Source organism: Kitasatospora sp. NA04385 (assembly GCF_013364235.1).
Classification (GTDB): domain Bacteria; phylum Actinomycetota; class Actinomycetes; order Streptomycetales; family Streptomycetaceae; genus Kitasatospora.
Genome location: NZ_CP054919.1, coordinates 1,722,881 through 1,780,551, shown reverse-complemented (window position 1 = coordinate 1,780,551; position 57,671 = coordinate 1,722,881). Strand labels below are relative to the sequence as shown.

General features: G+C 73.7%; 53 protein-coding genes and 1 tRNA gene (2 of these 54 running past the window's edge). 45 read left to right on the top strand and 9 right to left on the bottom strand.

Features of this window, described 5'->3' with window-relative positions; genetic code table 11:
- The 16 genes from HUT16_RS39160 to ddaH all read left to right on the top strand — a co-directional run.
- Positions 1-808, top strand: partial view of a DUF4132 domain-containing protein gene (locus HUT16_RS39160; protein ID WP_303392066.1) — the 3' portion only. The gene continues 2,696 nt to the left of window position 1, outside the view; 808 of the gene's 3,504 nt are visible here — the last part of the coding sequence; its start codon lies off the left edge, out of view; the stop codon is at positions 806-808.
- Positions 809-1,141: 333 nt separating this feature from the next.
- Positions 1,142-2,548: a hypothetical protein gene (locus tag HUT16_RS07680; RefSeq protein WP_176186717.1), complete on the top strand. Its 1,407-nt coding sequence runs from the start codon at positions 1,142-1,144 to the stop codon at positions 2,546-2,548.
- Positions 2,549-2,803: 255 nt separating this feature from the next.
- On the top strand, positions 2,804-4,090 hold the full coding sequence (locus HUT16_RS07675) for a lysine N(6)-hydroxylase/L-ornithine N(5)-oxygenase family protein (RefSeq protein WP_176186715.1): 1,287 nt from the start codon (positions 2,804-2,806) through the stop codon (positions 4,088-4,090).
- Complete coding sequence (locus HUT16_RS07670; protein WP_176186713.1) at positions 4,090-5,637, top strand: class I tRNA ligase family protein; 1,548 nt, start codon at positions 4,090-4,092, stop codon at positions 5,635-5,637. The genes HUT16_RS07675 and HUT16_RS07670 overlap by 1 nt, the downstream gene beginning before the upstream one ends.
- Positions 5,634-6,737 (top strand): FAD-binding oxidoreductase, encoded by a 1,104-nt coding sequence (locus HUT16_RS07665; protein WP_254897693.1) that lies wholly within the window; start codon positions 5,634-5,636, stop codon positions 6,735-6,737. The genes HUT16_RS07670 and HUT16_RS07665 overlap by 4 nt, the downstream gene beginning before the upstream one ends.
- Entirely contained in the window at positions 6,734-8,011 is a 1,278-nt protein-coding gene (locus tag HUT16_RS07660) for an MFS transporter (protein ID WP_176186711.1), read from the top strand. The genes HUT16_RS07665 and HUT16_RS07660 overlap by 4 nt, the downstream gene beginning before the upstream one ends.
- On the top strand, positions 8,008-9,291 hold the full coding sequence (locus HUT16_RS07655) for an ATP-grasp domain-containing protein (protein WP_176186709.1): 1,284 nt from the start codon (positions 8,008-8,010) through the stop codon (positions 9,289-9,291). The genes HUT16_RS07660 and HUT16_RS07655 overlap by 4 nt, the downstream gene beginning before the upstream one ends.
- Positions 9,288-10,604 (top strand): acetyl-CoA carboxylase biotin carboxylase subunit family protein, encoded by a 1,317-nt coding sequence (locus HUT16_RS07650; RefSeq protein ID WP_176186707.1) that lies wholly within the window; start codon positions 9,288-9,290, stop codon positions 10,602-10,604. The genes HUT16_RS07655 and HUT16_RS07650 overlap by 4 nt, the downstream gene beginning before the upstream one ends.
- The gene (locus HUT16_RS07645) at positions 10,601-11,806 is read left to right on the top strand and encodes an acyl-CoA dehydrogenase family protein (RefSeq protein ID WP_176186705.1); all 1,206 of its coding nucleotides are present in this window, start codon (positions 10,601-10,603) and stop codon (positions 11,804-11,806) included. The genes HUT16_RS07650 and HUT16_RS07645 overlap by 4 nt, the downstream gene beginning before the upstream one ends.
- Before the next feature lie 38 nt (positions 11,807-11,844).
- Positions 11,845-13,014: an acyl-CoA dehydrogenase family protein gene (locus HUT16_RS07640; protein ID WP_176186703.1), complete on the top strand. Its 1,170-nt coding sequence runs from the start codon at positions 11,845-11,847 to the stop codon at positions 13,012-13,014.
- 35 nt (positions 13,015-13,049) lie between these two features.
- Complete coding sequence (gene tsrT / locus HUT16_RS07635; RefSeq protein ID WP_176186701.1) at positions 13,050-14,777, top strand: tryptophan 2-C-methyltransferase; 1,728 nt, start codon at positions 13,050-13,052, stop codon at positions 14,775-14,777.
- Between the two features lie 63 nt (positions 14,778-14,840).
- Positions 14,841-15,584, top strand: coding sequence for a response regulator transcription factor (locus HUT16_RS07630; RefSeq protein WP_254897692.1), 744 nt, complete (start codon positions 14,841-14,843; stop codon positions 15,582-15,584).
- Positions 15,585-15,614: 30 nt separating this feature from the next.
- A complete protein-coding gene (locus HUT16_RS07625) occupies positions 15,615-15,965 on the top strand; it encodes a cupin domain-containing protein (protein WP_176186699.1) in 351 nt (116 codons plus the stop codon).
- Positions 15,962-16,300 (top strand): hypothetical protein, encoded by a 339-nt coding sequence (locus HUT16_RS07620; protein WP_254897691.1) that lies wholly within the window; start codon positions 15,962-15,964, stop codon positions 16,298-16,300. The genes HUT16_RS07625 and HUT16_RS07620 overlap by 4 nt, the downstream gene beginning before the upstream one ends.
- On the top strand, positions 16,297-17,652 hold the full coding sequence (locus HUT16_RS07615) for an FAD-binding oxidoreductase (protein ID WP_176186695.1): 1,356 nt from the start codon (positions 16,297-16,299) through the stop codon (positions 17,650-17,652). The genes HUT16_RS07620 and HUT16_RS07615 overlap by 4 nt, the downstream gene beginning before the upstream one ends.
- Positions 17,653-17,738: 86 nt before the next feature.
- Positions 17,739-18,548 carry a dimethylargininase gene (ddaH, locus tag HUT16_RS07610; protein ID WP_176186693.1) on the top strand — a complete coding sequence of 270 codons (810 nt, stop codon included), beginning with the start codon at positions 17,739-17,741 and terminating at the stop codon, positions 18,546-18,548.
- Positions 18,549-18,602: 54 nt separating this feature from the next.
- On the opposite strand, the gene katG is transcribed toward ddaH, so the two are convergent.
- Entirely contained in the window at positions 18,603-20,825 is a 2,223-nt protein-coding gene (gene katG, locus HUT16_RS07605) for a catalase/peroxidase HPI (RefSeq protein WP_176186691.1), read from the bottom strand.
- Positions 20,826-21,029: 204 nt separating this feature from the next.
- On the opposite strand from katG, the gene HUT16_RS07600 reads away from it, so the two are divergent.
- On the top strand, positions 21,030-21,440 hold the full coding sequence (locus HUT16_RS07600; RefSeq protein ID WP_176186689.1) for a Fur family transcriptional regulator: 411 nt from the start codon (positions 21,030-21,032) through the stop codon (positions 21,438-21,440).
- A gap of 154 nt (positions 21,441-21,594) precedes the next feature.
- Here the strand turns inward: HUT16_RS07600 and HUT16_RS07595 are convergent, their stop codons facing one another.
- Complete coding sequence (locus HUT16_RS07595) at positions 21,595-22,923, bottom strand: MFS transporter (RefSeq protein WP_254897690.1); 1,329 nt, start codon at positions 22,921-22,923, stop codon at positions 21,595-21,597.
- A gap of 91 nt (positions 22,924-23,014) precedes the next feature.
- Here HUT16_RS07595 and HUT16_RS07590 point away from each other — a divergent pair, with 91 nt between their 5' ends.
- The 4 genes from HUT16_RS07590 to HUT16_RS07575 all read left to right on the top strand — a co-directional run bounded on the left by HUT16_RS07590 (position 23,015) and on the right by HUT16_RS07575 (position 26,226).
- Positions 23,015-23,464 carry a MerR family transcriptional regulator gene (locus HUT16_RS07590; protein ID WP_254897689.1) on the top strand — a complete coding sequence of 150 codons (450 nt, stop codon included), beginning with the start codon at positions 23,015-23,017 and terminating at the stop codon, positions 23,462-23,464.
- Positions 23,465-23,667: 203 nt separating this feature from the next.
- Positions 23,668-24,378 carry a hypothetical protein gene (locus HUT16_RS07585; RefSeq protein ID WP_176186685.1) on the top strand — a complete coding sequence of 237 codons (711 nt, stop codon included), beginning with the start codon at positions 23,668-23,670 and terminating at the stop codon, positions 24,376-24,378.
- Positions 24,378-25,412 carry a hypothetical protein gene (locus HUT16_RS07580; RefSeq protein ID WP_176186683.1) on the top strand — a complete coding sequence of 345 codons (1,035 nt, stop codon included), beginning with the start codon at positions 24,378-24,380 and terminating at the stop codon, positions 25,410-25,412. The genes HUT16_RS07585 and HUT16_RS07580 overlap by 1 nt, the downstream gene beginning before the upstream one ends.
- Positions 25,402-26,226 carry a hypothetical protein gene (locus tag HUT16_RS07575; protein ID WP_176186681.1) on the top strand — a complete coding sequence of 275 codons (825 nt, stop codon included), beginning with the start codon at positions 25,402-25,404 and terminating at the stop codon, positions 26,224-26,226. Before HUT16_RS07580 ends, HUT16_RS07575 begins: the two co-directional genes overlap by 11 nt.
- 103 nt (positions 26,227-26,329) lie before the next feature.
- Here HUT16_RS07575 and HUT16_RS07570 read toward each other — a convergent pair.
- A tRNA-Leu gene (locus tag HUT16_RS07570) sits at positions 26,330-26,417 on the bottom strand.
- 477 nt (positions 26,418-26,894) lie between these two features.
- On the opposite strand from HUT16_RS07570, the gene HUT16_RS07565 reads away from it, so the two are divergent.
- Positions 26,895-27,422 (top strand): ATP-binding protein, encoded by a 528-nt coding sequence (locus HUT16_RS07565; protein WP_254898261.1) that lies wholly within the window; start codon positions 26,895-26,897, stop codon positions 27,420-27,422.
- A 352-nt stretch (positions 27,423-27,774) separates the two neighbouring features.
- Here the strand turns inward: HUT16_RS07565 and idi are convergent, their stop codons facing one another.
- On the bottom strand, positions 27,775-28,380 hold the full coding sequence (gene idi / locus HUT16_RS07560) for an isopentenyl-diphosphate Delta-isomerase (RefSeq protein WP_254897688.1): 606 nt from the start codon (positions 28,378-28,380) through the stop codon (positions 27,775-27,777).
- A gap of 454 nt (positions 28,381-28,834) precedes the next feature.
- Between idi and HUT16_RS07555 the strand changes: the two genes are divergently transcribed.
- The 15 genes from HUT16_RS07555 (at position 28,835) to HUT16_RS07485 (ending at position 46,013) form a co-directional block, all read left to right on the top strand.
- Complete coding sequence (locus HUT16_RS07555) at positions 28,835-29,590, top strand: sugar phosphate nucleotidyltransferase (RefSeq protein WP_176186675.1); 756 nt, start codon at positions 28,835-28,837, stop codon at positions 29,588-29,590.
- Positions 29,578-30,639 (top strand): iron-containing alcohol dehydrogenase family protein, encoded by a 1,062-nt coding sequence (locus HUT16_RS07550; RefSeq protein WP_176186673.1) that lies wholly within the window; start codon positions 29,578-29,580, stop codon positions 30,637-30,639. The genes HUT16_RS07555 and HUT16_RS07550 overlap by 13 nt, the downstream gene beginning before the upstream one ends.
- A complete protein-coding gene (locus HUT16_RS07545) occupies positions 30,617-31,447 on the top strand; it encodes a CDP-alcohol phosphatidyltransferase family protein (protein WP_254897687.1) in 831 nt (276 codons plus the stop codon). Before HUT16_RS07550 ends, HUT16_RS07545 begins: the two co-directional genes overlap by 23 nt.
- Positions 31,444-32,328 (top strand): glycosyltransferase family 2 protein, encoded by an 885-nt coding sequence (locus HUT16_RS07540; RefSeq protein ID WP_176186671.1) that lies wholly within the window; start codon positions 31,444-31,446, stop codon positions 32,326-32,328. The genes HUT16_RS07545 and HUT16_RS07540 overlap by 4 nt, the downstream gene beginning before the upstream one ends.
- Before the next feature lie 119 nt (positions 32,329-32,447).
- The gene (locus HUT16_RS07535; protein WP_176186669.1) at positions 32,448-33,419 is read left to right on the top strand and encodes an ABC transporter permease; all 972 of its coding nucleotides are present in this window, start codon (positions 32,448-32,450) and stop codon (positions 33,417-33,419) included.
- Positions 33,412-34,224, top strand: a complete 813-nt coding sequence (locus HUT16_RS07530) for an ABC transporter ATP-binding protein (RefSeq protein ID WP_176186667.1) — start codon at positions 33,412-33,414, stop codon at positions 34,222-34,224. Before HUT16_RS07535 ends, HUT16_RS07530 begins: the two co-directional genes overlap by 8 nt.
- 186 nt (positions 34,225-34,410) lie before the next feature.
- Positions 34,411-35,337 (top strand): squalene synthase HpnC, encoded by a 927-nt coding sequence (gene hpnC, locus HUT16_RS07525; RefSeq protein WP_254897686.1) that lies wholly within the window; start codon positions 34,411-34,413, stop codon positions 35,335-35,337.
- 41 nt (positions 35,338-35,378) lie between these two features.
- Positions 35,379-36,236, top strand: coding sequence for a presqualene diphosphate synthase HpnD (gene hpnD, locus HUT16_RS07520; protein WP_176192541.1), 858 nt, complete (start codon positions 35,379-35,381; stop codon positions 36,234-36,236).
- A 94-nt stretch (positions 36,237-36,330) separates the two neighbouring features.
- On the top strand, positions 36,331-37,728 hold the full coding sequence (hpnE, locus tag HUT16_RS07515) for a hydroxysqualene dehydroxylase HpnE (protein WP_176186665.1): 1,398 nt from the start codon (positions 36,331-36,333) through the stop codon (positions 37,726-37,728).
- 86 nt (positions 37,729-37,814) lie between these two features.
- Positions 37,815-38,888 (top strand): polyprenyl synthetase family protein, encoded by a 1,074-nt coding sequence (locus HUT16_RS07510; protein ID WP_176186663.1) that lies wholly within the window; start codon positions 37,815-37,817, stop codon positions 38,886-38,888.
- An 82-nt stretch (positions 38,889-38,970) separates the two neighbouring features.
- Complete coding sequence (gene shc, locus HUT16_RS07505) at positions 38,971-40,854, top strand: squalene--hopene cyclase (RefSeq protein ID WP_254897685.1); 1,884 nt, start codon at positions 38,971-38,973, stop codon at positions 40,852-40,854.
- Positions 40,851-41,519: a 1-hydroxy-2-methyl-2-butenyl 4-diphosphate reductase gene (locus HUT16_RS07500; RefSeq protein WP_176186659.1), complete on the top strand. Its 669-nt coding sequence runs from the start codon at positions 40,851-40,853 to the stop codon at positions 41,517-41,519. Before shc ends, HUT16_RS07500 begins: the two co-directional genes overlap by 4 nt.
- A 3-nt stretch (positions 41,520-41,522) precedes the next feature.
- A complete protein-coding gene (hpnH, locus tag HUT16_RS07495; protein WP_176186657.1) occupies positions 41,523-42,548 on the top strand; it encodes an adenosyl-hopene transferase HpnH in 1,026 nt (341 codons plus the stop codon).
- A 125-nt stretch (positions 42,549-42,673) separates the two neighbouring features.
- Entirely contained in the window at positions 42,674-44,599 is a 1,926-nt protein-coding gene (gene dxs / locus HUT16_RS07490; protein WP_176186655.1) for a 1-deoxy-D-xylulose-5-phosphate synthase, read from the top strand.
- A 22-nt stretch (positions 44,600-44,621) separates the two neighbouring features.
- Positions 44,622-46,013 carry an aspartate aminotransferase family protein gene (locus HUT16_RS07485; RefSeq protein ID WP_176186653.1) on the top strand — a complete coding sequence of 464 codons (1,392 nt, stop codon included), beginning with the start codon at positions 44,622-44,624 and terminating at the stop codon, positions 46,011-46,013.
- A gap of 10 nt (positions 46,014-46,023) precedes the next feature.
- Here the strand turns inward: HUT16_RS07485 and HUT16_RS07480 are convergent, their stop codons facing one another.
- Positions 46,024-46,299 carry a DUF6343 family protein gene (locus tag HUT16_RS07480; protein ID WP_176186651.1) on the bottom strand — a complete coding sequence of 92 codons (276 nt, stop codon included), beginning with the start codon at positions 46,297-46,299 and terminating at the stop codon, positions 46,024-46,026.
- Positions 46,300-46,376: 77 nt separating this feature from the next.
- Here HUT16_RS07480 and HUT16_RS07475 point away from each other — a divergent pair, with 77 nt between their 5' ends.
- Positions 46,377-46,562 carry a hypothetical protein gene (locus HUT16_RS07475; protein WP_176186649.1) on the top strand — a complete coding sequence of 62 codons (186 nt, stop codon included), beginning with the start codon at positions 46,377-46,379 and terminating at the stop codon, positions 46,560-46,562.
- On the opposite strand, the gene HUT16_RS07470 is transcribed toward HUT16_RS07475, so the two are convergent.
- From HUT16_RS07470 to fabG, 3 genes are all read right to left on the bottom strand, one after another.
- On the bottom strand, positions 46,513-47,280 hold the full coding sequence (locus tag HUT16_RS07470) for a phosphatase PAP2 family protein (RefSeq protein ID WP_368662674.1): 768 nt from the start codon (positions 47,278-47,280) through the stop codon (positions 46,513-46,515). The genes HUT16_RS07475 and HUT16_RS07470 overlap by 50 nt on opposite strands.
- 438 nt (positions 47,281-47,718) lie before the next feature.
- Positions 47,719-47,910, bottom strand: coding sequence for a hypothetical protein (locus HUT16_RS07465; RefSeq protein ID WP_176186645.1), 192 nt, complete (start codon positions 47,908-47,910; stop codon positions 47,719-47,721).
- 157 nt (positions 47,911-48,067) lie between these two features.
- On the bottom strand, positions 48,068-48,853 hold the full coding sequence (gene fabG / locus HUT16_RS07460) for a 3-oxoacyl-ACP reductase FabG (protein WP_176186643.1): 786 nt from the start codon (positions 48,851-48,853) through the stop codon (positions 48,068-48,070).
- Between the two features lie 507 nt (positions 48,854-49,360).
- Here fabG and HUT16_RS38005 point away from each other — a divergent pair.
- Positions 49,361-50,161 carry a MarR family winged helix-turn-helix transcriptional regulator gene (locus tag HUT16_RS38005; protein WP_254897684.1) on the top strand — a complete coding sequence of 267 codons (801 nt, stop codon included), beginning with the start codon at positions 49,361-49,363 and terminating at the stop codon, positions 50,159-50,161.
- 183 nt (positions 50,162-50,344) lie between these two features.
- Here the strand turns inward: HUT16_RS38005 and HUT16_RS07445 are convergent, their stop codons facing one another.
- Positions 50,345-51,220, bottom strand: coding sequence for an aldo/keto reductase (locus tag HUT16_RS07445; RefSeq protein WP_176186641.1), 876 nt, complete (start codon positions 51,218-51,220; stop codon positions 50,345-50,347).
- 335 nt (positions 51,221-51,555) lie between these two features.
- On the opposite strand from HUT16_RS07445, the gene HUT16_RS07440 reads away from it, so the two are divergent.
- The 6 genes from HUT16_RS07440 to HUT16_RS07415 all read left to right on the top strand — a co-directional run.
- Complete coding sequence (locus tag HUT16_RS07440) at positions 51,556-53,496, top strand: ABC transporter ATP-binding protein (RefSeq protein ID WP_176186639.1); 1,941 nt, start codon at positions 51,556-51,558, stop codon at positions 53,494-53,496.
- 88 nt (positions 53,497-53,584) lie between these two features.
- Positions 53,585-55,354: an ABC transporter ATP-binding protein gene (locus tag HUT16_RS07435; RefSeq protein WP_176186637.1), complete on the top strand. Its 1,770-nt coding sequence runs from the start codon at positions 53,585-53,587 to the stop codon at positions 55,352-55,354.
- A gap of 116 nt (positions 55,355-55,470) precedes the next feature.
- Positions 55,471-55,719 carry a lipopolysaccharide assembly protein LapA domain-containing protein gene (locus tag HUT16_RS07430; protein WP_176186635.1) on the top strand — a complete coding sequence of 83 codons (249 nt, stop codon included), beginning with the start codon at positions 55,471-55,473 and terminating at the stop codon, positions 55,717-55,719.
- Between the two features lie 56 nt (positions 55,720-55,775).
- Positions 55,776-56,504 (top strand): amino acid ABC transporter ATP-binding protein, encoded by a 729-nt coding sequence (locus tag HUT16_RS07425; protein ID WP_176192539.1) that lies wholly within the window; start codon positions 55,776-55,778, stop codon positions 56,502-56,504.
- 10 nt (positions 56,505-56,514) lie between these two features.
- Positions 56,515-57,438 (top strand): glutamate ABC transporter substrate-binding protein, encoded by a 924-nt coding sequence (locus HUT16_RS07420; RefSeq protein WP_254897683.1) that lies wholly within the window; start codon positions 56,515-56,517, stop codon positions 57,436-57,438.
- A 15-nt stretch (positions 57,439-57,453) separates the two neighbouring features.
- Positions 57,454-57,671: the beginning of an amino acid ABC transporter permease gene (locus tag HUT16_RS07415; protein WP_176186633.1), read on the top strand. Its footprint extends 427 nt past the window's final position; 218 of the gene's 645 nt are visible here — the first part of the coding sequence; its start codon is at positions 57,454-57,456; its stop codon lies beyond the right edge, outside the window.

Below are 57,671 nucleotides of genomic sequence, written 5' to 3'. Positions count from 1 at the left end.
CGGCAAGCGGCGCAAGGACCTGCCCGCGCCGGGTGCGAAGGACGACCCGGAACTCGCCCCCGCCGAGCGCAAGCGCTTCGCCGCGCTGAAGAAGGACGCCCGCACCCTGGTCGCCGACCAGACCGCCCGGCTGGAGGCCGCGATGGTCGCCCAACGGACGTGGAGCGCGGGCGAGTTCACCGACCTGCTGGTCGCCCACCCGCTGCTCGGGCACCTGGTGCGCCGCCTGGTCTGGACGGCGGGTGGCGCCGCCTTCCGGGTCGCCGAGGACCGCAGCTTCGCCGACGTCCACGACGAGCCCTTCGCCCTTCCCGCGGACGCCGTCGTCCGACTCGTCCATCCGCTGCACCTGGCGCCCGCCGACCTGGCCGCCTGGGCGGAGCTCTTCGCGGACTACGAGATCCTCCAGCCCTTCCGCCAACTGGGCCGTCCGGTGGCCGTGCTGACCGACGAGGAGGCCGCCGGGCACCGGCTGCACCGGTTCGAGCAGCACACCGTCCCGGTGGGCCGGATACTCGGGCTGACCAAGCGCGGCTGGCGGCGCGGCGAACCGCAGGACGCGGGCCTGGAGTGGTGGTTCCACCGGCCGCTCCCGAACGGCAGCCACCTGGTGGTCGAGATCCGGCCGGGCATCGCGGTCGGCACCCCCAACGAGTACGACGAACAGACCCTCGAGGCGGTCTGGTTGGACGGCGCGCTGGAGCGCTACTGGCCGAACAGCCGTGAGTACCGCGAGCTCCTCGGCGACCTCGAACCGGTCATCGCCTCCGAACTCCTCGCCGACCTGGAGGAGTTGACCGCAGACTGATCGCCGACCGGGTTCCGGCCGGTGGTGGCGCCGGGTCGGCCCGGCCGTCCGAAGGGTGAGAAGGGGGCAGCGGCGGGCGGTGCGCGGCCGCTAGGGTTCCTGGCATGACCCTGCTGGTGAGCCGCCGCCATGTCGACCATGGCCGTGCCACCACGACGGGTTGTCGCCGCGTCGGCTGACGCGGCCCGCACCCCTTCCCTCCCGTAGAGGGCCGCTCACGCACTCCGCCGAGCGGCCCTTCGCGCCTTCCCGTCCCCGGTGCCGTGGTGTCCGTTCGGCGTCCTTTCCTTCCGCTCCCGGCGGAACGCCTCCGACTCCGGAACAGGACTCGCCATGCGCACCCGACTGCTGCTCCCCGCCCTCGCCCTGGCCGCGGCGCTCGCCGCCACCGCCTTCGGGCCGCTACCCCCGCAGAACCCGGCCACCGCCCCGAACGGCAACGCCGGGATGCACGGCGACTCCGCCTCCAGCGACACCACCCCGTACGCCGGGCCCGGCACCGGCGCCGTCAACTGGAGCCGCACCGCGCTCGCCTCGGCCTGCCCCACCGTCACCGTCGGGCGGGACGGCTACCCGGTCGCGCTGTGCACCACGATCTTCGGCCAGACCCCGACCGTGCACCTGCTCGACCCCGCCAACGGCAACGACCTGGCCTCGCTGGAGCTCCCCAAGGGCGCGCTGTTCGGCGGCGTGTACGCCTACCTGGACCAGGACGACCGGCTGGTGGGCGTCGACGGCAACGACAACCTGCTGCGGATCGGCCACCACCGCACCGGCACCGGCGGCTGGCAGCTGACGGTCGACCAGAGCACCCCGCTGGCCGGGGCCGTGCCCTCCGGCGACAACATCGTCGGCCTCAGCCCCGGCTGGGACGGCAAGGTGTGGTTCGCCACCGGCGGCGGCGTGATCGGCACCGCCGACACCGCCACCGGCGCGGTGCGCACCCTGGCCACCGGCGAGGGCGTCGCCAACAGCATCTCCACCGTCCCCGGCCACACCGCCGTCGCCACCGACCACGCCCTCTACCTGCTCGGCCAGAGCGCCGACGGCACGCCCACCGTGCAGTGGCGCGCCCCCTACGACCGCGGCCCCGGCCGCAAGCCCGGCCAGCTCAGCTGGGGCACCGGCGCCACGCCCAGCTTCTTCGGACCCGGCGACGGCACCGAGTACGTCACCATCACCGACAACGCCGCACCGCACGAGAACCTGCTGGTCTACAAGGTCGACGCCGGCCCGTCCCCGGTCTGCACCACGCCGGTGCTCACCAAGTGGGCGGCCAGCGGCACCGAGGACGCGGTGATCGCCTCCGGCCGCAGCGTCTTCGTCACCAACACCTACGGCTACCCGTACCCGGCGCTGCCCGAGGGCGCGCCCGCCAGCGTCCCGTCCTCGGCCTCCTACCAGGGCGGCCTGGCCCGGGTCGACCTGAACGCGAGCGGCACCGGCTGCACCACCGTGTGGGAGAGCGACGTCAAGTCGGCCGCGCTGCCCCGGCTCTCGCTCGGCGACAACCTGATCTACACCGTCACCGTCAGCGGCCCCACCGACTCGATCGGCGCCCAGACCTTCGCCACCTACGCGCACGCCGTGATCGACCCGGCCACCGGCGCCAAGGTCGCCGGCACCGCCTTCGGCATCGGGCTGCTCTACAACCCGCTCCAGATGACCGGCACCACCGCGCCCAACGGCACCCTCTACCAGGGCACCGAGACCGGGGTGCTGCGGATCACCAGGAAGTAGCCGCCGCAGGAAGCACCGGAAGGGCCCCGGGGAACCTCCCCCGGGGCCCTTCGCCGTTCCCGTCCGGAATTTCCCCCGCCGCCGGGAAGCCCGCCCTACCTGCCGGGAACCCCGGCTTCCTAGATTCCTCGACGCGACGTGGACGCGACGAAGATGCGACGAGGACGCGACAACAGCGCGACGACAGCGCGACGACAGCGTGTCGGCGCCGCGACAACCGGCCCTGGAGCAAACCGAGTTCCCGAGGGGGAAAGTGTGGCTGACCTAGAGGTGGGCGTACTGGCGATCGGCGCCGGACCGGCGAACCTGGCCCTCGCCGCCGCGATCGAGGAGAGCGGATCGGCCGAACTGGCCGAGCGCACCCTGCTGCTGGAACAGGCCCCGGACATCAAGTGGCAGCGCGACCTGCTGATGCCCTGGGCCCGCAGCCAGGTCTCCTTCCTGAAGGACCTGGTGACCCTGCGCGACCCGCGCAGCCGCTTCTCGTTCCTCAACTTCCTGCACCAGCACGACCGGCTGGACCAGTTCATCAACCTGGGCACCTTCCACCCGCACCGCTGGGAGTTCTCCGACTACCTCCAGTGGGTGGCCCGCTCGCTGGAGAAGGTGCGCATCCGCTACGACGCCAAGGTCGTCTCCGCCGAACCGAGGCACGACGCCGACGGCAAGCTGGCCGGCTGGCAGGTCACCCTCGCCGACGGCGACACCATCCGCTGCCGCGACCTGGTCGTCGGCGCCGGCCGCGACATGCACATCCCCGCGGTCTTCGCCGACCTGCCCGCCGAGAAGGTCATCCACAGCGCCCGCTTCCGCAGCCGGATCAACGCCGTCGACAAGGACGCCCCGCTGCGCACCGTGGTGATCGGCGGCGCGCAGAGCGCCGCCGAGATGTTCATGGCGCTGTACGAGAACCTGCCGAACTCCACCGTCACCATGCTGGTCCGCTCGATCGGCCTGCAGAACTACCAGACCAGCAAGTTCGTCAACGAGCTGTTCTACCCGTCCTTCGTCGACGAGTTCTTCGACGCCCCCGCCGAGACCCGCGCCCAGCTGCTCGACGAGATGCGGTTCACCAACTACGCGGCGCTCGCCCCGCCGTTCCTCGACGAGCTCTACATGCTGCTCTACCGGGAGAAGATGATCGGCACCGGCCGGGCCGAGGTCCGCCCGATGACCGAGGTGCTCGCCGCCCGCGAGGAGGACGGCGAGGTCGTCCTCGACCTGCGCGACCGGCGCACCGGCAAGGTCACCGAGCAGCGCTGCGACTTGGTCCTGCTCGGCACCGGCTACGACGGCCGGATGCCGGCCCTGGTCCGGGAGCTGACCGAGAAGGCCGGGCTGCCCGAGGTCACCGTCAGCCGCGACTACCGGGTCGACCTGGGCGCCGGCACCGACGCCGCGCTGTACCTGCAGGGCGTCAACGAGGCCACCCACGGCATCGCCGACTCGCTGATCAGCGTGCTCGCCCACCGGGCCCGCGACATCACCGGCGACCTGCTGGAGCGCCACGGCCTGGCCACCGTCGCGGCGGGCGGCCGCTGATGGCCGCGCTGCTGGTGATCGCCCCCGGCCCCACCGCCAACGGCGACCTGCACCTGGGCCACCTGGCCGGCCCGTTCCTGTCCGCCGACGTGTGCGCCCGCTACGCCCGCGCCACCGGCCGCGACACCCTGTTCGGCACCGGCGTGCACTTCACCCAGAACTACATCGTCACCACCGCCCGCCGGCTCGGCGAACAGCCCGAGGAACTGCGGCAGCGCGCCGCCGAACAGGTCGAGGCCACCCTCGCCGCGGCCGGCATCGTCCCCGACGGCTTCGTCCGCTTCGACGAGCGCTACCTCAAGACCGTCCGCACCTTCTTCGAACGGCTGCACGGCGAAGGGCACTTGAGGCTGCGCAAGGTGAAGTTCCCGTACCTGCCGGACACCGGCGAGTACCTCACCGACGCGTACGTCCGCGGCGGCTGCCCGGTCTGCCTGGCCGAGGGCTGCGCCGGGCTGTGCGAGAGCTGCGGCCACTGGATCGCCTCCGGCGAACTGCTCGACCCGCGCTCCACCCGGTACCCCGAACTCCCGGTCGAACTGCGGGAGAAGGAGGTCCTGGTACTGCCGCTGGAGGAGCACCGCCCCGCGCTGGCCAGCTACTTCGCCCGGCTCGCCGGCACCATGCGGCCCCGGCTCGCCCAGCTCGTCGAGGAGCTGATGGCCCGCCGGCTGCCCGACTACCCGATCACCCTGCCCATCGACTGGGGCATCCCCGCCCCGTTCGCCGAGACCCCCGGCCAGGTGCTGTACTCCGACACCGAGACGGTGGCCTGGAGCCTGCACGCCGTCGCGCTGGCCGCCGAGTCGCGCGGCGAGGTCCCCGGCGACGAGGAACGCCACTGGGCGCTGGAGGCCGGCCCCGAAGTCGTCTACTTCTTCGGCTCCGACGCCAGTTTCGCCTTCGCCCTGGCCGGCACCGCCATGCTGCTCGCCCTCGGCGGACTCGCCCTGCCCGCGCACTTCGTCACCAACGAGTTCTACGAGCTCGACAGCGACAAGTTCTCCACCAGCCGCGGCCACGTCGTCACCGGGCGCCAGCTCACCGCCGAAGTCCCGCGCGACCTGGCCCGCTACTACCTGGCCGCCACCGGCCCCGACTACCAGCGCACCAACTTCACCCGCGCCGCCATGGACCGGGTCTGCGGACAGCGCCTGGTCGAACCCTGGAACCGGGTCGCCGCCAAGGCCGAGGCCCACCTCGACCGCGGCCCGCTGCCCGTCAGCGCCCGCTCCCGGCACGCCGCCGCGCTGAGCGCCGAGCGCTTCGCCGCCGCCCTGAACCCGCGCCGCTTCAGCCTCAGCAGCGCGGCCGCCACCCTCACCGAGCAGCTCGGCCGGCTCGACCGCTGGGAGGTCACCGACGACGACGCCGGCGACTTCTGGCACGAACTCGACCTGTTCCTGCGCTGCGCCGCCCCGCTGCTGGTCGACCTGGCCGCCGAGGCGCTGCCCGACGACGCCATCCCCGCCGAGCACACCGCCACCACCGTCCGCCCCCGCGCCCTGCCCCGGCTGACGACCAGAGCGCGCGGCGGCGGACGGTGAGCGGTGCCACCGGGCCCGCGGCGGCGGGCAGTGCCGTCGCGGTGGACGCGGGCAGCGCCGCCGCCCACGTCCTGGTGGTCGGCGCGGGCGTCACCGGACTGCTCACCGCGGTCGCCTGCGCCCGGGCCGGCCACCGGGTCACCGTGCTGGAACGCGGCCCGCTGCCCAACCCGGACGCCACCTCGCACGACCAGCACCGCGCCATCCGCACCCTGCTGCCCGGCGACCCCGACGGCACCGCCCGCCGGCTCGACGCGCACCGCCACTGGCAGGACCTGGAGGCCCTGTTCGGCACCCCGCTGTACCGCCGGGTCGGCACGCTCACCGCCCACCCCGCCGAACGCCTCGACGAACTGCTCGCCGAGGCCGACAAGGCCGGCGTCCCCGTCGACCTGCCGCCGGCCGACCGGCTCCCGCCGCTGGGGCTGCCGCCCGGCACCGTCGGGGTGCGCGAACTCACCGGCGGCGTCCTGCTCGCCGACCGGGTGCTGCACGCCGCCGCCCGCTGGCTCACCGCCCGGCCCGGCGTGGTGCTGCGCCCGCACAGCACCGTCCGCTCGGTGTTCACCGGCTCCGGCCGGATCGTGCTGGACACCGGCGAGGTGCTCCGCGGCGACCTCGCCCTGCTGGCCGGCGGCCCCTGGACGCGCCGGCTCGCCGACAGCCCCGTCACCCTGCACCGGCAGACCATGCTCTACCTGCGCCGCCCCGCCGGGGACGACCGCTGGGACGACGCGCCCGCCGCCGGCGGCCTCGGCCGCTCCGGCCGCGGCTGGGTGCTGCCGCCCGGCGCCGGCACCCTGCTCAAACTCAGCTCCGACACGGTGTGCCGCCCCGTCGCGGACACCGACAGCACCGGCGAGGACCAGCGGCCCCACCTGGACCGGCTGGCCGCCGAGGGCGTCCTGCCCGACCTGGAGCGCTACCCCGTGGCCGGCGTCCGGGTCTGCCACTACACCGCGGACACCGCCACCGGCGGCCCGCTGCTCACCCGGGTCTCCCCGGGCCTGTGGACCCGCGCCGCGTGCGGCGGCGGCGGGTTCTCCACCGCTCCGCTGGTCGCGGAACGCATCGCCAAGGCAGTGAAGGAGGCGGCATGACCGACGACGACGGGCCCCCGATCGGCGTCCTCGACACGCTCAGGGCCACCCCGGCCACCGTCCGGTACCTGCTCGGCGGCGTACTGGTCAACCAGCTCGGCGCGTTCGTCCAGACCTTCCTGGTGCTCTACCTGACGCACGAGGGCCTGTCGGACGGCACCGCGGGCCTCGCGCTCGGCGCGTACAGCCTGGGCACCGTGTTCGGCACCGTCCTCGGCGGGGAGATCACCCACCGGTTCGGGGCGCGCGCCACCATCGTCGCGGCGATGGCCGGCTCGGCGCCGCTGGTCGCGGTGCTGCCGCTGCTGGTCCGGCCGGGGCTGGTCCCGGTGCTGCTGGTGACGATCGCGCTGGCCGGCCTGGCCGCCCAGGCGTACCGGCCCGCCGCCGCGGTGCTGCTCAGCGACCTGATGCCGGAGCGCTACCACGTGATGGCGTTCTCGATGATGCGCATCGCCCTGAACACCGGCGCGGCGCTCGCCCCGCTGATCGCCGCCGGGGTGATCCTGCTCGACTGGGACCTGCTGTTCTGGATCGACGGCGCCACCACCCTGCTGTACGCGCTGCTCGCCCACCGGCTGCTGCCCCGGCACGCGGTGCCCGAGCCGGCGCCGCGGACGAGGGCCGAACGCCGCTCCGACGGCCGGGCCGCGTACGCCCGGATGCTCCGCGACCGGGCCTACCTCGCCTACCTGGCCGCGGTGGTGCTCGGGACGGTCGCCTACGTGCAGTCCTCGATCTCGCTGCCGCTGGAGATCGTGCACGACGACTACCCGACCTGGCTGTACAGCGCGGTGCTCACCGCCTCCTCGCTGGTGCTGATCACCTGCGAGCTGAAGATCACCGCGTACATCACCCGGATCCCCACCTACCTGGCGGTCGGCGTCGGCCACCTGGTCAACTCGGTCGGCCTCGCCGCCTACGGGCTGGCCGTGCACTCCGGGGCGTTCGTGCTGTTCGGCGCGGTGCTCGCGGTCAGCGGGCTGATGATCGCCGGGCCCAGCATGTTCGCCCACCCGGCCACCTTCCCGGACGGCTCGAAGGCCCGCTACCTGGCCACCATGCAGGCCGCGGCCGGCCTGGCCTCGGCCGTCGGACCGCTGTTCGGCGTGTGGGCCTGGACGCACCTGCACGCCGGGTTCTGGGTGCTGATGGCCGTGGTCAACGGCCTGGCCGGGGTGCTCGCGGTGTACGGCATCAAGCACCGGGCGCAGCAGCGCACCGCCGCCGCCGGAGCGGCCACCGACCAGGACCCCGTGGGAGAGACCGTATGAACGGCCCGTCGACCGGCCCGCGGCCGGTGCTGATCATCGGCTACGTGGCCTTCGCGGTCGCCACCGTCGCCGCCTTCCAGGACGCCGACTCGGTGGTCTACGTGGAGGAGCCGGACGTCGCCCGCAAGCGGCACCTCGCCGAGGCCGTCGAGGGCATCGGCTTCGCCCGCGCCCTGATCGAGTGGGAGTACCACCTGCCCGGCCGCGCGGACGCCTTCTTCGCCGCCCACCCCGGGCTCGACCCGGTCGCGGTGATCCCCGCCGTCGAGTACGCGGTGCCGTTCGCGGCCCGGCTCGCCGAACGCTACGGGCTGCCCGGCGCCGGCCTGGGCGCCGCCCAACTGCTGCGCGACAAGCACCAGTTGCGGGTGGTCGCGGCGGCCGCCGGAATCGCCAACCCGGCCTCCGAGCCGGTCGCCGACGCCGCCGCGCTGGCCGGCTTCATGGCCCGGCACCCCGGCCCGGTGGTGCTCAAGCCCGCCAACCGGCAGGCCTCGGTCGGCACCCGGGTGGTCCGCGCCCCCGAGGAGGTGGCCGCGGCCTGGGCGTTCGGGCAGGCGCAGGACGAGGGCGTGTTCGTCCCGGACCGGCCGATCGCGCCCGCCATGCTGGCCGAACAGTACGTCGCCGGGTCGGAGTTCAGCGTCGAGATGCTGGTCGCCGACGGCCGCCCGGTGTTCGCCAACACCACCGGCAAGCTGCTCTACCCCGGCCCGTACCCGATCGAGGCCGGGCACACCGTCCCGGCCGAACTCCCGACCGAGACGCACGAGTTGCTGGCCGCCGAGACCGAACGGCTGGCCGCCGCGGTCGGCTTCGGCACCGGCGTGCTGCACTGCGAGTGGATCCTCGCCGACGGCGTCCCCGTCCTGGTGGAGTGCGCCGGACGGCTGCCCGGTGACTCCATCACCGACCTGATCGAGGCGGCCTACCCGGTCGAACTCACCCGCGCCTACTACGCCCTGATGCGCGGCGAGCCGACCGGCGAGCTGCCCGCCAAGGCCGAACGCGCCACCGCCGCCGCCTTCCTGGCCCCCGGCCGGCCCGGCACCGTCACCGCCGTGCACGGCCTGGACGCGGCCGCCGCCGCCGAGGGCGTGCAGCTCGCCGTGGTCGGCATCGCCGCCGGCCACCGCAGCGCCGGACTGCGCAGCTCCTGGGACCGGGTCGGCATCGTCACCACCCGCGCCGACACCCCCGCCGAGGCCCGCCGGCTGGCCGACGCGGCCGCCGCCCTGGTCCGGTTCGACCTCGACTCCCAAGCAGCGGAGGAATCATGACGCAACGTCAGGAAACAACGCCGGGCACCCTGCTGGTGATCGGCAGCGGGCTGAAGGAGTACCGCGAGTACCTGGTCGGCCCGATGAGCCGCCGGGCCCGCGCCGCCGGGCTGGAACTGCTGCTGGTCAACAACCTGCGGCCGACCTGGCAGCGCGAGTACTTCGACGAGATCGTGGTCGCCGACGTCTTCGACACCGCCACCATGAACGCCACCGTCCGGGAGATCGCCGCCCGCCGGACCATCGTCGGCCTGCTCTGCTGGGACGAGCCGCTGGTGCTGGACGCCGGCCTGCTGGCCGCCGAGCTCGGCGTCCCCGGCCTGTCCGAGCGCGGCGTGCGCGGCGTGCGCGACAAGGAGCGCACCCGCACCGTGCTCACCGCCGCCGGCCTGCGCCAGCCCGGCTTCGCGCTCACCACCGACCTCGCCGAGGCCCGCGCCGCCGCCGCCCGGATCGGCTACCCGGTGGTGCTCAAGCCGCGCGCCATGGGCGCCAGCATCGGCGTGGTCTTCGCCGCCGACGAGCACGGGCTCGACGAGGCGTTCCGCACCGCGCTGTCCGCCAGCCGGGTCGACCCCGGGCCGTACCGGGCCAGCGTGATCGTCGAGGAGTACGCGGGCGGCCCGGAGATCAGCGTCGACGGCGCCGTCCACAAGGGCGAGTACCGGCCGCTGTTCCTGGCCCGCAAGTACAGCAGCGACGAGCCGTACTTCGAGGAGGTCGGCCACGTCGTCGACGCCGCCGACCCGCTGCTCGCCGACCCCGCCCTGCTGGCCCACCTCGCCGACGCGCACCGGGCGCTCGGCGTCGAGGACGGCATCACCCACACCGAGCTGCGGCTCACCCCGCGCGGCCCGCTGATCGTCGAGGTCAACGGCCGGCTCGGCGGCGACCTGATCCCGCTGCTCGGCCGGATCGCCACCGGCATCGAACCCGGCGAGGTGCTGTTCGACGTCGCCACCGGCCGCCGCCCGGAGATCGCCCCGAGCCGCTCCGCGGTGGCCGGGATCAGCTTCGGCTGCCCCGAACAGGACTGCCGCCTGGACGAGTTGGTCCTCCCGGAGCCCGGCGACGCGCCCGGCCTGCTGCACGCCGCCCCGATGGCCCCGCCCGGTACCGTGCTGCGGCTGCCCCCCGGCGGCTACCTGGCCCGGCACTCCTTCGTGGTCTGCGAGGCCGACAGCGTCGCCGCCTGCGAACAGCGCCTGGCCGCCGCCGCCGCGCTGGTGCGCACCGTCACCTCCGAGGTCGGGCCCGCCGACCCCGAGGCCCCGTTCGCGATGCCCGCCGGGCTGCTGGACGTGGACCGGTGAGCGCCGCGCGCTGGGCCGGACCGCCCCAGGACGCCGCCGAGGTGCTGCGCCGGGCCAAGGAGATCGCCCCCGTGCTGCGGGAGAGGGCCCCGGAGATCGAGGCCCACCGCACGCTGCCCGCCGAGGTGGTCGAACTGCTCCGCGCCACCGGCGTGTTCCGGATGTGCTTCGCCCGCGAGTGGGGCGGCCCCGAGCTCACCTCCGTCGAACAGTTGGAGGTGGTCGAGGCGCTGGCGTACGGCGACGCCTCGGCCGCCTGGTGCGGCGTGATCGGCGCCAACAGCGGGCTGCTCGCCAACTTCCTGTACCAGTCCGTGGTGAAGGACGTGTACCCGAGCCTGGACCTGATCACCGCCGGGGTGCTCGCCCCGGCCGGCCGGGCCGAGCGCGTCCCCGGCGGCTTCCGGCTCAGCGGCCGCTGGTCGTTCGGCTCCGGGATCAGGCACAGCGACTGGGTCACCTCCGGGGCCTTCCTGTTCCAGGACGGCGAGCCCTGGGCCGAGCCCGGCAGCCCGCACGCGCACGACTCCCGGCAGTTCCTGGTGCCGCGCTCCGCCGTCGAGGTGCTCGACGACTGGGACACCACCGGCCTGTGCGGGACGGGCAGTTGCGACTACACCATGACCGACGTGTTCGTCCCCGACGAGCACACCTTCACCTTCTGGGAGGTCCGCGGCACCCCGGGCCCGCTCGCCCAGCCGGACTCCTTCATGCGCGCCCTGTGCGGCGTCCCGCTCGGGGTGGCCCGGGCCGCGCTCGACCACGCCCGCGAGGTCGCCACCACCCGCTACGACCGGATGGCCGGGCGCAGTTGGGCCGACAGCTGGCGGGTGCAGACCGAACTCGCCAGCTGCGAGGCCGAGTTCAACGCGGCCCGGGAGGGCGTGTACGGCGCGGCGCGCCGCCAGTGGGCGGTGCTGGCGGCCGGCGGCACCCTGGACGACCTCACCCCGGCCGAGCGCGCCGCCTCCCCGCTCGCCTGGCTGCACGCCTTCCGGGCCTCCCGCGCCGTCGTCACCCGGCTCTACGACCTGCTGCAGACCTGGTCGATCAACCGCAGCTCGCCGATGGACCGCTGGCTGCGCGACACCGCGGTGATGTGCCAGAACCTGACCGCCCAGGACGCCGTGCTGGAGTCGGTCGGCGCCTACCTGCTCGGCCGCCCCCCGCTGTTCCGGATCAGCCTCGGCCTGGACCGCTGACCCGCCGACCACCCGACGCAGAAGGAGAAGTGACCAGCATGACAACGGAGATCCTGCGCCGCGCCCGGGAGTTGGCGCCGCTGCTGCGGGAGAGGGCCCCGGAGATCGAGGCCAACCGCACGCTGCCCGCCGAGGTGGTCGAACTGCTGCGCGCCACCGGCGTGTTCGGCATGTGCTACGGCCCCGAGTGGGGCGGCCCCGGCCTGACCTCGATGGAGCAGACCGAGGTGGTGGAGGCCCTGGCGTACGGCGACGCCTCGGCCGCCTGGTGCGCCGTGATCGGCGCCAACACCGGCATCTACGCCAACTTCCTGGACCAGACCGTCGCCAAGGAGGTCTTCCCGCGCCTCGACCTGGTGGTGGCCGGCCTGCTCCAGCCCTCCGGCCGGGCCGAGCGCGTCCCCGGCGGCTTCCGGCTCAGCGGCCGCTGGTCGTTCGGCTCTGGCGTCAAGCACGCCGACTGGGTGACCTCCGGCGCCTTCATCTACGACGGCGGCGAGCCCTGGGCCGCCCCCGGCAGCAAGCACCGGCACGACTCCCGGCAGTTCCTGGTGCCCCGCGAGCAGGTCGAGGTGATCGACAACTGGGACACCACCGGCCTGTGCGGCAGCGGCAGTTGCGACTACACCATGGACGGCGTGTTCGTCCCGGAGGAGCACACCTACACCTTCGCCACCCCGCAGGGCCGCCCCGGCCCGCTGGCCCAGCCGGACTCCTTCACCCGGGCGATGTGCGGCGTCCCGCTCGGGGTGGCCCGGGCCGCGCTCGACCACGCCCGCGAGGTCGCCACCACCCGCTACGACCGGATGGCCGGGCGCAGTTGGGCCGACAGCTGGCGGGTGCAGACCGAACTGGCCCGCCTGGAGGCCGAGTTCAACGCCGTCCGGGAGGGCGTGTACGGCGCGATGCGCCGCCAGTGGGCGGTGCTGGCGGCCGGCGGCACCCTGGACGACCTCACCCCGACCGAGCGCGCCGCCTCGCCGCTGTCCTGGCTGCACGCCTTCCGCAGCGCCCGGACGATCGTCGCCCGCACCTACGACCTGCTGCAGACCTGGTCGATCAACCGCAGCTCGCCGATGGACCGCTGGCTGCGCGACACCACCGTCCTCGCCCAGCACCTGGTCGCCCAGGACCGCATCCTGCAGTCCGCCGGGGCCTACCTGCTGGGCGCCGAACCCGAGTTCGGCATCAGCCTCGGCCTGGTCTGACCACCCGCCGCCAACCCCCAAGGGAGGTAACCCCGATGAGCAGACTCGTCCTGCTGGTCAACCCGAACAAGGTGCATCCGCCGATCGCCCCGTACGCCCTCGACGTGCTCACCACCGCGCTGGAGGACGACGGCTTCGAGGTGGAGGTGCTCGACCTGACCTTCCACCGCGACGACTGGAAGACCTGCCTGCACGAGTACTTCGCCGAACGCTCCCCGGTGCTGGTCGGGGTGACCGTCCGCAACACCGACACCGTGTACGCCTTCGAGCAGCGCCCGTTCGTCGGCGAGCACCTGGAGATCATCACCGAGATCCGCCGGCTCACCGACGCGCCCGTGGTCGGCGGCGGGATCGGCTTCTCCACCATGCCGTTCGCGCTGGTCGAGTACTTCGGCATCGACTACGGCGTGAAGGGCCCCGGCGAGAAGATCCTCTGCGAGCTGGCCGCCGCGGTCGCCGAGGGCCGCGACACGGCGGGCATCCCCGGCCTGATCCGCAACACCGGGCAGGGCGCCGTCCGGGTGCCACCCGCGGTGCTCACCGTCCGCCACGGCAAGGCGCTGCCCGCCGAGCCCACCGGCCAGTTCGAGCCCCGGGTGTGGCAGGTCGACCAGCTCTCGGTCTACCGGCGGCGCTCCGGCGTGCCGCGCCGGGTCGACAACCTGGAGTACTACCGGCGCGGCGGCCTCGGCTCCATCCTGACCAAGAACGGCTGCGCCTACCGCTGCTCGCACTGCGTCGAACCGGACGCCAAGGGCACCCGCTACGGGCAGCGCGAACTCGCCTCGGTGGTCGACGAGATGGAGTCGCTGGCCGCGCAGGGCATCCTGGACCAGCACACCACCGACAGCGAGTTCAACCTCTCGATCGCGCACGCCAAGAACCTGCTGCGGGAGATCGTCCGCCGCCGGCACGCCGACCCGGACAACCCGCTGAACCTGCTGCGGCTGTGGGTCTACTGCCAACCCAGCCCGTTCGACGAGGAGTTCGCCGACCTGCTGGCCGCGGCCGGCTGCCGGGGCGTCAACGTCGGCAGCGACCACATCCGCCCCGAGGTGCTCAGCGGCTGGAAGGTCACCGAGAAGGGCGGCACCTACTACACCTTCGCCGACACCGAGCGGCTGGTGCGGCTGTGCCACGAACGCGGCATCCTCACCATGGTCGAGGCGCTGTTCGGCATGCCGGGGGAGACCCCCGAGACGGTCCGCGCCTGCGTGGACGCCTTCATGGCGCTGGACGCCACCGTCACCGGCTTCTCGCTCGGCCTGCGGCTGTTCCCGTACACCCCGATGGGCATGGACCTCGCCGAGCAGTGCGCGGGCGTGCGCACCGTCCCCGGCCTGCAGTCCAACACCGCCGACGGCCCGATCGTGCTCAAGCCGCTGCGGATGTGCTCCTCCCCGGCCGAGTACGAGCGGCAGTTCATGTTCGACGAGCACGGCAACTTCCGGTTGGTCTGCTACTTCTCGCCCGGCCTGCTGCCCGACCCGGCCCGCGCCGCCGACCCCGCCGAGCGCTGGCACGGCGCCGTCACCGACCTGTGGGCGCTGATCGACCCGGCCGACCACCACCGGGTCATGCTGCCCACCGTCGAGGGCATGAGCGAGCACGACAACAACTACGCCGACAACCCCTTCCTCACCAGCCTCGGCGGCCTGGGCTACACCGGCGCCTTCTGGTCGCACTGGCGCGGCCGCGAGGAGATCATGCGCAAGGCCCGGGAAGCGGCGCCCCAACCGTCACATCTGCCAACTCCTGCATGACATTGCACACTTGAGGCGCAGGATTGATCAGATCATGATGAGGTAACGGAATCATCACTACCGGTGATCGACTCCGCGCGCCACACCGCACCGCACCACCGCCGCACCACCGGACGCCGCGAGGGGACGATGAACCAGCACCGGATCACCACGCCGCTGACCGTGCTGCTCGCCGACGCCCAGCCCGCCGTCCGGCAGGGCGTCCGCTCCATGGTCGAGGCCACCGGCGCCGCCACCGTGGTCGACGAGGCCGGCACCACCGGAGAAGTGCTCGCCGCCACCTCCCGGCACCGGCCCGACGTCCTGGTCCTCGACCCGCACCTGGACGAGGCCGCCGGCATGCGGATGATCAGCCAGATCCTGCGCCTCACCCCCGAGACCGGCGTCCTGGTCTTCAGCACCCTCGACGACGACAAGGCCGTCGCCGCCGCCTTCCACGCCGGAGCCCGCGGCTACCTGGTCAAGCGCGCCACCGCCGACCAGATCGTCCGCGGCATCCACGCGGTCGGCGCCGGCGAGGCCATCCTCGACCGCACCATCGCGGCCCGGCTCGGCACCCTGATCGGCACCGGCCCCCGCCCGCGCAGCTACCCGTTCCCGCAGCTCAGCATCCGCGAGCGCGAGGTGCTCGAACACCTCGCCGCCGGCCGCTCCAACACCGTCATCGCCCGGGAACTCGCCCTCGCCTCCAAGACGGTCAGCAACCGGATCTCCCACATCCTCGGCAAGCTCGGCGTCGCCGACCGCGCCCAGGCCCTGGTCCTCGCCCGGGACGCCGGCCTCGGCCACGCCGCCGCGGCCCGCTGACCCACCGCCCCCCCAGAACGGAGCACCGCCATGCCCGAAACCGGCCTGCCGCCCGGCCTGGTGATCCGCCGCCAGGAACCCGAAGGGCTCGAACGCGCCCACGGCCTCGACCTCAAGCTCCTGCACCCCTGGGGCGAACTGACCGCCCCCTTCCACGGCGCCTGGTGCGTCCTGCGCCCCGGCGACCTCACCGACACCCACCAGCACACCGAACGCGAGCTGTTCATCTGCATCAGCGGCCGCGGCGAGATCCGCACCGGCGGCACCGGCCACCCCGTCGCCGCCGGCGACCTCGTCCTGCTCCCCGCCGACACCGACCACGCCGTCGCCAACCCGCACGACGACGACTTCGCCTACTACGCCATCTGGTGGCAGGCGTGAACCCCCGCCACCTCGACTACGAGGGCCGCCGCTTCCACGCCCCCGACGGCGACCACCGCACCGTCGCCGTCTACCACCAGCAGGGCGACCTGGTCTGGGGCGAGGTCACCGGCGGCACCATCCAGCGCGGCTGGACCGCCGGCACCCGCCAGCCCGACGGCACCCTCGCCATGGGCTACACCTTCGTCCTCACCGACGGCCGGATCGTCTGCGGCCGCACCCACAACACCCCCACCCTCACCGCCGACGGCCGCATCCGCCTGCACGAGACCTGGGAGCGCTACGGCCCCCAGCCCGACACCGGCACCTCCACCATCGAAGAGGTCGCCCCGTGACCCCCGCCGACTGGGCGCTGCTCGACAAGCACACCACCGGCCCCCTGCTGCGCCCCGGGGACGCCGGGTTCCACGACTCCTGCGCCGCCTTCAACGAGCGCTGGGCGCACCGCGCGCCCACCGCCGTGCTGCGCGCCGCCGACCCCGCCGACGTGCTGCGGGCCGTCGACTGGGCCCGGGACCACGCGGTGCCGATCGTCCCGCGCGGGGGAGGGCACTCGTACGCCGGGCACTCCGTCAACTCCGGCCTGGTGGTGGACCTGCGGGCCCTGGACGCGATCACCGTCGACCCCGCCACCGGGCGGGTCACCGTCGGCGGCGGCGTCCTGACCGGCGCGCTCTACGCCGCGCTGCGCCCGCACGGGCTCGCGCTGCCGCTCGGCAACGGCGCGGGCGTCGGGATCGCCGGCCTGGCGCTCGGCGGAGGCTCCGCCGCCACCTCCCGCCGGTTCGGGCTGACGGCCGACACGCTGCGCGCCACCACCCTGGCCACCGCCGCCGGAACGGTCCTGAGCTGCGACGCCGAGCAGAACGAGGACCTGTACTGGGCCTGCCGGGGCGGTGGCGGCGGCAACTTCGGCATCAACCTGGACCTGACCTTCCAGGCCGTCGCGGCCCCCGCCGCGTCCACCTGCGTGCTGCTCTGGGAGGCCGACCACGCCCCCGCGGTGCTGCCCGCCGTGCAGGAACTGATGCTCACCGCGCCCGAGGAGACCTCGCTCCGCCTCGGCGTCGCCACCTCCGGCGGCCGCACCCTGGTCTCCACCGTCGGCCTGCACCTCGGCCCCGCCGCCGAGCTGCGCGAACTGCTCGCCCCGGCGTTCGCCGCCGGGCCGCCGCTGCGCGCGGAGATCGCCGACCGGGACTTCTGGGACGCCATGGACCACCTCCAGCACGAGACCAGCGGCGGGGCGTTCGCCGTCCGCACCCACTTCGCCGCCCGCCCGCTGCCGCCCGCGGCGCTGGACGCCGCCCTGGCCCACCTCGCCGCCGCACCGCCCGGCGGCAACACCGACGGCTGCGGCCTGGCGCTGTTCGGCTGGGGCGGCGCGATCAACCGGGTCGACCCGGCGGCCACCGCCTTCCCGCACCGCGACGCCCAGTACCTGGTCAGCCTGGACACCTCCTGGCTGCCCGGCGAGGACCCGGCCCCGCAGCTCGACTGGCTGGCCGCGCTCGACCGACTGATCGCCCCGCACGCGACCGGCGGCGCCTACCTGAACTTCACCGACCCGGACCTGCGGGACTGGCGCACGGCCTACTACGGTGCGAACTACCCCAGGCTGGTCGCCACCAAGCGCCGTCACGACCCGGACGGCCTGTTCGCCTTCCCGCAGTCCATCGGCAGCTGAACCCACCAAGTCCCGTGCCCCGGAACGCCGCTGACCGACCGTCAGCCGATCCGCCGCGCCCGCGAGCCCCGGAAGGAGACACCACCGTGTCGCCGCGAACCGCCACCCCGCGCCACTACCTGATGTGCCGGCCCGCGCACTTCACCGTCGACTACTCCATCAACCCGTGGATGGACCCGGCGAAGCCCACCGACACCGGCACCGCCCTCGCCCAGTGGGACCAGCTCCACGCGCTGTTCCGGCGCCTCGGCCACACCGTCGAGCTGATCGAACCGCTGCCCGGCCTGCCGGACATGGTGTTCGCCGCCAACGGCGCCACCACGCTGGACGGCCGGGTGCTCGGCGCCCGCTTCCGGCACCCCGAACGGGCCGCCGAGGGCCCGGCGTACGCCGACTGGTTCCGCGAGCGCGGCTGGCGGGTCAAGGACGCCGAGCACGTCAACGAGGGCGAGGGCGACCTGCTGGTGGCCGGCGAGCGCGTCCTGGCCGGCACCGGCTTCCGCACCGAGACCGCCGCGCACGCCGAGGCGCGGGAGTTCCTCGGCCGCGAGGTGGTCACCCTGCGGCTGGTCGACCCGCGCTACTACCACCTGGACACCGCGCTCGCCGTGCTCAGCGACACCGAGGTCATGTACCACCCGCCGGCCTTCGACGCCCCCTCCCGCGCGGTGCTGGAGCGCCTCTACCCGGACGCGGTGCTCGCCGACGCCGACGACGCCCGGGTGTTCGGCCTGAACGCGGTCTCCGACGGCGCCAACGTCGTCCTCCCGGAGGCCGCCGTCCGCCTCGCCGACCGGCTGCGCGAGCGCGGCTTCACCCCGATCGGCGTCGACCTGACCGAACTGCTCCGGGCCGGCGGCGCCGTCAAGTGCTGCACGCTGGAACTGCGCCACTGACGCAGCGGCGGGGGCCCGGACCGCAGCAGCGGTCCGGGCCCCGTCGGCTCACGCTCACACCAGGTCGAAGCGGTCCAGCTCCATCACCTTGGTCCAGGCGGCGGCGAAGTCCTTGACGAACTTCTCCTTGGCGTCGTCCGAGGCGTACACCTCGGCCAGCGCCCGCAGCTCCGAGTTGGAGCCGAACACCAGGTCGGCCCGGGTGCCGGTCCACTTGACCGCACCGGAGGCGTCCCGGCCCTCGTACACCGTGTTGTCGGAGGCGACCGGCGCCCACGCGGTGCCCAGGTCCAGCAGGTTGGTGAAGAAGTCGTTCGACAGCGTGCCGGGGCGGTCGGTGAACACGCCGTGCTGCGAGCCGCCGGTGTTGGCGCCCAGCACCCGCAGGCCGCCGACCAGCACGGTCAGCTCGGGAGCGGACAGGTTCAGCAGGTTGGCCCGGTCCACCAGCAGGTACTCGGCCGGGAGCCGGGTGCCCTTGCCCTGGTAGTTGCGGAACCCGTCGGCCTGCGGCTCCAGCGCGGCGAACGACTCGACGTCGGTCTTCTCCTGGGTGGCGTCCACCCGGCCCGGGCGGAAGCCCACCTCGACCTCGACGCCGCCCTCCTTCGCGGCCCGCTCGACCGCCGCGGTGCCGCCCAGCACGATCAGGTCGGCCAGCGAGACCTGCTTGCCGCCCTGCCCGTTGAACTCCTGCTGCACGCCCTCCAGCACCCGCAGCACCTGCGCCAGCTGCTCCGGGTCGTTGACCTCCCAGCCGCGCTGCGGCTCCAGCCGGACGCGGGCGCCGTTCGCGCCGCCGCGCAGGTCGCTGCCGCGGAAGGACGCCGCCGAGGCCCACGCGGTGGACACCAGCTGGGCGGTGGTCAGGCCGGAGTCCAGCAGCTTCGCCTTCAGCGCCGCCACGTCCGCCGCGTCGATCGGCTCGCCCTGGGCGGCCGGCAGCGGGTCCTGCCAGATCAGCTCCTCGGACGGGACCTCCGGGCCGAGGTAGCGGACGACCGGGCCCATGTCGCGGTGGGTCAGCTTGAACCAGGCGCGGGCGAAGGCGTCCGCGAAGGCCGCCGGGTCGTTCAGGAAGCGGCGGGAGATCTGCTCGTACACCGGGTCGAAGCGCAGCGACAGGTCGGTGGTGAGCATCTGCGGGGCGTGCTTCTTCGCCGGGTCGAAGGCGTCCGGCACGGTGCCCTCGCCGGCGCCGTCCTTCGGCTTCCACTGGTGCGCCCCGGCGGGCGACTTGGTGAGCTCCCACTCGTGGCCGAACAGGATCTCGAAGAAGGAGTTGTCCCAGGCGGTCGGCGTGTTGGTCCAGGTCACCTCCAGGCCGGAGGTGATCGCGTCGGCGCCCTTGCCGGAGCCGTAGCTGCTCTTCCAGCCCAGGCCCTGCTCCTCCAGCGCGGCGCCCTCGGGGTCGTCGCCGACGTTGTCCGCCGGGCCCGCGCCGTGGGTCTTGCCGAAGGTGTGGCCGCCGGCGATCAGCGCGACGGTCTCCTCGTCGTTCATCGCCATCCGGCGGAAGGTCTCGCGGATGTCGCGGGCCGCCGCGACCGGGTCCGGGTTGCCGTTGGGGCCCTCGGGGTTGACGTAGATCAGGCCCATCTGGACGGCGCCCAGCGGCTCCTCCAGGTGGCGGTCGCCGGTGTAGCGCTCGTCGCCCAGCCAAGTGGTCTCCGGGCCCCAGTACACGTCCTCGTCGGCCTCCCAGACGTCCGCCCGGCCGCCGCCGAAGCCGAAGGTCTCGAAGCCCATCGACTCCAGCGCCACGTTGCCCGACAGGATCAGCAGGTCGGCCCAGGACAGCGCCTGGCCGTACTTCTGCTTCACCGGCCACAGCAGGCGGCGGGCCTTGTCCAGGTTGGCGTTGTCCGGCCAGGAGTTGAGCGGGGCGAAGCGCTGCTGCCCGGCGCCCGCGCCGCCGCGGCCGTCGGAGATCCGGTAGGTGCCGGCGCTGTGCCAGGCCATCCGGATGATCAGCGGGCCGTAGTGGCCGAAGTCGGCCGGCCACCAGTCCTGCGAGGTGGTCAGCACGGTCTCGATGTCGCGCTTGACGGCCGCCAGGTCGAGCGAGGCGAAGGCCGCCGGGTAGTCGAAGTCCGCGCCGAGCGGGTTCGCCACCGCCGGGTTCTTGGCCAGGATCTTCAGGTTCAGCCGGTGCGGCCACCACTGCTGGTTGCCGCCGCCCTGGGTCGGATGCGCGGCCCGGCCGTGCGCGACCGGGCAGCCGCCCGCACCCTCGGACTTGGGGTCGGTGACGATGGCGTCGTCGTTCTCGGGCATGGGAGTCCCTCCGGATCGGGCGGATCGCACTCTGCTTCTGCACAGCTGCAACGGACGTCTTGGCTCTTCTTCGGAGCCGATCCTAAGATAGACCGAGTCTAAGTCAAGAAGAGGGTCAAACGGATGGTGGTCCCGCTCGAATCGGGCGCCGGGTCTCGCCCGCTGTACAGTTCGGGCGAATGTTGAGCTGATTGGGTGAACGAGATGAGTGATCTGCTGGAACGACTGCGGTCCCGCGGCTGGCGACTGACCTCCCAGCGGCGCGTGGTCGCCGAGGTGCTCGACGGCGACCACGTCCACCTGACCGCGGACGAGGTGCACGCCCGCGCCGCCGAGCGCCTCCCGGAGATCTCCCGGGCCACCGTCTACAACACGCTCGGCGAACTCGTCACCCTCGGCGAGGTCCTCGAAGTCGCCACCGACGGCCGCGCCAAGCGCTACGACCCCAACGCCCACCAGCCGCACCAGCACCTGGTCTGCTCCGCCTGCGGCACCATCCGGGACGTCCACCCCACCGGCGACCCGCTCGCCGCGCTCCCCGCCGCCGAGCGCTTCGGCTTCAGCATCGCCACCGCCGAGGTCACCTACCGCGGGCTCTGCCCCGACTGCGCCTGACGCCCCGCGCCCGCGGCCGCCCCGCCCGGGCCCCTCCCGTCCGGCCCCCTCCCGTCCGCCGCGTTCCCGCTCGCCGCGCTCCCGTCCGGAGCGTCCGCGGACGGCCCGCCCGGCACCCGCCGGGCCCCCGGCCCCGCCACGCCCAGCACCGCGATCAGCACTCCGGCCGCCAGCAGCAGCCACCACACCCCCGCGCCGCCGCGACGAACGCCCCCGCCCGCCGCCACCCGGGCGCCAGCAGCACGCCCGCCACCGCCACGCCCACCGCCGAACCCGTCTGCCGGGCCGCCGAGGCCAGCGCGGCGGCCAGCGAGGCCATCGCCCCCGGCATCCCCGCCACCGCGGTGTTCGTGATCGGCGGGTTCACCGTCCCCTGGAAGACCCCCACCAGCGCGAACACCGCCAGCAGCGCCGGCACCGGCGTCCCGGGGCCCACCAGCAGCAGCAGCGCGCCCGCCAGCGCCAGCGACACCCCCGACACCAGCAGCGGCCCGCGCGGCCCGTACCGGCCCACCGCCCGCCCGGTCCGCGGCGACAGCGCCAGGATCAGCACGCCCACCGGCACCAGGCACAGCCCGGCGCGCAGCGCGGACATCCCGCGCACCCCCTGCAGGTACAGCGTCACCGCGAACAGGAAGGCCGCGAACGCGCCCAGCGCCGCGAACGCCGTCACCAGCGCCGCCACCAGCGGCCCGCGCCGCAGCAGCCCCACCTCCAGCAACGGGTCCGCCCGCCGCGCCTCGTACCGGCCCAGCACCGGGACGGTCAGCGCCGCCACCGCCAGCGGGCCCCACACCGACGGCGCCGACCAGCCCGCGCGCCCCGCCGAGATCAGCGCGAACACCGTCCCGCCCAGCAGCACCACCACCAGCAGCTGCCCCACCGGGTCGAACCGCCGGGCCCGCTCCGCCCGGGACTCCGGCACCCAGCGCAGCGCCCCCGCGACCCCCGCCGCCACCACCGGCAGGTTCACCCAGAACACCGCCCGCCAGCCCCAGCCGTCCACCAGCGCCCCGCCCAGTACCGGCCCCAGCGCCAGCGACAGCCCCGACACCGAACCGAACACCCCGATCGCCCGGGCCCGCTCGGCCGGCCGCGGGAACGTCGTCGCCACGATCCCCATCGCCACCGGGTTCAGCATCGTCCCGCCCGCCGCCTGCACCGCCCGCGCGGCCACCAGCGCCCCGGTCCCCGGCGCCAGCGCGCACAGCGCCGACCCCAGCCCGAACACCAGCAGCCCCAGCACGAACACCCGCCGCCGCCCCCACCGGTCCGCGGCCGCCCCCGCCGGCAGCAGGAACGCCGCCAGCACCAGCGTGTACGCGTCCACCGTCCACTGCAGCGCCGCCACCGACGCCCCCCACTCCCGGCGGACCGCGGGCAGCGCCGCGTTCACCACCGAGACGTCCATCACCACCATCACCATGCTCACGCAGCACACCGCGAGCACCAACCGCCTGCGCCGGTCGTCCGGTTCGGACACCGCCCCGCCTCCGTCCGCCGCCGCGACGGGAGTCGGCCCCTCGCCCACTCCACCCCGTCCGGTCGGCGGCACCGACGCTACGATTTCGAGCGTGCTCGAAATCAAGCCGGAACTCCCGGGCGGCGAGCCGGAACTCCCCGGCGAAGGGCTGACCATCGCCGAGGCCGCCGAGTGGACGGGCGTCAGCGTCCACACCCTGCGCTACTACGAGCGGGCCGGTCTGGTGATCACCGACATCGACCGCACCCCGGGCGGCCGCCGCCGCTACCACCACCGCGACCTGCGCTGGATCGACGTCTGCACCCGGCTGCGCGCCACCGGCATGCCGATCCGCACCCTCCGCCGCTACGCCGAACTCGCCGCGGCCGGCAACGGCAACGAGGCCGAGCGCCTCGCCCTCCTGGAATCCCACCGCGCCGAGGTCGCCGCCCGCCTCGCCGAACTCCAGGCCCACCTCGCGGGCATCGACCACAAGGTCGCCACCTACCGGGCCCGCCTCGCCGAGGGCAGCGCCGAAGGGCTCTGGGCCCCGCAGCCTTGAACAAACCTTGACCCCGGCCCCGGTCACCGCACCGCGCGGGCCGTCCGCGCACCGGTCTGCGGTACACCCTTGAACAAGCCTTTACCCCAGGTCAGGGCGGTAACCGACGCCGCCCCGAACCCCGTTGCCCACTGCGCTACAGTCTGGCCGCCCGACCCGCCCGCGACCGCGGCGAGTCCGAACGACTGCACGGGGGATGCGCAGTGGCCATCGACGACCTACCGGCACCGGTGGTGACGTTCCTGAACGTCATCGGGGTGCCCTGGCCCTACATCAACGAGGACGAGGTCCGCGCCTTCGCCACCATGGTCCGGCAGTTCGGCCAGGCCGTGGAGCGGACGCACGCCGACGCGACCCGGGCGATGGCCTCCTTCGCCCAGGCCTACCAGGGCGCCGCCACCCAGCGGATGCAGTCCGGCTGGTCCGAGCTCTCCGAGCGGCACACCCGGGAACTCGTGATGGGCTGCACCCTGCTCGCCGAGGCGCTGGAGATCGGCGCCGAGGTGATCATCGGGCAGAAGGTCGAGGCCCTGGTCGAACTGGGCGTCATGGCGGCCACCTTCATCGCCGACCAGGCCGCCGCGGTGGCCACCCTCGGGCTGGCCGAGGCCGCCGTGCCGGTGATCGTGGAGGCCGGGAAGAAACTGCTGGAGACGCTCAAGCAGCAGATCATCCAGTACATCATCGGCGAGATCATCGAGGCCGCGGCCAAACCGCTCTTCGCCAAGATCGAGCAGGCGATGTCCGGCCTGGACTGGGGACAGACCTCGGGCGCGACCGGCGGCGCCGCGGACGGCTTCAGCCTCGACGCCGACCTGGCCGACCAGCACCTGAAGGCGATGCGCGCCCACACCGAGGCGTTCCGCGGCCACGCGCAGGAACTGCGCGGCGGGCTCGAACGGCTGGCGTTCTGATGGCGGCCGGAGGAGAGGAGCAGGCGGTCTTCCGGGCGCTCAAGAACGACGCCGTGGACTCGCTGCCGAAGATCGCCGAGAAGCACGCCGCCGTCGTCGAGGAGGCCGCCGAGAAGGGCGCCCGCAACCTCGCCGCCCACGCCGCCACCGAGGCGAAGATCGCCGAGGACCTCAAGGCGGTGGCCCCGCGGGACCTCAAGGTGGCCGCCCCGAAGAACCTCGAAGCGGCCGGCCCGCGCCTGGCGAGCGAGGAGTCCGCGCTGGCCGGCGAGGCCGGGACGGTCCCGAGCCCGCGCACCGCACCCGGCTCCGCCCCGCTGGAGACCGAGCAGTACGGCAACGGGGCGCTCCGCGACGGCCCCAGCTACCAGCAGCAGATCGACGAGGAACTGGCCCCCCGCGGCCTCGACCGCGCCGAGCACGACCGGCTGCGCCTCAGCCCCACCAACAGCCTGACCGAGGAACAGGCCCGCCAGGTCGTCCAGGTCCGCGACGCGATCAAGCTGGACGAGGGCCGGATGGTCACCAAGATCGTCAAGCCCGACGTCGCGGAGGCCTACCTGGAGAACTCCACCACGCTCGGCGGCCGCACCTTCGACCCCGGCGAGTTCCGCGGCTCCATCGCGCGCGGCTCCGACACCGCCGACCTGCGCAGCATGGACGACCTGCGCGACGGCCTCGCCCTCGACGACGGCGGCGCGGGCTGGAGCCCGGTGCCGCCCGGCGCGTCCGAGGCGTACCAACTGCGCTTCCCCGCCCCGCACGGCATGGAGGCCGACCCGACCCTCGGCGCGGTCAACGACCAGGCCCTGGCCGACCGCGTCGCGGGCATGGCCGGGCAGAATGCAGGAAAGAACTGGGACGCACCGTTCCTGGGCACCGGCTACACCGGCGGCGGCGTCCCGGAGTGGGACGCCAAGCCCACCGGCTTCCCGCACGGTGCGGAGATCTGGCGGATGGACGCCGACGGGACGGAAGAGGCCGTCGGCCGCTTCGACAAGAGCGATGGGCTGTGGAAGTACTATGACAACTGACCCCTCGGACCGTCACCAGCCGGTGAAGGGCGAGTTCGCGGTCCACGGCGGGACGGTGTACCCGGCCCGCGCCGCCGCCGGCCTGTGGCCCTGCGTGGAACTGCTCCCCGGCCCCGGCGTCCCCGCCCCCGAGGGCGTCGCGCCCCGGCTCGCCGCCGACGGCTCGGTGCTCGGCTACCCGCTGCCGCCCGAGCGGCTCGACGCCTGGTACGCCGTGCACTGGACCTTCCACTGGCGCGGCGAGCTCTTCGAGTGCACCGACCGCGTCGACACCACCGTCTCCGGCAACTACCTCGGCGACGACCGGGAGTTCGCCCGGCAGCACCTGAAGCGCCGGGTCAACGGCTACCGGGGCGTCTTCCCGCTGGCCGAGGTCACCGAGCCCGAGGAGCACCGCCGGGACCTGCTGGCCCCGCGCCTCGACCTGGCCCGGCGGCTCTCCGAGGCCGACCACTTCCGCCCCGGCTGCTTCGCCGTCCTCGGCGGCACCACCCACCGGGCCGCCCCCGCGGTCGACCCGCACGGCCTGGTCACCCTCGCCGAGGGCGGCGCCGTCCCCCCGGAGCAGCTCGACGCCTGGTACCGCACCCACTGGACGTTCCAGTGGCGAGGCGGCCCGTTCGAGGCCGTCGGCACGGTCGAGGGCCGGATCAAGGGCGTCTACACCGGCGGCAGTTGGGGCTTCGCGGACGCCAACCAGCTGGACGAGGAGACCGCTCCCGACGGCGCGCACACCTGGTACACCGTGGAAGCCGACCTGGACAGCGTCACCGACCTGACCCCCCACCGCACCGACCTGCTGCCCCCGCGCTGACCGACCTCCTGCCCGGCCCCGCAGCCGCCGGGCAGGAGGTCGGTCGGCGGGGGCGGCCCAGCCGGAAAAGCAGAAGACCCCCGCCGAAGCAGGGGTCTCACACTGGTGTCCGAGGGGGGACTTGAACCCCCACGCCCGATAAAGGGCACTAGCACCTCAAGCTAGCGCGTCTGCCATTCCGCCACCCGGACCGGGTGTTCACCTCGGGGCTTCCTTTCGGCTGCCCCCTGGCGACAGAGAGAACACTACCAGGCCCGGGGAGTGCTTCTCACCTGCGTTTTCGGGGGTCCGGACGGCCATCGGCGAGGGATCGGGGCAGAACCGGACAAGCCGGACGACGGGTGGGCCGTCCGGAGGGCGATTGCCCTGGTGACGGGGGTGCGGACGATTTCGGACGCGCGTTCTGGCGGCAACAGTGAGCCCCGGGTGTGAAGCGACCGGCCAGGACGGCGCACAACACGCACCGAATCGGTCGGGAACCTTCACGACACGCGTAGTTCCAGTCCCGGCGTGGGTCATCGGGTGGTGCTCTCCTAGCCTCTGTGAACCAGGGAGCCTTGAGCGGAACGCCCGATTCCCGACAGCCGCCGCCGGCCGGACCCCGGCGCGGGAGCCTCCCGTCACCGCGTGAAGGGCGGCGTGCAGTGGAACAGACGGACAAGGCGGCCTTGGACACCGCGACCTGGTGGCCCGGCCGCGAACCCGGCCCCGGACCCGAAACCGGCGTGTGGCGCTTCTCGGCGGTCTCCCACGAGGCGTCGGTGCCCCGCACCAGACACGCCGTGCGCGACCGGCTGCTGGCCCAGGGAATGGCCGGACAGCGCTACCAGGAGCTGGTGGACGACCTGCTGCTGATCGTCTCCGAGCTGGTCTCCAACGCCGTCACCCACGCCGCGGTGCTCTCGCCCGAGGTGGTCTGCGAACTCGCCATCGACCCCGACCGGGTCCGGATCTCGGTGGTCGACGGCCACCCCTACCGCCCCAAGGCCCAGGAGAACGACCCCGCCCGCCCCGGCGGCCGCGGACTGCTGCTGGTCAAGAGCATCACCCTGCAGGCCGGCGGCGAGTGCGACGTGGAGCGCACCGAGGGCGGCGGCAAGGTGATCTGGGCCAGCCTGCCGCTCCCCGGCGCGGGCGCCCCCGGGCCGGGCGTCGGGGCCGACCTCGACGACCTCGACGACGACCCCGACTACTGAGCCCGGCCCACCGCCGTCTGCCGCGCCGGGGCCGCCCGAACGCGCCGGTGCCATGTCACCGATGTCGCGTCACCAGTTGCCGCAGCATCGGTGTCGCGACACCCGTGCCGCAGCATCGATGACACGACATCCGTGCTGAACCACCCGTGTCGCATCACGGATGTCGCGGCACCAATGTCGAGTCATCGATGTCGCGTCATTCACGTCGCGTCACCGACCTCGCGCCGCCGATGTCGTGCCACTGATGTCGCGTCACCGATGTCGCGTCACGAATGACGCGACACGGATAACGCGTCACCGGTGACACATCAACCAGTGACACATCAACCAGTGACGCATCACCGATGCCGCATCACCAATCGTGCCCGGCGATCTCCCGAATCCCCGGCAGCGCCGCCTCGAAGACGGTCTCGAACCACACCGAGAACGGCTTCTCGGCCCGCAGCTCGCGCAGCTCCGCCGCAGTCACGAAGCGGGTGTCCTCGATCTCGTCCGGGTCCGGGTCCAGCTCGGCGGTGACCAACCCGACGAAGAGGTGGTTCCACTCCCGCTCGATCAGCCCGGACGCCTCGTCCGGCAGGTCGTAGCGGACGTTGCCCGCCTCGCAGAGCAGGGCCGGCGCGGCGCCGAGCTCCTCCGTGGTGCGGCGGGCGGCGGCCAGGAAGGGCTGCTCGCCGGGGTAGGGGTGGCCGCAGCAGGTGTTCGACCAGACACCGGGGGAGTGGTACTTGCCGAGGGCGCGGCGCTGGAGCAGCAGCCGGCCCTGGCGGTCGAACAGGAAGACCGAGAACGCCCGGTGCAGCCGGCCCGGCTGCTGGTGGGCCCAGAGCTTCTCGCCGGTCCCGATGGTCACGCCGTCGTCGTCGACCAGTTCCAGCAGGATCTCGCCCGGTGCGGCCCCGGAAGGGGAGGCGAGTTCCGGCGAGAGGGCCTCGGTCGGGCTGACAGCAGGGCTCATGGGCACAATGCCCCTTTCGGCACGTGGACCGGGGACGCCGGCCCCGGGCCGTGGTCTCCGGGGCCGCCCGCCCCGTTCCTTGGGGTCGGCTGCACGCGCGTCGGCCCGGACCGGCCGGTCCGCCGACGGCGTCGGGGCCCAAGTCTGCCGCATGGCCCGCCCGGCGCGGGGCCGCGACGCACACCCCGGTGGGGGAGGGCGGGACCACTGGCAGAAGTGTTCGACCCGTGGTCGTCCCCGGTCACCGGGCGTTCACCGGGTTCCCGGGAACGATCACCGAACCGCCCGGGCCGCGTTCTGGCAGGTCGTCGAGGTCGCCTACCATCAGTGGCACCGGACGGCCCGCAGTGGCCGCCCACCCGGCGCGCCGCAGCCGCGGCCGCAGCAGACCCGCACGGTACGTCCGACCCGGAACGGCGCCGCGCGGCACCCGAGAGAACCCCTGGAGTCCCGCATGATCGGCCTCGTCCTGGCCGCCGGCGCCGGCCGCCGGCTCCGTCCGTACACCGACACCCTGCCCAAGGCACTGGTGCCGGTCGACGGCGAGCGGACGGTGCTCGACCTGACGCTCGGGAACTTCGCCGAGGTCGGGCTGCGGGAGGCCGCGATCGTGGTCGGCTACCGCAAGGAGGCGGTGCAGGAGCGCAAGCGGGCGCTGGAGCAGAAGTACGGCGTGAAGCTCACCCTGGTCGAGAACGACAAGGCCGAGGAGTGGAACAACGCCTACTCGCTGTGGTGCGCCCGCGAGCTGTTCGCCGAGGGCCTGCTGCTCGCCAACGGCGACACCGTGCACCCCGCCTCGGTGCAGCGCACCATGCTGGACGGCAACGACCTGCGGATCAAGGAGGGCCGGGCCCCCGGCATCCTGCTCGCGCTGGACACCGTGAAGAAGCTCGCCGACGAGGAGATGAAGGTCGTCGTCGACCCCGAGCTGGGGGTGCGCCGGATCACCAAGCTGATGGACCCGCAGGACGCCACCGGCGAGTACATCGGCGTCACCGTGATCAACCCGTCCGCGGCCGACGCCCTCGCCGACGCGCTCAAGGCGGTCTACGAGCGCGACCCGCAGCTGTACTACGAGGACGGCTACCAGGAGATGGTCGACCGCGGCCTGACCGTCGACGTGCAGCCGATCGGCGAGGTCTCCTGGGTCGAGGTCGACAACCACGACGACCTCGCCAAGGCCCGGGAGATCGCGTGCCAGTACTGACCCGCCTGGTGCCCTCGCCGGTCTTCGTGGAGATCCGCGCGGGCGCCCTGGACGCACTGGGGGGCATCCTCGCCGACCGGCGGCTGTCGGCCGGCGGCCGGATCGCGGTGGCGATCAGCGGCGGCTCCGGCGCGCTGCTGCGCGAGCGGCTGGAGCCCGCGCTGCCCGGCGCCGACTGGTACCAGGTCGCCGACGGCACCCTGGACAGCGCGGTCCGGCTGACCGACGAGATTCGCCGCGGGCACTACGACGCCCTGGTCGGCCTCGGCGGCGGCAAGATCATCGACGTGGCGAAGTACGCCGCGGCGCGGGTCGGCCTGCCGGTGGTCGCGGTCGCCACCAACCTGGCCCACGACGGCCTGTGCTCCCCGGTCTCCACCCTCGACAACGACGCCGGCCGGGGCTCCTACGGCGTGCCCAGCCCGATCGGCATCGTCGTCGACCTGGACGTGATCGCCAAGGCCCCGAAGCAGTTCGTGGCGGCCGGGATCGGCGACGCGGTCTCCAACATCTCCGCCTGCGCGGACTGGGAGCTCTCGCACGCGGTGACCGGCGAGCCGGTCGACGGGCTCGCCGTCGCGATGGCCCGGTCGGCCGGCGAGAACCTGCTCCGGCACCCCGGCACCCTGGATGACCCGGACCTGCTGACGACGCTCGCGGAAGCCCTGGTACTGTCCGGCATCGCGATGAACATCGCGGGCAGCACCCGGCCCAGTTCGGGCGCCTGCCACGAGATCTCGCACGCCCTGGTCGAACTGCACCCCAGGCGGCCCGGCCAGCACGGTGAGCAGGTCGGCCTCGGCGCCGCCTTCGCCTGCCACCTGCGGGGCGAACGGGAGCTGTCCGGGCTGATCGTGGAGCGCCTGCGCTTCCACGGCCTGCCGGTGACCGCCGATCAGCTCGGCTTCACCGACGCGGAGTTCACCGAAGCGGTGCACTACGCTCCGAACACCAGACCGGGGCGCTTCACCATCCTCGAACACCTCGACCTCTCCGCCACAGACATCAGGGACGCGTACGCCGACTATGTCCAAGCCGTCAACAGCTGAACGCCCGCCGGTCGACCTCACCCGGCGCCCGTCGATCGAGGAACTGCGGGCGGTGATCCACCCCGAGGGGATGCTGCAGCGCCGCAGTGCCGAGCACTGGGCCGGCCGCCTCTACATGCGGAGGATCTCGCTGCGGATCACCCGGGTCCTGTCGACCGTCACGGCGATCACGCCCAACGGCCTGACCTACCTGATGATGCTCACCGGCATCCTGGCCGGTGTCGCGCTGCTGGTGCCCGGCCTGGCCGGCGCGGTCCTCGGCGCCCTGCTGATCCAGGTCTACCTGCTGCTGGACTGCGTGGATGGCGAGGTGGCCCGCTGGCGCCGGCAGACCTCGCTGACCGGCGTCTACCTGGACCGGGTCGGCCACTACATGTCCGAGGCCGCGCTGCTGACCGGCCTGGGCCTGCGCGCCGCCGACCTGTTCCACCGCGAGGGCGCGCACGCCGCCTGGCAGTGGGCCTTCCTGGGCACGCTGGCCGCGCTCGGCGCGATCCTGATCAAGTCCGAGACCGACCTGGTCGACGTGGCCCGGGCCCGCTCCGGGATGACCGCCGTCGAGGACAGCGCCTCGGTGCCGCGCTCCACCGCGGTGGCCAAGGCCCGCCGGGCCGCCTCGCTGCTCAAGTTCCACCGCCTGGTCGGCGCGGTCGAGGCCTCGCTGTTCATCCTGGCCGCCGGCATCGCCGACGCCGTCCGCGGCGACCTGTTCTTCACCCGGCTCGCGGTCGTGGTGCTGGCCGCCATCGCGGTGCTGCAGACCGTCCTGCACCTGCTGTCGATCGTCCTGTCCAGCAGGCTGCGATGAGCGACGACTTCCGCCTCGGCGCGGTCATCATCACGATGGGCAACCGCCCCGCCGAGCTGAACGCCCTGATCGAGTCGGTACGCGCCCAGCAGGGCCCGCCGGTGGAGCTGGCGGTGGTCGGCAACGGCGCCCCGCTCCCCGTCCTGCCGGAGGGCGTGCGGAGCGTCGAGCTGCCGGAGAACCTGGGCATCCCGGGCGGCCGCAACGTCGGCATCGAGCTGTTCGGCCCGGACGGCCGGGACGTCGACGCGGTGCTCTTCCTGGACGACGACGGCCTGCTGCCGAACACCGACTCGGCGGCGCTGCTGCGCGAGGCGTTCGCCGCCGATCCGGGCCTGGGCATCGTCTCGTTCCGGATCGCCGACCCGGAGACCGGCACCACCCAGCGCCGGCACGTGCCCCGGCTGCGCGCCAGCGACCCGATGCAGGGCTCCCGGGTCACCACCTTCCTGGGCGGCGCCAGCGCGGTGCGCAGCGCGGTGTTCCCGCAGGCCGGGCAGCTGCCGGCGGAGTTCTTCTACGCGCACGAGGAGACCGACCTGGCCTGGCGCGCGCTGGACGCCGGCTGGTCGATCGACTACCGCCCGGACGTGGTGCTGCACCACCCCGCCACCTCCCCGGCCCGGCACGCCGCCTACTTCCACAACGTGGCGCGCAACCGGGTGTGGCTGGCCCGGCGGAACCTTCCGGCCCCGCTGGTGCCTCTCTACCTGGGAACCTGGTTCCTGCTGACCGTGCTCCGACGACCCTCCAAGGAGGGCCTGCGGGCCTGGCTCGGCGGGTTCCGGGCAGGCTGGAGCGAGCCCTGCGGTCCGCGCCGGCCGATGAAGTGGTCCACCGTCTGGCGCTTGACCAGGCTCGGCAGACCGCCAATCATCTGATCGCGGCCGATCGGCCCTCCCCGAGCAGGCCGCGAGCAGACCAGAGCTCCCCGTGGTACGCCCCGGTCCCCCGTCCCGTCCCCCCGGGGCGGGGGATGACGACCCCCTGAAGGACGAATGTGTCGACACTGAGTGACCCGGTCAACCTCTCCGCACCAAGGGGTTCCGACGCGGGTCTGACCCCGAAGCAGCTGGCGGACAAGTACGGGTTGTCCGTCAGCGGCAAGCGGCCGAGCCTGCCGCAGTACGTCCGCCAGCTCTGGGCCCGGCGCAGCTTCATCAGCGCCTTCGCCACCGCCCGCCTGGTCGCGCAGTACACCACCGCCAAGCTGGGTCAGCTCTGGCAGGTGCTCACCCCGCTGCTGAACTGCGCGGTGTTCTACCTGGTCTTCGGCGTGATCATGAAGAGCCGGGACGGCGTCCCGGTGTACATCGCCTGGCTGTGCATCGGCGTCTTCGTCTTCCAGTTCTCGCAGAGCGCGATCCAGGCCGGCACCCGGTCGATCTCCGACAACCTCGGCCTGATCCGGGCGCTGCACTTCCCGCGCGCCTCGCTGCCGATCGCCTTCACCGTGATCCAGCTCCAGCAGCTGCTGATCTCGATGGTGGTGCTGGTCGCGATCGTGCTGATCAGCGGGATCATGCCCGCGATGACCTGGATCCTGATCATCCCGGCGCTGGTGCTGCAGTCGCTGTTCAACACCGGCCTGGCCATGGTGATGGCCCGGATCGGCGCCAAGACCTCCGACATCTCGCAGCTGATGCCCTTCCTGCTGCGCACCTGGATGTACGTCTCCGGCGTCATGTACTCGGTCTCCGGCTACATCCAGACCTGGCCGCAGATCTGGCAGACGGTCTACTCCTGGAACCCGGCCACGGTCTACATGGACCTGATGCGCTACGCGTTCATGCCGGACAGCTTCAACCCGCACAAGTACCCGGGCGGCTACGACGCGCAGGGCCACCAGCTGCCGAAGGCGCTGATCCTGCCGGACCACATCTGGATCATGGCCGGCACCTGGGCGGTCGTCGCCTTCGTCCTCGGCTTCGTGTTCTTCTGGAAGGCCGAGGAGGAGTACGGCCGTGGCTGACGCAGCTCTCGACACCGTCAAGGAGACCACCGTGGTGGACAACCAGGCCCAGGTCCCCACCGTGGTGGTGGACGATGTGCACATCGTCTACAAGGTGCACGGCGCGGGCTCCGGGAAGGGCAGCGCCACCTCGGCGCTGAGCCGGATCATCACCCGCAAGAAGTCGCCCACCATCCGCGAGGTGCACGCGGTGCGCGGCATCAGCTTCACCGCGTACAAGGGCGAGGCGATCGGCCTGATCGGCTCGAACGGCTCCGGCAAGTCGACCATGCTGGCGGCCATCGCCGGCCTGCTGCCGACCGAGCGGGGCGGCATCTACACCCAGGGCCAGCCCTCGCTGCTGGGCGTCAACGCGGCGCTGATGAACGACCTGACCGGCGAGCGCAACGTGGTGCTGGGCTGCCTGGCGATGGGCATGTCCCCGACCGAGGTGCGCAAGCGCTACCAGGGCATCGTCGACTTCTCGGGCATCAACGAGAAGGGCGACTTCATCTCGCTGCCGATGCGCACCTACTCCTCCGGCATGGGCGCCCGCCTGCGGTTCTCCATCGCGGCGGCGAAGACCCACGACGTGCTGCTGATCGACGAGGCGCTCGCCACCGGCGACCAGGGCTTCCAGCAGCGCTCGAAGGCCCGGATCAACGAGCTGCGCAAGGAGGCCGGCACGGTCTTCCTGGTCAGCCACGACAACAACGCGATCCGCGAGACCTGCGAGCGCACGATCTGGATCGAGCACGGCGAGCTGATCATGGACGGGCACACCGACGAGGTGGTCCGTCGCTACGAGAAGGGCGAGCGCCCCTGAGCGGGGGCGGTCCGCACGGCGCAGGGCCGGTGCACGGGGAGCCGATCCCCGGGCACCGGCCCTGCGGCGTGCGGCGGGTGAAGGCGCGGCGACGGATGCGTGTCCGTGGCGCGGTGGCGGTGCGGACCGGTGTAGAACGGGGGAGTGACGGCAGTGTCGGATTCAACTAAGTCAGATAACCAGACAGTGGCGGTGACGCTGGACAAGGCCGACCTGGAGAACTTCCCGGTCGCCCCCGGCTTCCTGCCCGCCGCCTGGCGCGGCGACCTGATGGCGGTCTACGGCTTCGCCCGACTGGTCGACGACGCCGGCGACGGCGACCTCGCCGACCCGGCCGCCGCCGCCCGGCTGCTGGACGTCCCGGGCGACCCCGGCGACGACGGCTTCCGGCTCGCCCTGCTGGACGGCCTGGAACGGGACCTCGACCGGGTCTTCGCCACCGCCCTCGGCGACGACCCGGCCCCGCACGGCACCGTCCTGGGCACCGACCCGGGCGAGCCCCGGCACCCGCTGATGCGCGCCTTGGTCCCGCTGGTCGAGCGGCACGCCGTCACGCCCGAGCCGTTCCGCCGCCTGATCGAGGCCAACCGGGTGGACCAGACCACCACCCGGTACCCGACCTACGCCGACCTGCGGCACTACTGCACCCTGTCCGCCGACCCGGTCGGCCGCCTGGTGCTCGCCCTGGCCGGCCGCGCCACCCCCGGGCGGATCGAGCTGTCCGACGCGATCTGCACCGCGCTGCAGGTCGTCGAGCACCTCCAGGACGTCGCCGAGGACCTCGGCCGCGGCCGGATCTACCTCCCCCAGGAGGACCTGGCGGCCTTCGGCGTCACCGAGGACGACCTCGCCGCGGACACCGCCTCCCGCGGCGTGCGCCAGCTGATCGCCTGGGAGGCGAGCCGGGCCCGGACCCTGCTCGACCGCGGCGCGCCGCTGGTGGGTACGGTTCACGGGAGGCTCCGACTGCTGCTGGCGGGATTCACCGCCGGCGGGTACGCGGCCCTGGACGCCATCGAGGCGGCCGGGTTCGACGTGCTCGCGCACCGGGCGAAGCCCGACAAGCGCCGCCTGGCCGGCCGGGCGGCGGCACTCTTCGCGAAGGGAAGGTGAGCGCCCGCGTGGGGGCATCACCACTGGCGTCCGCGCCGGTCATGGCGGCCTACCGGTACTGCGAGGCGGTCACCGCCCTGCAGGCCCGCAACTTCAGCTACGGCATCCGGCTGCTGCCCGAGGCCAAGCGGCTGGCGATGTCGGCGCTGTACGCGCTGGCCCGCCGGGTCGACGACATCGGCGACGGCGAACTGCCCGCCGAGCAGAAGGCCGACGCACTGGCCCGCACCCGCGTCCTGCTGGACGAGGTCCGGGCCGGCGCGGTCGGCGAGGACGACACCGACCCGATCAAGGTCGCGCTGGCGGACGCGGCCCGCCGCTTCCCGATCCCGCTGGGCGGCTTCGACGAACTGGTCGACGGCGTCGAGATGGACCTCAAGGGCGTCGAGTACGCCACCTTCGACGACCTCAAGGTCTACTGCCGCTGCGTGGCCGGCTCGATCGGCCGGCTCTCGCTGGGCATCTACGGCTGCGAGGACCGCGAGCGCGGCGAGGAGTACGCCGACACCCTCGGCCTGGCCCTGCAGCTCACCAACATCCTGCGCGACCTGCGCGAGGACGCCCTGAACGGCCGCACCTACCTGCCCACCGAGGACCTGGTCCGGTTCGGCTGCCAGCAGGGCTTCGCCCTCCCCGCCCTCCCGGCCGGCGCCGACTTCACCGGCCTGGTCGCCTTCGAGGCCGAACGCGCCCAGCGCGCCTTCGAGGAGGGCCTGCGGCTGCTGCCGATGCTCGACCGCCGCAGCCGCGCCGCCACCGCCGCCATGGCCGGCATCTACCACCGCCTGCTCGGCCGGATCGCCGCCGACCCGCACGCGGTGCTCCGCGGCCGGGTCTCGCTGCCCGGCTGGGAGAAGGCGTACGTGGCACTGTCCGGGCTCGCCGGAGGGCGTTCTTGATTCTCGCGCCAGTTCTGTCACGCTGTGTCAACGGGGAATCACGACGCATGCGCACGTTGTTGTGCCCACCGTCCACCGCCTTCCGGGAGGGTCGATGAGCACGCCGACAGTGCCGCGCGAGCGCACCGCCGTGGTCGTCGGCGGCGGCCTGGCCGGCATCACCGCCGCCCTCCGCCTCGCCGACGCGGGCGTGCGCACCACCCTGCTGGAGGCCCGTCCCCGGCTCGGCGGACTGGCCTTCTCCTTCAAGCGCGGCGAACTGACCGTCGACAACGGCCAGCACGTCTACCTGCGCTGCTGCACCGCCTACCGCGGCCTGGTCGACCGGCTCGGCGCGAACGCCCTGGTCGACCTCCAGCCCCGGCTGGACGTGCCGGTGCTCTCCGTCGCCCCCGACGGCACCCGCCGCCTGGGCCGGCTGCGCCGCGCCGACCTGCCCGTCCCGCTGCACCTGGCCGGCAGCCTCGCCGCCTACCGGCACCTCGGCCCGGCCGACCGGCTGCGGGTGGTGCGCGGCGCGCTCGCCCTGCAGCGGCTCGACCTCGCCGACCCGGCGCTGGACGACCTCTCCTTCGGCGAGTGGCTGCGCCGGCACGGCCAGACCCCGGCCACCGTGGCCGCCGTCTGGGACCTGGTCGGCGTGGCCACCCTGAACGCCACCGCCGACCGCACCTCGATGGCGCTGGCCGCGATGGTCTTCAAGACCGGCCTGCTCTCCGAGGCGGGCGCCGCCGACATCGGGATGGCCAACGTCCCGCTCGGCGAGATCCACCACGACCGGGCCGCGGCCGAACTGGAGCGGGCCGGCGTCCGGGTGCTGCTGCGCACCAGGGCCGCCGAGCTGAAGGCCGCCGAGCAGCACGCCGTCCGGCTGGAGGGCGGCGAACTGCTCACCGCCGACACCGTGGTGCTGGCCGGCGCCCAGGACACCGCGGCCGCCCTGCTGCCGTCCGGCGCGATCCCGGCCCAGCACCGGCTGACCGAGCTCGGCACCGCCCCGATCCTCAACGTGCACGCGGTCTACGACCGGCCGCTGATCCGCCGCCCGTTCTTCGCGGCGCTCGGCTCCCCGGTGCAGTTCGTCTTCGACCGCACCCGGCACTCCGGCCTGGACGTCCCCGGCGCCCAGTACCTCGCCGTCTCGCAGTCCGCGGTCGAGGACGAGATCGACCTGCCGGTCGCCGAGCTGCGCGCCCGCTACCTGCCGGAGCTGGAGCGGCTGCTGCCCGCCGCCCGCGGCGCCCGGGTGCTGGACTTCTTCGTCACCCGGGAGCGCACCGCGACGTTCGACCCGGCGCCCGGCACCGCCGCGCTGCGCCCCGGCGCGCGCACCGGGCTGCCCGGCGTCCTGCTCGCCGGGTCCTGGACGGCCACCGGTTGGCCAGCGACCATGGAGGGTGCGGTGCGCAGCGGACACGCTGCGGCCGACGCCGCCCTGGCCGGCCACGGCCGGCTCCCGGTCGACCGGGGGGACGGGCGGTGGCCCCGATGACGCCGAGCCCCCGCCCCCCGACCACTGACACCGCACCAGTCCGGCCGCCCGCCGCGGTCGGCCGGACGTACCGAGAGGGAACGCACGTGGAGGCACGCACCGGCTCGACGGTCGAGGACACCCCGACCGTCCTGGACCTGCTGGCGCGCGGGCGCACGCTCTGCACGCCGCCGATGCGCGCGGCCGTCGCCCGTTTGGCGGCACCGATGGACACCGTCGCCGCCTACCACTTCGGCTGGATCGACCGGGACGGCAAGCCCGCCGCGGGCGACGGCGGCAAGGCCGTGCGCCCGGCGCTGGCCCTGCTGTCGGCCGAAGCGGTGGGCGCGAACGCGCAGGTGGGCGTACCCGGCGGCGTGTCGGTCGAGCTGGTGCACAATTTCTCCCTCCTCCATGATGACCTGATGGACGGCGACGAGACGCGCAGGCACCGGGCCACCGCCTGGACGGTGTTCGGCCCGGCGCAGGCCGTGCTGGTCGGCGACGCGCTGGCCACCCTCGGCACCGAGGTCCTGCTGGACGCCGCGGTGACCGGCGGGGCCGACCCGGCCGACGCCGCCCGCGCGGTCCGGCTGATCACCACCGCCACCCGGCGGCTGATCGACGGCCAGGCGCTGGACGTCTCCTTCGAGCAGCGCGACGCGGTGACGGTCGAGGAGTGCCTGGCCATGGAGGGCGGCAAGACCGGCGCCCTGCTGGCGGCCTCGGCGGCGATCGGCGCGGTGCTGGCCGGCGCCGACGACCGGGTGTCCGACGCGCTCCAGCGGTACGGCCACCACCTGGGGCTCGCGTTCCAGGCGGTGGACGACCTGCTGGGCATCTGGGGCGCCACCGAAGTGACCGGAAAGCCGCACTGGAGCGACCTCCAGTCGCGGAAGAAGTCGCTGCCGGTGTGCGCCGCGCTGGCCGAGGGGGGCGCCGCCTCCCGCGAGCTGGCCGCACAGCTGGCCGACCCGACCGGCCGCGGCGAGGAGAGCGAGCAGGTGCTCGCCGCCCGCGCCGCGCTGATCGAGAAGGCCGGCGGCCGGGCCTGGACGCAGGAAGAGGCCCGCCGCCAGTACGACACCGCCCTCGCCGCGCTCGGCGAGGTGCCCATGGCCGACGAGGTGCGCGAGCACTTCGTCGCACTCGCCGAATTCGTGGTGGTCAGAGAGAGGTGACGTAAGAGTGACAGCAACCGCGGGTGGAAGGCTCGGACCCCAAACCTCAGTTGCAGTAACACGATCTGACGATTCCTCACCAGTGGCGGCGCTCAGCCGCGCCACCGCGCACCTGCTGTCACTCCAGCACGCCGACGGCTGGTGGAAGGGCGACCTGGAGACCAACGTCACCATGGACGCCGAAGACCTGCTGCTCCGGGAGTTCCTCGGAATCCGCACCGAGGAGCAGACCCGGGCCACCGCGGCCTGGATCCGCTCCCGGCAGCGGGAGGACGGCACCTGGACCACCTTCCACGGCGGCCCGCCCGAACTCTCCACCACCGTCGAGGCGTACGTGGCCCTCCGGCTCGCCGGGGACGCCGCGGACGCCCCGCACATGCGGGCCGCCGCCGCCTTCGTCCGCGAACGCGGCGGCATCGCCGCCAGCCGGGTGTTCACCCGGATCTGGCTCGCCCTGTTCGGCTGGTGGCCCTGGGAGGAGCTCCCCGAGCTGCCCCCCGAGGTGCTGTTCCTGCCCAGCTGGGCACCGCTGAACATCTACTCCTTCGGCCAGTGGGCCCGGCAGACCATCGTCCCGCTCACCGTGGTCTCCGCGCACCGCCCGGTCCGCCCCGCCCCGTTCGGCCTCGCCGAACTGCACACCGACCCGGCCGACCCGTACCCGCGCCGGCCGCTGGCCCCCGCGCACAGCTGGGACGGCCTGTTCCAGCGCCTCGACCAGCTGATGCACCGCTACCGCCGGCACGCCATCAAACCGCTGCGCCGCCTGGCGCTGCGGCAGGCCGCCGCCTGGATCGTCGAACGGCAGGAGGCCGACGGCTGCTGGGGCGGCATCCAGCCGCCCGCCGTCTACTCGCTGATCGCGCTGCGGCTGCTCGGCTACCGGCTCGACCACCCGGTGATGAAGGCCGGACTCGCCGCCTTCGACTCCTTCACCGTCCACACCGAGGACGGCAAGCGCTGGCTGGAGGCCTGCCAGTCCCCGGTCTGGGACACCTGCCTGGCCGCCATCGCGCTGCGCGACGCCGGACTGCCCGGCGACCACCCCGCCCTGGTCCGGGCCGGCGACTGGATGCTCGGCGAGGAGATCACCACCCGCGGCGACTGGGCCGTCAAACGCCCCCGGCTGGCCCCCGGCGGCTGGGCCTTCGAGTTCCAGAACGACACCTACCCGGACGTCGACGACACCGCCGAGGTGGTCCTCGCGCTGCGCCGGATCGACCACCCCGACCGCGAGCGGCTGGCCGGCGCGGTCGAACGGGCCGTCGACTGGAACCTCGGCATGCAGTCCAAGGACGGCGCCTGGGGCGCCTTCGACGCCGACAACACCAGCAAGCTCCCCAACCGGCTGCCGTTCTGCGACTTCGGCGAGGTCATCGACCCGCCCTCGGCGGACGTCACCGCGCACGTGGTGGAGATGCTCGCCGAGACCGGCCGCATCCGCGACCCGCGCACCCGGCGCGGCGTCGTCTGGCTGCTGCGCCACCAGGAGGCCGACGGCTCCTGGTTCGGCCGCTGGGGCACCAACTACATCTACGGCACCGGCTCGGTGGTGCCCGCCCTGATCGCCGCCGGGGTGAGCCGCAACCACTCCTCGGTCCGCCGCGCCGTCGCCTGGCTGGCCGACCGGCAGAACCCGGACGGCGGCTGGGGCGAGGACATGCGCTCCTACGAGGACCCGGCCACCTGGGCCGGCCGCGGCGAGTCCACCGCCTCGCAGACCGCCTGGGCGCTGATGGCGCTGCTGGCCGCCGGCGAGCGCGACTCCGCGGCGGTCGAGCGCGGCATCGGCTGGCTCACCGCGACCCAGCGCCCCGACGGGACGTGGGACGAACCCCAGTTCACCGGCACCGGATTCCCCTGGGACTTCTCCATCAACTACCACCTGTACCGCCTGGTCTTCCCGGTCACCGCGCTCGGCCGCTACGTGCAGGACGCCCCGCTCGGCCAGGGGGGCGGACGATGACCGCCCCGCTGCTGGTGCTGTGCGCGCTCGCGCCGGAGGCCTGGGCGCTGCGCGGCGGCGACTGGTCCGGCGCGGCCGGCGGCCCCCCGGTGCTGGCCCGCACCGGCATGGGCCGCAAGTCCGCCGGCGACCGGGCCGCCGCGCTGCTCGACGCGGGCGGCTACGGCGCGCTGCTGGTCGCCGGGTTCGGCGCCGCGCTCGGGCCGGGGGTGCGCTCCGGCGAGGTGATCGTCGCCGACCGGGTCACCGACGCCGAGGGCGGCGACCACCCGCTGGCCTCCGCGCCCGCGCTGGCCACCGCCCTGGAGGAGGCGGGCCTGCGGGCCCACCTCGGCACCCATCGCACCGCCGACCACGTGGTGCGCGGCGCCGAACGGGCCCGGCTGCACNCCGGGGGCGCGCTCGCCGTCGACATGGAGGCCGCCGCCGTGCTGGCCGCCCGGGCCGCGTACGCCCCCGACCTGCCCGCCGCCGTGCTGCGGGTGGTCGTCGACACGCCCGAGCGGGAACTGATCCGCCCCGGCACCCTGCCGGCCGGGGTGCGCGCCTGGCGGGCCCTGCGCGCCGCCGTCCCCGCCCTCACCGCGTGGCACCGGCAGGCCGTCGCCGCGCCCGCCCCGCCGACGAACCCACAGCCCTCGACGCTCCCCCAGGAGGCGAGCTAAGTCATGGCCATGCCGTTGCGTCAGACGATCCGCGTGTCCACCTACCTCATGCAGCAGAAGATCAGGCGACGGGACAAGTTCCCGCTCATCGTCGAGCTGGAGCCGCTGTTCGCCTGCAACCTCAAGTGCGAGGGCTGCGGGAAGATCCAGCACCCGGCGGGCGTCCTCAAGCAGCGGATGCCGGTCGCCCAGGCGGTCGGCGCGGTCCTGGAGTGCGGCGCCCCGATGGTCTCCATCGCCGGCGGCGAGCCGCTGATGCACCCCCAGATCGACGAGATCGTCCGCCAGCTGGTGGAGCGCCGCAAGTACGTCTTCCTGTGCACCAACGCCCTGCTGCTGCGCAAGAAGCTCGACAAGTTCACCCCTTCGCCGTACTTCACCTTCGCCGTCCACATCGACGGCCTGGAGGAGCGGCACGACGCCTCGGTGGCCAAGGAGGGGACGTTCGCGGAGGCCGTCGAGGCGATCAAGGAGGCCAAGCGGCGGGGCTTCCGGGTCACCACCAACTCGACCTTCTTCAACACCGACACCGCGCAGACCGTGGTCGAGGTGCTGGACTTCCTCAACGACGACCTCAAGGTCGACGAGATGATGATCTCCCCGGCCTACGCGTACGAGAAGGCCCCCGACCAGGACCACTTCCTCGGCGTCGAGCAGACCCGCGAGCTGTTCCGGAAGGCCTTCGCGGGCGGCAACCGGCGGCGCTGGCGGCTCAACCACAGCCCGCTGTTCCTCGACTTCCTGGAGGGCAAGGTCGACTTCGAGTGCACCGCCTGGGGCATCCCCAACTACTCGCTGTTCGGCTGGCAGCGCCCCTGCTACCTGATGTCCGACGGCTACGTCCCCACCTACCGCGAACTGATCGAGAAGACCGACTGGGACAAGTACGGCCGCGGCCGCGACCCGCGCTGCGACAACTGCATGGCCCACTGCGGGTACGAACCGACCGCCGTGCTGGCCACCATGGGCTCGCTCAAGGAGTCCATCCGGGCCGCCCGCGAGACGCTCGCCTCGCCCAAGCCGGTCTGACCCGGCGTCAGAGCGGCCGCCCGTACCCCCTACGGGCGGCCCACGCCGACAGGCGACCGCGACCGCCGGGCCGCAGGCTGGACACCGACAGTCCACGCACACCGAACCAGCCGGAGGGGTACGCCATGCCACTGCTGAGCCGGATCACCGGGCCCGCCGACCTCAGACGACTGCGCCCCGAACAGCTCCCGCCGCTCGCCGACGAGATCCGCGACTTCCTGATCGACGCCGTCACCCGCACCGGCGGCCACCTCGGCCCCAACCTCGGCGTGGTCGAACTCAGCATCGCCCTGCACCGGGTCTTCGACTCCCCGCACGACCGCGTCCTGTGGGACACCGGGCACCAGAGCTACGTCCACAAGCTGCTCACCGGCCGGCAGGACTTCAGCCGGCTGCGCGCCAAGGACGGGCTGTCCGGCTACCCCTCGCGCGCCGAGTCCGAGCACGACCTGATCGAGAACTCGCACGCCTCCACCGCGCTCGGCTACGCCGACGGCATCGCCAAGGCCAACCAGCTGCTCGGCGTCGACCGCTGCACCGTCGCCGTGATCGGCGACGGCGCGCTCACCGGCGGCATGGCCTGGGAGGCGCTCAACAACATCGCCGAGGCCGAGGACCGCCCGCTGGTCATCGTCGTCAACGACAACGAGCGCTCCTACTCGCCCACCATCGGAGGCCTCGCCCACCACCTCGCCACCCTGCGCACCACCAGGGGCTACGAGCGCTTCCTCGCCTGGGGCAAGGACGCCCTGCACCGCACCCCCGTGGTCGGCCCGCCGCTGTTCGACGCGCTGCACGGCGCCAAGAAGGGCTTCAAGGACGCCTTCGCCCCGCAGGGCATGTTCGAGGACCTCGGCCTGAAGTACCTCGGCCCGATCGACGGCCACGACATCGCCGCCGTCGAACAGGCGCTGCGCCAGGCCCGGCACTTCGGCGGCCCGGTCATCGTGCACTGCCTGACCGTCAAGGGCCGCGGCTACCGGCCCGCCGAGCAGGACGAGGCCGACCGCTTCCACGCGGTGGGCCCGATCGACCCGTACACCTGCCTGCCGATCTCCCCGTCCGCGGGCGCCTCCTGGACGTCCGTGTTCAGCCAGGAGATGCTCGCCCTCGGTGCCGAGCGCCCCGACCTGGTCGCCGTCACCGCCGCGATGCTGCACCCCGTCGGGCTCGGGCCGTTCGCCGCCGCCCACCCCGGGCGCACCTACGACGTCGGGATCGCCGAGCAGCACGCCGTGGCCTCCGCCGCCGGGCTGGCCACCGGCGGGCTGCACCCGGTCGTCGCGGTCTACGCGACCTTCCTGAACCGGGCCTTCGACCAGGTCCTGATGGACGTGGCGCTGCACCGGCTCGGCGTCACCTTCGTGCTCGACCGGGCCGGGGTCACCGGCAACGACGGGGCCTCGCACAACGGCACGTGGGACATGTCGATCCTCCAGGTCGTCCCCGGGCTGCGGCTGGCCGCCCCGCGCGACGCCGACCGGCTGCGCGAACAGCTCCGGGAGGCCGTCGCCGTCGAGGACGCCCCCACCGTGGTGCGCTTCCCCAAGGGCGACCTCGGCCCGGACGTCCCGGCGATCGAGCGGATCGGCGGCGTCGACGTGCTGGCCCGCACCGGCCCCAGCCCCGACGTGCTGCTGGTCGCCGTCGGTGCGATGGCCCCCGCCTGCCTGGACGCCGCCGCGCTGCTCGCCGCCGACGGCATCACCGCCACCGTCGTCGACCCGCGCTGGGTCAAGCCGGTCGACCCCGCGTTGGTCGCGCTGGCCGCCGAGCACCGGATGGTGGTCACGGTCGAGGACAACGGCCGGGCCGGCGGCGTCGGCGCCGCCGTCGCCCAGGCGATGCGGGACGCCGAGGTCGACACCCCGCTGCGCGACCTGGGCGTCCCGCAGGAGTTCCTGGCGCACGCCTCGCGCGGTGAGATCCTCGAGGAGATCGGACTCACCGGCACCGGCGTCGCGGCCCAGACCGCCGCCTACGCCCGCCGCCTGCTGCCCGGCACGCGGAGCGGCGCCCAGGAGTACCGGCCCCGGGTGCCGCGCAAGTAGCCACCGATTGGAGCGAACCAGCGTGACCCAGGCCGAACCGCTCGACCTCGCCGCCCTGCTCGACGCCCGGGGCGGCGAGCGCTACGAGCTGCACGCCCGCTACCTCAACCCGCAGCTGCCCCGGATGCTGCACACCATCGGTTTCGACCGGTACTACGAACGCGCCAAGGGTCCGTACTTCTACGACGCCGAGGGCAACGAGTACCTCGACATGCTCGCCGGGTTCGGCATCTTCGCGCTCGGCCGGCACCACCCCGCCGTCCGGGCCGCGATCGAGCAGGTGATGGAGCTGGAGACGGCCGACCTGACCCGCTTCGACTGCTCCCCGCTGCCCGGCCTGCTCGCCGAGCAGCTGATCGCCCTGGCCCCCGGGCTCGACCGGGTGTTCTTCGGCAACAGCGGCACCGAGGCGGTCGAGACGGCGCTCAAGTTCGCCCGGTACGCCACCGGCAGGCGCCGCGTCCTGTACTGCGACCACGCCTTCCACGGCCTCACCGCCGGCTCGCTCTCCGTCAACGGCGAGGGCGGCTTCCGCAAGGGCTTCGACCCGCTGCTGCCCGACACCGCCGTCCCGCTCGGCGACCTGGACGCGCTGCGCAAGGAGCTGAAGAAGGGCGACGTCGCGGCGCTGATCGTCGAGCCGATCCAGGGCAAGGGGGTGCTCGCCCCGCCGCCCGGCTGGCTGGCCGCCGCCCAGGAACTGCTGCACGCCCACAAGGCGCTGCTGATCTGCGACGAGGTGCAGACCGGCGTCGGCCGCACCGGGACCTTCTTCGCCTACCAGGCCGAGGAGGGCGTCCACCCCGATCTGGTGTGCGCCGCCAAGGCGCTCTCCGGCGGCTACGTGCCGATCGGGGCGACGCTGGGCAAGTCGTGGATCTTCGAGAAGGTGTACTCCTCGATGGACCGCGTGCTGGTGCACTCCGCCAGCTTCGGCTCCAACGCCCAGGCGATGGCGGCCGGCCTGGCCACCCTGCACGTGATGCGGCAGGAGGGCGTGGTGGAGAACGCCGCGAAGGTCGGCGAGCTGTTCCGGTCCCGGCTGGCGGCGCTGACCGAGCGGTACGAGCTGCTGGCCGAGGTGCGCGGGCGCGGGCTGATGATCGGCATCGAGTTCGGCCGTCCCAAGTCGCTCAAGCTGCGCACCGGCTGGACGGCGCTCCAGGCGGCCCGCAAGGGCCTGTTCGCGCAGATGGTGGTCGTGCCGCTGTTGCAGCGGCACCGGATCCTCACCCAGGTCTCCGGCGACCACCTGGAGGTGATCAAGCTGATCCCGCCGCTGATCGTCACCGAGAAGGAGGTCGACCGCTTCGTCGACGCCTTCACCGAGGTGATGGACGACGCCCACCGCGGCAGCGGCCTGATGTGGGACTTCGGCCGCACCCTGGTCAAGCAGGCGGTCGGCTCGCGCTGACCCGCGGCGCTCAGAGCTCGGTGCGGCGGCGGCGGACCACCACCCACAGGTCCGCCGCCGCGACCGCGGTCAGCACCCCGCAGCCCACCGCGAACACGGTCAGCGTCCCGCTGCTCGGCGCGCCGTGCGCCGGGGCCAGCGCGGCCCACACCGCGAAGCCCGCCGTGCACAGCGCGAAGAACGGCAGGAACAGCACCGACAGCAGGAACCGCAGCTTCAGGTCACTGCGCGCGGTGGCCGGTTCCGTTCCGCTCAGCCACACCTTCGGCGTTCTGGCCCGCCGCATACGCAACCGCCTCCCTCGTACCCTTCCAGCCTAGGACTGTTCGGGAACGGGGGAGGCGGTACGAGGTGGAGGACCGGATGGACGACCGGCTGGAGGACTACCCGGGGCTGCGCGAGGAGCCGGCCCGGGCGCTGGCCGCCGAGCGGGGCTGGCGCACCGTGCGGGTGGTGGCCCCGGACGCGCTGCTGACCATGGAGTACCGCTCGGACCGGCTCAACCTGACGGTGCGGGACGGCACCGTGGAGCGCGCCTGGACGGGCTGAGGGCGGACCGGCAGCGGGCGGGCCGGGACGCCGGGGGCCGGCCACGACGGGCGGGGCCGGGCCGCGGGGCCGGGCGGGCGAAGCGGCCCTCCCGGTGCCAGGCCGCCAGCACCCGCCGGTCCAGCGCGGCGACGGCCGGCTCGGCCAGCGGCAGCGCGAGCAGCACCAGCGCGCCCGCCGCCCAGCCCGCGAACACGTCCGAGATCCAGTGGGTGCCCAGGTAGACGGTGGTCAGCCCGATCGAGGCCGCGGTGAGCGCCGCCAGCGCCGCGCCGGTCCGCCGCCAGCGGGTCGCCAGGTAGGCCAGCACGCCCCAGGTGACCACGGCGTTCGCGGTGTGCCCGGAGGGGAAGATGCTGCCGCCGGAGAACAGCTCGGGCGAGCCCACGTAGTGCGCGTAGTGCGGGCCGAGCCGGCCGGTCAGGATCTTCACCCCGCCGACCGTGACGTTCAGCAGCAGCAGCGCCGAGCCCATCATCAGCAGCGGCCGCGCCGAGTGGGAGCGGTAGCAGCGCCAGCCCAGCCACAGGCAGGCCGCGATCGCGGTCGGGCCGCGCTGCCCCGCGACCACCCAGATGTCCAGGTACGGCAGTGCCTCGGGCCACTGCTTGTACGGCCGCAGCTGCTGGAGCGACCAGTCCAGGTCGACCAGCGGGGAGTCGCACAGGATGGCCAGCACCACCACCAGGTAGAGCAGCCCGACCAGGCCGAAGAGCACGGCGTGCCGTCGGCTGATCGGCGGAAGAACGGATTCCGTCGTTCCGTTTGAAGCTCCGTGACCGGAACGGACCGAAACCGTGCGCGGTGCGGTCGATATCTGCTGCTCGGGTGATTCGGGCTTGGCTGGCACGGCCTCGACATTACCGGGCGGCCCCGGGGTGCCCGGGCTATTCGGGGCATCTGTCACCCGCCGGTGACGTGTCGTACCCGTTTTCTCCATAGCGGCAGTTCAGGACGGGCGCGAAGGAGCGGGAAAGGGGGCGGGAAGTGGGGGAAATCACGCTCCCGGGCGTCCTCGGGGGCCGCATTCGGGCGGTTTCTCCAATTGGCCCGGGGGTAGTGCGGGAACGAATCAGCGGCCGATTTCCCGTGACCCAGGTCACTTCCGGGTCGCTCCGGGGAAATCGGCCGCCGCTTCGAACGGGCGTCGCCGGGCTCAGGGCAGCAGTCGCTCGACGGCCGCCGCGCCGTGCTCCTCCAGGTCCTTCTTGGCCTTCTCGACCAGCTCCGGGGTCGGGGTGCGGCCCGAGGCCATCACCAGGTCCTCGGGGTCGACGGGGTTCTCCGCCCCGGTGTGCAGCAGGTTGTCCGGCGTCGGCATGGACTCGCTGTCCGTGGAATCGGTCATCAAGATCCTCCGTGGGTGGAGCGCCGCGGGGCCCGGGCCGGCCCCCGCGGCGGGGCGCGCCCGCCGCCGGGCCGGCGGCGGGAGGTCTGCCATCGAGTCTGGACCCGGCCCCGGGGCGGCGCACCACGAGCGCGCCGCCGGTCGAGCGCGCCGCCGGTCAGTCGAGCGGGCCGCCCGCGACGTAGATCACCTGGCCGGAGACGAAGCCCGCGCCCTCGGAGGCCAGGAAGGAGATGGTGTGCGCGATGTCCTCCGGCGTGCCGACCCGCTGGACCGGGATGGCGGAGGCGGCGGCCTGCTTGAAGGCCTCGAACTCCATGCCGACCCGGGCCGCGGTGGCCGCGGTCATGTCGGTGGCGATGAAGCCGGGGGCGACCGCGTTGGCGGTGACGCCGAACTTGCCGAGCTCGATGGCCAGGGTCTTGGTGAAGCCCTGCAGGCCGGCCTTGGCGGCCGAGTAGTTGGCCTGGCCCCGGTTGCCCTGGGCGGAGGAGGAGGACAGGTTGACGACCCGTCCGAAGCCGGCCGCCACCATGTGCTTCTGCACCGCGCGGGTCATCAGGAAGGCGCCCCTGAGGTGCACGTTCATCACGGTGTCCCAGTCCGACTCGGACATCTTGAACAGCAGGTTGTCGCGCAGCACGCCGGCGTTGTTCACCAGCACCACCGGCGCGCCGAGCTCGGCGGCGATCCGGTCCACCGCGGCCTGCACCTGCTCGGCGTCCGAGACGTCTGCGCCGACGGCCAGCGCGCGGCCGCCCGCGGCCTCGATCGCCTCGGCGGTGCCCTTGGCGGTGGACTCCTCCAGGTCGACCACGGCGACGGCGTAACCGTCCGCGGCCAGCCGGAGCGCGGTGGCCGCGCCGATCCCGCGGGCCGCACCCGTCACCACGGCCACCCGCGCCGGAGTGCCGGCGGTCACGGACGTGCTCTGCTCGGTCATCTTCGTACTCGTCTCTCTCGAAGTCGGACGACGGGACCGGCGCGGGCCGGCGACCCGTTGATGAGAAATAAATGAGTTGCGCAGCGCGCAGCGCGGCAACCTTACCGATGAGTAGGATTTCCGGCCAGGGGCAGCGCCGCAGGTGACAGAGGGTGAGGGCGAAAAGCGGCCGAGCGGGTGAACCAGGTTGGGCGTGGTCCCGACATACGGGGGAAATATGCCAACTTCGCCGAACCTGCGACTACTCTGCGCCCCTACCTGCCGGTCCAGGCCGACCGTTTGTATAGTGTGCGCCAGCAGCCACCGGCTGCACGGCCGGCGCGTCCTCTCTCACAGCGGGATGCTCACTCGCCGTTACTGCCCCGCTCGGGTGTCCCACACACACCCGGGCGTGACACCGGGACGGATTTCATGGTGCTGGGGGAGATCCCGACAACCCGCGTGCCCGGCCGACTGCAGCAGTCGCCCGGACACCTCATTCGCGTGGCCCAGCAGGTGCACACCCGCTTGTGGTCCGAATACGTCGGTACCGAGCTGACGGCTCCGCAGTTCGCGGTGCTGCTGGTACTGGCACTGGAGCCCGGAGCCGATCAGCGCACGGTCGGCGAACGGGCCTCGCTCGACAAGGCGACGATGGCCGAGATGGTCGCCCGGCTGGTCCGGCGGGGCCTGGTGCTCCGCCGCAGGGACCCGGCCGACGGCCGGCGCAAGCTGCTGGCGCTCTCGCAGAACGGCGCGCAGGCCGTCCGCGAGGCGACCGGCGGCGTGGTCCGGGTCCAGCGGACCCTGTTCGAGCCGCTGAGCCCGGACGAGCAGCTGGAGATCGTCCGGGTGATGGCCCGGATAGCCCGGCTGGAACCGGGGGCCGTCGCCGTGGTGGCGGACGCCCGGCCGACGCTGGACGCCCAGCGGGCCATCGGCTACCTGATCCGGGTCGCCCAGCAGGTGCACACCAAGCTCTGGTCGGAGAAGGTCGGCACCGAGCTGACGGCTCCTCAGTACGCGGTGCTGGACGCGCTGGAGACCGAGCCGGGCGCCGACCAGCGCACGGTCGGCGAGCTCGCCTCGCTGGACAAGGCGACGATGGCCGAGATGGTCAGCCGGCTGGTCCGGCGCGGCCTGGTGCTGCGCCGCCGCGACCCCTCGGACGGGCGCCGCAACCTGCTCTCGCTCTCCCCGACCGGCCAGGAGCTGCTGCACCGCTCCACCGCCGGGGTCCGCGAGGTCCAGGAGGCGCTGCTCGCCCCGCTGGAGCCGCACGAGCACGTGCACGCGCTGACGCTGCTCGCGAAAGCGGCCCGGCTGTAACGATTCTGCAAAGCGCTGCCCGACCGTTCGGGTGGCGATCCGCCCCGGCCGGTCACGCGGCACCGCCCGGGGCGCACGGAAGGGGCCGGCACCCGAGCGGGTGCCGGCCCCTTCCGTCGTCCGCCGCCCCGGCCCGCTGACGCGGCGTCAGCGCACCGGGATACTGCGTGTGGTGACGGAGCGTCAGTTCCAGTCGAAGTCGGCCGGGTCCGGGCCGATCCGCCGGCCGGTGGCGATGCCGGCCACGGCCGCCAGGTCCTCGGCGTCCAGCTCGAAGCCGGTGACGTCCAGGTTCTCCCGGATCCGGGCGGGGGTGACCGACTTCGGGATGGCGATCACGCCGGACTGCAGGTGCCAGCGCAGCACCACCTGGGCCGCGGTGCGGCCGTGCTTGGCGGCGACCGCCAGCAGGGCGGGCTCGGCCAGCAGGTCCTTGCCCTGGCCCAGCGGGCTCCAGGCCTCGGTGGCGATGCCGTGCTCGGCGTGCAGCTCGCGCAGCTCGGTCTGCGGGAAGTACGGGTGCAGCTCGACCTGGTTGAGGGCCGGCTTCACCTCGGCCTCCTTCAGCAGCAGCTCCAAGTCCGGCACGCGGAAGTTGGAGACGCCGATCGCCCGGACCCGGCCCTCGGCGTGCAGCTGCTCGAAGGCGCGCCACACGTTCAGGAAGGCGTCGCCGTGCATCGGGCGCGGCCAGTGGATCAGGTACAGGTCCAGCACGTCCAGGCCGAGGCGGCCGAGCGAGGCGTCGAAGGCGCGCAGCACCCGGTCGCGGCCCTGCTCGCCGGACCAGTCGACGGTGCCCGAGTTCCACAGCTTGGTGGTCACGAACAGCTCGTCGCGGGCGACGCCGGACTCGGCGATCGCCCGGCCGGTGCCTGCCTCGTTCTCGTAGATCTCGGCGGTGTCGACCGAGCGGTAGCCGGCCTCCAGCGCGGTGCGCACCGCGGGGACGGCCTCCGCGTCCGGCACCTGCCAGACGCCGAAGCCGAGCTGCGGGATCCGCACGCCGTTGTTCAGCGTGATCGAGGGGATCGGGGGTACTGCGGGGGTGCTGGTCACGGGAAGGGGCGCCCTTCGGTTGTGCTTCTGCTTCCGGAGCGCTGGCAACGGCCGTCGGCACTGGCTTATTCCCGCCGTTCGGGAGTTCCCCGGAACGGATGAAAGCGGATGGGGACGGCGGCCGGATCGGGCCGATCCGCCGGAAAACCCGTTGCGTGCGTCACACCGCGGCGGTCAGGCTCACCGCATGTGACGAGCCGACCACCCGATCCGCCGCACCCCTCCGACGCGCCGCGCCCCACCGGGCCCGGCCGGACGACCCCGCCCGCACTCCGCCGGACGGGCCCGTCCCCTCCGTCCCGCCCTGCCCCGTCCCACCCCGCAACGGAGCGACCATGCCGCTCGTCCCCCTGCCGCTGCCCGATCCCGGCAGCCCCGACCTCAGCTCGCCGCGCGGCTTCCTGCGCTGGCTCGGCCGCGCCCAGCGCCGGGGCCGACTGCTCGCCACGCTGTGGAGCACGCTGGAGCTCGGCTCGATGGCCGCGCTGCCCGTCGCGGTCGGCCGCGGCGTCCAGGCCGTCGTCGACCACGACACCCGGGGCCTGCTGGCGGCCGGCCTGCTCGCCCTGCTGCTGTCCGCCCTGCAGACCGCGATGACGGTGCTGGTGCACCGCCAGGTGGTGTGGAACTGGATCCAGGCCGCCTCCCAGATCCGCCAACTGGTGGCCCGTCAGGCCTCCGCGCTCGGCGGCGGGCTGAGCCGGCGGATCGCCACCGGCGAGATCGTCGCCGTCTCCAGCGGCGACGTCGAGAAGATCGGCTGGTACGTCGAGCTCACCGCCCGGCTGTACGGCGCGGTGCTGGCCTGGCTCGGCGTCAGCGCCGTGGTGCTGTGGCGCCAGCCCGGCCTCGGCCTGGCCGTGCTGCTCGGGGTGCCCGTGCTGGCCGCCGCGGTGTGGCCGCTGCTCGGGCCGTTCGAACGGCGCTACACCGAGCAGCGGGCGCTCGGCGGCAAGGCCTCCGAGCTGGCCGCCGACACGGTGGCCGGGCTGCGGGTGCTGCGCGGCATCGGCGGCGAGGAGCTGTTCCTGCGCCGGTACCGGGCCGCCTCCCAGCGGGTCCGCGCCGCCGCCGTCCGCACCGCCCGCACCTGGGCGCTGATGCAGGCCCAGGAGGTGCTGCTGCCCGGCCTGTTCGTCATCGGGGTCACCTGGTACGGCGTCCGGCTCGCCCTCGACGGCTCGATCGGCGTGGGCAAACTGATCGCCGTCTACGGCGCCACCGCCTTCCTCGCCGCCCCGCTGCGGGTCATCGGCGAGGCCGCGCACGCCTGGAGCGTCGCCCGGGTCTCCGCCGGGCGGGCGGTGAAGGTGCTCTCGCTGGCCAGGGACGGCGAGGCGCCCGACGACACCCCGCCGGACGCCGGGGCCGGGGCCGAACTGCTGCGCCGGGCCGCCCGGTCGGACCTGCACGACCCGGTCAGCGGCCTGACCGCCCGGGCCGGGCGGCTGACCGCCGTGGTCTGCGGGGACCCGGACGCGGCGGGCGAGCTGGCGGCCCGGCTCGGGGGCCGGCCCGTGCTCGCCGAGGGGCAGGCCGCCCGGCCCTCCGTCCGGCTCGGCGGCGTCGAACTGGACGGGGTGCCGCCGGCCGTCGCCCGGGCCGCGGTGCTGGTCCACGACAAGGAGCCGGTGCTGCTCTCCGGCACGCTCGCCGAACTGCTCGACGTCCCCCGCTCCGGCCGGGTCGAACCCGCCGAGGCACTGGCCGCGGCCCGCGCGCAGGACGCGCTGGAGGCGCTCGTCGACGGCTCGCCCGAGTGCGCGGGAGACCCGATGGCGGCCCGGATCACCGAACGCGGCCGCTCGCTCTCCGGCGGCCAGCGCCAGCGCCTCGCCCTGGCCCGCTCGCTGGTGGCCGACCCGCCGGTGCTGGTGCTGGACGAACCGACCAGCGCGGTCGACGCCCACACCGAGTCGCGGATCGCCGCGGGCCTGCGCGAGGTGCGCTCCGGGCGCACCACGGTGGTCTTCGCCACCAGCCCGCTGCTGCTCGACCGGGCGGACACCGTCCTGCTGCTCCGGCAGGGCCGGGTCGCCGCCGCGGGCACCCACCGCGAGCTGATGGCCGGCGAACCGCGCTACCGCGCCGTCGTCACCCGGGAGGAGACCGCGCCGGACACCCCGGGCGGCCGGGGCGCGGCGGTCCCGGGCGCGGCCGTCCCGGGCGCGGTCCTCCCGGGCGCGGTCCTCCCGGGCACGGTCGTTCCGGGCGCGGTCCTCCCGGAGCCGGCGGAGGCCCCGGCGGGCTCCGGGCCGACGGGAGGCGCGCAGTGACCGGGCAGTTGTGCCCCCGGACGACCGGGCAGCCGTGCCCCCGCACGACCGGGCGTCCGTACGTCCACCGAAACCGAAGGAGTGCGCAGTGAAGCCCCCGAAGATCCACGAGCAGGAGCCGGCCACCACGCTGCCGGTCGGCTCCGCCACGGCCGTGCGGGCGTACGGGCGGATGCTGCTGCGGCGCCACCGCGGCGGGCTGGCGGGGGTGGTGGCCCTGCACGGGACGGCGACGGTGGCGGGGCTGGTCGGGCCGGCCGTGCTCGGCTCGCTGGTGGAGTCGCTGGCGACGGACGGCGGCGGGCGGGTGGCCGCCGCGATCGGGTGGTACCTGGCCGCGCTGGTGGTGCAGTCGGTGTTCACCGGGCTGTCGCTGCTGCGCGGCAGCGTGCTCGGCGAGGAGGTGCTGGCCGACCTGCGGGAGGACTTCCTGGTCCGCGCGGTGGCGCTGCCGCTGGGCGTGCTGGAGCGGGCCGGCACCGGGGACCTGGTCTCCCGGGGCACCACGGACATCGACCGGCTGGCCCGCTCGGTGCGCGACGCGGTGCCCGAACTGGTGGTCGCCGTGGTCTCGGTGGTGCTGGTGCTCGGCGCCCTGGTGGTGACGTCCCCGCTGCTGGCCGCCACCGCCGTGCTCGGCCTGCCGCTGCTGTTCCTCACCTCCAGGTGGTACTTCCGGCGGGCCCCGCAGTCCTACCGCAGCGAGTCGGCCGGGTACGCGGCGGTCAACACCGTGCTCGCCGAGACGGTCGACGCCGGGCGGACGGTCGAGTCGCTGCGGCTGGGCGAGCACCGGGTGGAGCTGGCGGACCGGAAGATCCGCGAGTGGATCTCCTGGGAGCGGTACACCCTGTGGCTGCGCAGCGTCTGGTTCCCCACCGTGGACGGCACCTACGCGCTGGCCGTGCTCGGCACCCTGGTGCTGGGCGGCCTGTTCGCCCTGCACGGCTGGGTCAGCCCGGGCCGGCTGACCACCGGCGTGCTGTACACCCAGGCCCTGGTGCACCCGGTCTCCCGGCTGCTGCGCTGGTACGACGAACTCCAGATCGGGCAGGCCTCGCTGGCCCGGCTGGTCGGCGTCCGCGAGGTCGTCGAACCGGAGACCGACGCGGCGCTGCGCCCGGACGGGCGCCGGGTCGAGGCCCGGCAGGTCAGCTTCGGCTACCGCGAGGGGGCGGACGTGCTGCGCGACATCACGCTGGACGTCGAACCGGGCAGCCGGGTCGCCCTGGTCGGGCCGTCGGGGGCGGGCAAGTCGACGCTCGGCCGGCTGCTGGCGGGCATCTACGCGCCGGGCCGGGGCCGGGTCACGCTCGGCGGGGCGCAGCTGTCGCGGATGCCGGCCGAGCGGGTGCGCACCGAGGTCGCGCTGGTCAACCAGGAGCACCACGTCTTCGTCGGCACCCTGCGGGACAACCTGCACCTGGCCCGGGCGGACGCCGACGACACCGAGCTGCGCGCCGCGCTCGCCGCGGTCGACGCCGAGGGCTGGGCGGACGCGCTGCCGGACGGCCTGGACACCGAGGTCGGCTCCGGCGGCACCGCGCTGACGCCCGCCCAGGCCCAGCAGCTGGCGCTGGCCCGGCTGGTGCTGGCCGACCCGCACACCCTGGTGCTGGACGAGGCCACCTCGCTGCTCGACCCGCGGGCCGCCCGGCACCTGGAGCGTTCGCTGTCCCGGGTGCTGGCCGGGCGCACGGTGGTGGCGATCGCCCACCGGCTGCACACCGCGCACGACGCCGACGTGATCGCGGTGGTCGAGCAGGGCCGGATCACCGAGTACGGGTCGCACCCGGAGCTGGTGGCCTCCGGCGGGCCGTACTCGGCGCTCTGGCGGTCCTGGCGGGACGAGCGGTAGCGGGTGCCGGGCCGCCGGTGTGACGATCGGCCGGGGGTGACGCGGACGGGTGAATGGCCCGCGGCGGCGGGGTGGCGAGGCGGTCGGCGGGTGGTGGGCGGGCGCAGACTGCGGGGGTGACCAAGACATCAGGTGGTTCTCCGACGGGCGCCCGGCGCAGTGAGATCGCGGGCATCCCGACCCGGTACATCGGCATCGGCGTCATCGTGGTGCTGGCGATCTGGTTCCTGTTCGCCAACCTGGAGAAGGTGAGGATCCAGTTCTGGGTGTTCACCGTCACCTGCCCGCTGTGGATCGCGCTGTTGGCGACGCTGCTGGCCGGGGCGGCGCTGGGCTGGCTGCTGAAGGGGCGGCGCGACAGGTGACGGCCGAGGGGGAGGGGACCGGGGCGGCCGCCGCGGGCGGCCCGGTCGGGGAGCCGCTGATCGAACTGCGCGGGGTGAACAAGCACTTCGGGGACCTGCACGTGCTGCAGGACATCGACCTGACGGTGGGTCGGGGCGAGGTCGTGGTGGTGATCGGCCCGTCCGGGTCGGGGAAGTCCACGCTGTGCCGGGCGATCAACCGGCTGGAGACGGTGGAGAGCGGCACCATCCTGATCGAGGGCCGGCCGCTGCCCGCCGAGGGCAAGGGGCTGGCCCGGCTGCGCGCCGAGGTGGGGATGGTGTTCCAGTCCTTCAACCTGTTCGCGCACAAGACGGTGCTGCAGAACGTCACGCTGGCCCAGCTCAAGGTCCGCAAGCGGGGGAAGGCCGAGGCGGAGGCCAAGGGCCGGCAGCTGCTGGAGCGGGTCGGGCTGGCGGCGCACGAGGCCAAGTACCCGGCGCAGCTGTCCGGCGGCCAGCAGCAGCGGGTGGCGATCGCCCGGGCGCTGGCGATGGACCCGAAGGCGCTGCTGTTCGACGAGCCGACCTCGGCGCTCGACCCCGAGATGATCAACGAGGTGCTGGAGGTCATGCGCGCGCTGGCCGCCGAGGGCATGACCATGGTGGTGGTCACCCACGAGATGGGCTTCGCCCGCTCGGCCGCCAACCGCGTGGTGTTCATGGCGGACGGGCGGATCGTCGAGGACCGCGTCCCCGAGGAGTTCTTCGCCGACCCGCGCAGCGAACGGGCCCGGGACTTCCTCTCCAAGATCCTGAAGCACTGAGGCGGCGGGCTTGAGGAAACACACCGCACCGCCCGGGCCCGTCCTGCCCGTCCTGCTCGCCGTGCTGACCGCGCTCGCCGTGCTGGCGGGCTGCGGGAAGGAGGGCACCCCGCCGCCGAAGGGCCCGCAGGCCGGCGCGCTGCCGAGCTACCAGGTGCGCAGCGGCGACACCGTCACCGGCTCGCCGACCCTGGACGCGGCCCGCGCCCGCGGCCACCTGGTGGTCGGCGCCAAGGAGGACCAGCCGTACCTGGGGGAGAAGAACCCGGCCACCGGCGAGTACTCCGGCTTCGACATCGAGATCGCCAAGATGGTCGGCGCCGACCTGGGCTTCGCCCCCGAGCAGATCGAGTTCCGCACCATCGCCTCCGCCAACCGCGAGACGGCGCTGCAGAACGGGCAGGTCGACTACTACGTGGGCACCTACACCATCAACGACAACCGCAAGAAGCTGGTCGGCTTCGCGGGCCCGTACTTCATCGCCGGGCAGGCCCTGCTGGTCCGCAAGAACGAGACGAAGATCGACGGCCCGCAGGACCTGACCGGGCGGAAGGTCTGCTCGGCGGCCGGGTCGACCCCGTACCAGCGGATCCAGAAGGACTACCCGCAGGCGAAGCTGATCGGCTACGACACCTACTCGGCCTGCGTGGACAACCTGATCACCGGTCAGGTCGACGCGGTGACCACCGACAACGCGATCCTGCAGGGCTACGCGGCGAAGGTGCCGGACGAGCTGAAGATGGCCGGGCAGCCGTTCTCCACCGAGCCGTACGGCATCGGCGTGCCGAAGAACGACACGGTGCTGCGGCTGGCGCTGGACGACGCGTTGCAGCGGCACGAGCAGAACGGCGACTGGAAGCGGGCGTACGACGCGACGCTCGGTCTGTCCGGAGTGCCCGCGCCCGAACCGCCGGCCATCGACCGGTACCGGTAGGAGGGAGGAGGACAGGTGCACGTCCTGACCGACAACTGGTCCACGTACTGGCACGGGTTCCTCGGCACGCTGTGGCTGACCCTGGTGAGCGCGGCGCTGGCGCTGGCACTCGGGGTGGTGGTCGCGGGGTTCCGGGTCTCGCCGGTCAAGCCGCTGCGGGCGTTCGGCACCGGGTGGGTGACGGTGCTGCGCAACACGCCGCTGACGCTGCTGTTCTTCATCGTGGTGCTCGG

Bases quoted from the DNA above. Each gene is read 5' to 3' on its own strand.
- HUT16_RS07680 (WP_176186717.1), top strand. From the start codon at position 1,142: ATGCGCACCCGACTGCTGCTCCCCGCCCTCGCCCTGGCCGCGGCGCTC.
- HUT16_RS07670 (WP_176186713.1), top strand. From the start codon at position 4,090: ATGGCCGCGCTGCTGGTGATCGCCCCCGGCCCCACCGCCAACGGCGAC.
- HUT16_RS07660 (WP_176186711.1), top strand. From the start codon at position 6,734: ATGACCGACGACGACGGGCCCCCGATCGGCGTCCTCGACACGCTCAGG.
- HUT16_RS07655 (WP_176186709.1), top strand. From the start codon at position 8,008: ATGAACGGCCCGTCGACCGGCCCGCGGCCGGTGCTGATCATCGGCTAC.
- HUT16_RS07650 (WP_176186707.1), top strand. From the start codon at position 9,288: ATGACGCAACGTCAGGAAACAACGCCGGGCACCCTGCTGGTGATCGGC.
- HUT16_RS07640 (WP_176186703.1), top strand. From the start codon at position 11,845: ATGACAACGGAGATCCTGCGCCGCGCCCGGGAGTTGGCGCCGCTGCTG.
- tsrT (WP_176186701.1), top strand. From the start codon at position 13,050: ATGAGCAGACTCGTCCTGCTGGTCAACCCGAACAAGGTGCATCCGCCG.
- HUT16_RS07625 (WP_176186699.1), top strand. From the start codon at position 15,615: ATGCCCGAAACCGGCCTGCCGCCCGGCCTGGTGATCCGCCGCCAGGAA.
- katG (WP_176186691.1), bottom strand. From the start codon at position 20,825: ATGCCCGAGAACGACGACGCCATCGTCACCGACCCCAAGTCCGAGGGT.
- HUT16_RS07600 (WP_176186689.1), top strand. From the start codon at position 21,030: ATGAGTGATCTGCTGGAACGACTGCGGTCCCGCGGCTGGCGACTGACC.
- HUT16_RS07580 (WP_176186683.1), top strand. From the start codon at position 24,378: ATGGCGGCCGGAGGAGAGGAGCAGGCGGTCTTCCGGGCGCTCAAGAAC.
- HUT16_RS07575 (WP_176186681.1), top strand. From the start codon at position 25,402: ATGACAACTGACCCCTCGGACCGTCACCAGCCGGTGAAGGGCGAGTTC.
- idi (WP_254897688.1), bottom strand. From the start codon at position 28,380: ATGAGCCCTGCTGTCAGCCCGACCGAGGCCCTCTCGCCGGAACTCGCC.
- HUT16_RS07555 (WP_176186675.1), top strand. From the start codon at position 28,835: ATGATCGGCCTCGTCCTGGCCGCCGGCGCCGGCCGCCGGCTCCGTCCG.
- HUT16_RS07545 (WP_254897687.1), top strand. From the start codon at position 30,617: ATGTCCAAGCCGTCAACAGCTGAACGCCCGCCGGTCGACCTCACCCGG.
- HUT16_RS07540 (WP_176186671.1), top strand. From the start codon at position 31,444: ATGAGCGACGACTTCCGCCTCGGCGCGGTCATCATCACGATGGGCAAC.
- hpnD (WP_176192541.1), top strand. From the start codon at position 35,379: ATGGCGGCCTACCGGTACTGCGAGGCGGTCACCGCCCTGCAGGCCCGC.
- hpnE (WP_176186665.1), top strand. From the start codon at position 36,331: ATGAGCACGCCGACAGTGCCGCGCGAGCGCACCGCCGTGGTCGTCGGC.
- hpnH (WP_176186657.1), top strand. From the start codon at position 41,523: ATGGCCATGCCGTTGCGTCAGACGATCCGCGTGTCCACCTACCTCATG.
- dxs (WP_176186655.1), top strand. From the start codon at position 42,674: ATGCCACTGCTGAGCCGGATCACCGGGCCCGCCGACCTCAGACGACTG.
- HUT16_RS07480 (WP_176186651.1), bottom strand. From the start codon at position 46,299: ATGCGGCGGGCCAGAACGCCGAAGGTGTGGCTGAGCGGAACGGAACCG.
- HUT16_RS07475 (WP_176186649.1), top strand. From the start codon at position 46,377: ATGGACGACCGGCTGGAGGACTACCCGGGGCTGCGCGAGGAGCCGGCC.
- HUT16_RS07465 (WP_176186645.1), bottom strand. From the start codon at position 47,910: ATGACCGATTCCACGGACAGCGAGTCCATGCCGACGCCGGACAACCTG.
- fabG (WP_176186643.1), bottom strand. From the start codon at position 48,853: ATGACCGAGCAGAGCACGTCCGTGACCGCCGGCACTCCGGCGCGGGTG.
- HUT16_RS07440 (WP_176186639.1), top strand. From the start codon at position 51,556: ATGCCGCTCGTCCCCCTGCCGCTGCCCGATCCCGGCAGCCCCGACCTC.